At 58.2% G+C, this 57,671-nt stretch carries 53 protein-coding genes (2 of these 53 running past the window's edge); 26 read left to right on the top strand and 27 right to left on the bottom strand.

Annotation, left to right across the window (positions count from 1 at the left end; translation table 11 throughout):
• Positions 1-1,058: the 3' portion of a hydroxylamine reductase gene (hcp, locus tag KHQ23_RS19530; RefSeq protein ID WP_032421663.1), read on the top strand. 595 nt of this gene lie to the left of the window's left edge; 1,058 of the gene's 1,653 nt are visible here — the last part of the coding sequence; the start codon falls outside the window, past its left edge; the stop codon is at positions 1,056-1,058.
• A 10-nt stretch (positions 1,059-1,068) separates the two neighbouring features.
• A complete protein-coding gene (gene hcr / locus KHQ23_RS19525) occupies positions 1,069-2,037 on the top strand; it encodes an NADH oxidoreductase (RefSeq protein ID WP_032421152.1) in 969 nt (322 codons plus the stop codon).
• A 211-nt stretch (positions 2,038-2,248) separates the two neighbouring features.
• Here the strand turns inward: hcr and KHQ23_RS19520 are convergent, their stop codons facing one another.
• Positions 2,249-2,683, bottom strand: a complete 435-nt coding sequence (locus KHQ23_RS19520) for a DoxX family protein (protein WP_002896408.1) — start codon at positions 2,681-2,683, stop codon at positions 2,249-2,251.
• A gap of 151 nt (positions 2,684-2,834) precedes the next feature.
• Between KHQ23_RS19520 and poxB the strand changes: the two genes are divergently transcribed.
• The 4 genes from poxB (at position 2,835) to KHQ23_RS19500 (ending at position 8,147) form a co-directional block, all read left to right on the top strand.
• The gene (poxB, locus tag KHQ23_RS19515; RefSeq protein ID WP_004176700.1) at positions 2,835-4,553 is read left to right on the top strand and encodes a ubiquinone-dependent pyruvate dehydrogenase; all 1,719 of its coding nucleotides are present in this window, start codon (positions 2,835-2,837) and stop codon (positions 4,551-4,553) included.
• A gap of 38 nt (positions 4,554-4,591) precedes the next feature.
• Positions 4,592-5,593, top strand: coding sequence for a low-specificity L-threonine aldolase (gene ltaE, locus KHQ23_RS19510; RefSeq protein WP_004209683.1), 1,002 nt, complete (start codon positions 4,592-4,594; stop codon positions 5,591-5,593).
• Positions 5,594-5,603: 10 nt separating this feature from the next.
• On the top strand, positions 5,604-7,046 hold the full coding sequence (locus tag KHQ23_RS19505; protein ID WP_032421150.1) for an SDR family oxidoreductase: 1,443 nt from the start codon (positions 5,604-5,606) through the stop codon (positions 7,044-7,046).
• 87 nt (positions 7,047-7,133) lie between these two features.
• Complete coding sequence (locus tag KHQ23_RS19500) at positions 7,134-8,147, top strand: NAD(P)-dependent oxidoreductase (RefSeq protein ID WP_002896399.1); 1,014 nt, start codon at positions 7,134-7,136, stop codon at positions 8,145-8,147.
• Here KHQ23_RS19500 and KHQ23_RS19495 read toward each other — a convergent pair.
• Together KHQ23_RS19495 and KHQ23_RS19490 are read right to left on the bottom strand one after the other, a co-directional pair.
• Entirely contained in the window at positions 8,144-8,974 is an 831-nt protein-coding gene (locus KHQ23_RS19495) for an N-acetylmuramoyl-L-alanine amidase (RefSeq protein WP_004209681.1), read from the bottom strand. The two genes, KHQ23_RS19500 and KHQ23_RS19495, sit on opposite strands and share 4 nt — an antisense overlap.
• 31 nt (positions 8,975-9,005) lie before the next feature.
• Positions 9,006-10,145 (bottom strand): GGDEF domain-containing protein, encoded by a 1,140-nt coding sequence (locus KHQ23_RS19490; RefSeq protein ID WP_032421149.1) that lies wholly within the window; start codon positions 10,143-10,145, stop codon positions 9,006-9,008.
• Positions 10,146-11,022: 877 nt separating this feature from the next.
• On the opposite strand from KHQ23_RS19490, the gene KHQ23_RS19480 reads away from it, so the two are divergent.
• The 6 genes from KHQ23_RS19480 to artJ all read left to right on the top strand — a co-directional run bounded on the left by KHQ23_RS19480 (position 11,023) and on the right by artJ (position 15,551).
• Positions 11,023-11,538, top strand: a complete 516-nt coding sequence (locus KHQ23_RS19480) for a lipoprotein (protein ID WP_002896394.1) — start codon at positions 11,023-11,025, stop codon at positions 11,536-11,538.
• Positions 11,539-11,764: 226 nt separating this feature from the next.
• Positions 11,765-12,493 (top strand): arginine ABC transporter ATP-binding protein ArtP, encoded by a 729-nt coding sequence (artP, locus tag KHQ23_RS19475; RefSeq protein ID WP_002896392.1) that lies wholly within the window; start codon positions 11,765-11,767, stop codon positions 12,491-12,493.
• Between the two features lie 20 nt (positions 12,494-12,513).
• On the top strand, positions 12,514-13,245 hold the full coding sequence (artI, locus tag KHQ23_RS19470; RefSeq protein WP_002896390.1) for an arginine ABC transporter substrate-binding protein ArtI: 732 nt from the start codon (positions 12,514-12,516) through the stop codon (positions 13,243-13,245).
• A gap of 6 nt (positions 13,246-13,251) precedes the next feature.
• Positions 13,252-13,968, top strand: a complete 717-nt coding sequence (gene artQ, locus KHQ23_RS19465; protein WP_002896386.1) for an arginine ABC transporter permease ArtQ — start codon at positions 13,252-13,254, stop codon at positions 13,966-13,968.
• Positions 13,968-14,636, top strand: a complete 669-nt coding sequence (gene artM / locus KHQ23_RS19460) for an arginine ABC transporter permease ArtM (RefSeq protein WP_020323879.1) — start codon at positions 13,968-13,970, stop codon at positions 14,634-14,636. Before artQ ends, artM begins: the two co-directional genes overlap by 1 nt.
• A 183-nt stretch (positions 14,637-14,819) precedes the next feature.
• Positions 14,820-15,551: an arginine ABC transporter substrate-binding protein ArtJ gene (gene artJ, locus KHQ23_RS19455; protein ID WP_002896384.1), complete on the top strand. Its 732-nt coding sequence runs from the start codon at positions 14,820-14,822 to the stop codon at positions 15,549-15,551.
• An 86-nt stretch (positions 15,552-15,637) separates the two neighbouring features.
• Here the strand turns inward: artJ and KHQ23_RS19450 are convergent, their stop codons facing one another.
• The 12 genes from KHQ23_RS19450 to KHQ23_RS19395 form a co-directional block, all read right to left on the bottom strand.
• Complete coding sequence (locus tag KHQ23_RS19450) at positions 15,638-17,110, bottom strand: ATP-binding protein (protein WP_211776816.1); 1,473 nt, start codon at positions 17,108-17,110, stop codon at positions 15,638-15,640.
• Positions 17,107-17,823 carry a response regulator transcription factor gene (locus KHQ23_RS19445; RefSeq protein ID WP_002896380.1) on the bottom strand — a complete coding sequence of 239 codons (717 nt, stop codon included), beginning with the start codon at positions 17,821-17,823 and terminating at the stop codon, positions 17,107-17,109. Before KHQ23_RS19445 ends, KHQ23_RS19450 begins: the two co-directional genes overlap by 4 nt.
• A 78-nt stretch (positions 17,824-17,901) precedes the next feature.
• Positions 17,902-19,029: a 23S rRNA (uracil(747)-C(5))-methyltransferase RlmC gene (rlmC, locus tag KHQ23_RS19440; protein ID WP_032421147.1), complete on the bottom strand. Its 1,128-nt coding sequence runs from the start codon at positions 19,027-19,029 to the stop codon at positions 17,902-17,904.
• A gap of 41 nt (positions 19,030-19,070) precedes the next feature.
• Positions 19,071-19,559: a YbjO family protein gene (locus tag KHQ23_RS19435; RefSeq protein WP_002896376.1), complete on the bottom strand. Its 489-nt coding sequence runs from the start codon at positions 19,557-19,559 to the stop codon at positions 19,071-19,073.
• Positions 19,560-19,616: 57 nt separating this feature from the next.
• A complete protein-coding gene (potI, locus tag KHQ23_RS19430; protein ID WP_002896372.1) occupies positions 19,617-20,462 on the bottom strand; it encodes a putrescine ABC transporter permease PotI in 846 nt (281 codons plus the stop codon).
• The gene (gene potH, locus KHQ23_RS19425) at positions 20,459-21,412 is read right to left on the bottom strand and encodes a putrescine ABC transporter permease PotH (RefSeq protein ID WP_032421146.1); all 954 of its coding nucleotides are present in this window, start codon (positions 21,410-21,412) and stop codon (positions 20,459-20,461) included. Before potH ends, potI begins: the two co-directional genes overlap by 4 nt.
• 10 nt (positions 21,413-21,422) lie before the next feature.
• Positions 21,423-22,556: a putrescine ABC transporter ATP-binding subunit PotG gene (potG, locus tag KHQ23_RS19420; protein ID WP_002896370.1), complete on the bottom strand. Its 1,134-nt coding sequence runs from the start codon at positions 22,554-22,556 to the stop codon at positions 21,423-21,425.
• A 163-nt stretch (positions 22,557-22,719) separates the two neighbouring features.
• Positions 22,720-23,832: a spermidine/putrescine ABC transporter substrate-binding protein PotF gene (gene potF / locus KHQ23_RS19415; protein ID WP_032421145.1), complete on the bottom strand. Its 1,113-nt coding sequence runs from the start codon at positions 23,830-23,832 to the stop codon at positions 22,720-22,722.
• Positions 23,833-24,180: 348 nt separating this feature from the next.
• Positions 24,181-24,660, bottom strand: coding sequence for a YbjN domain-containing protein (locus KHQ23_RS19410; protein ID WP_002896365.1), 480 nt, complete (start codon positions 24,658-24,660; stop codon positions 24,181-24,183).
• Positions 24,661-24,748: 88 nt separating this feature from the next.
• Positions 24,749-25,651: a 30S ribosomal protein S6--L-glutamate ligase gene (gene rimK, locus KHQ23_RS19405; RefSeq protein WP_002896363.1), complete on the bottom strand. Its 903-nt coding sequence runs from the start codon at positions 25,649-25,651 to the stop codon at positions 24,749-24,751.
• Positions 25,652-25,765: 114 nt separating this feature from the next.
• Positions 25,766-26,488: a nitroreductase NfsA gene (nfsA, locus tag KHQ23_RS19400; protein ID WP_032421144.1), complete on the bottom strand. Its 723-nt coding sequence runs from the start codon at positions 26,486-26,488 to the stop codon at positions 25,766-25,768.
• Positions 26,472-26,759, bottom strand: coding sequence for a YbjC family protein (locus KHQ23_RS19395; protein WP_023279664.1), 288 nt, complete (start codon positions 26,757-26,759; stop codon positions 26,472-26,474). The genes nfsA and KHQ23_RS19395 overlap by 17 nt, the downstream gene beginning before the upstream one ends.
• 202 nt (positions 26,760-26,961) lie before the next feature.
• Between KHQ23_RS19395 and KHQ23_RS19390 the strand changes: the two genes are divergently transcribed.
• Complete coding sequence (locus KHQ23_RS19390; protein ID WP_002896352.1) at positions 26,962-27,225, top strand: GrxA family glutaredoxin; 264 nt, start codon at positions 26,962-26,964, stop codon at positions 27,223-27,225.
• A gap of 6 nt (positions 27,226-27,231) precedes the next feature.
• Here the strand turns inward: KHQ23_RS19390 and ybjM are convergent, their stop codons facing one another.
• On the bottom strand, positions 27,232-27,615 hold the full coding sequence (ybjM, locus tag KHQ23_RS19385; RefSeq protein ID WP_002896351.1) for an inner membrane protein YbjM: 384 nt from the start codon (positions 27,613-27,615) through the stop codon (positions 27,232-27,234).
• Between the two features lie 266 nt (positions 27,616-27,881).
• Here ybjM and KHQ23_RS19380 point away from each other — a divergent pair, with 266 nt between their 5' ends.
• A complete protein-coding gene (locus KHQ23_RS19380) occupies positions 27,882-29,567 on the top strand; it encodes an aspartate:alanine antiporter (RefSeq protein WP_004147745.1) in 1,686 nt (561 codons plus the stop codon).
• A gap of 177 nt (positions 29,568-29,744) precedes the next feature.
• On the opposite strand, the gene KHQ23_RS19375 is transcribed toward KHQ23_RS19380, so the two are convergent.
• On the bottom strand, positions 29,745-30,308 hold the full coding sequence (locus tag KHQ23_RS19375) for a TetR/AcrR family transcriptional regulator (protein ID WP_004141969.1): 564 nt from the start codon (positions 30,306-30,308) through the stop codon (positions 29,745-29,747).
• Between the two features lie 82 nt (positions 30,309-30,390).
• Here KHQ23_RS19375 and KHQ23_RS19370 point away from each other — a divergent pair, with 82 nt between their 5' ends.
• Both KHQ23_RS19370 and KHQ23_RS19365 read left to right on the top strand, forming a co-directional pair.
• Positions 30,391-31,593 (top strand): MFS transporter, encoded by a 1,203-nt coding sequence (locus tag KHQ23_RS19370; RefSeq protein WP_004151719.1) that lies wholly within the window; start codon positions 30,391-30,393, stop codon positions 31,591-31,593.
• The gene (locus KHQ23_RS19365; RefSeq protein ID WP_004141971.1) at positions 31,593-32,405 is read left to right on the top strand and encodes a Cof-type HAD-IIB family hydrolase; all 813 of its coding nucleotides are present in this window, start codon (positions 31,593-31,595) and stop codon (positions 32,403-32,405) included. Before KHQ23_RS19370 ends, KHQ23_RS19365 begins: the two co-directional genes overlap by 1 nt.
• A 37-nt stretch (positions 32,406-32,442) precedes the next feature.
• On the opposite strand, the gene kdeA is transcribed toward KHQ23_RS19365, so the two are convergent.
• Positions 32,443-33,675 (bottom strand): multidrug efflux MFS transporter KdeA, encoded by a 1,233-nt coding sequence (gene kdeA, locus KHQ23_RS19360; RefSeq protein ID WP_004141972.1) that lies wholly within the window; start codon positions 33,673-33,675, stop codon positions 32,443-32,445.
• Between the two features lie 327 nt (positions 33,676-34,002).
• Here kdeA and ybjG point away from each other — a divergent pair, with 327 nt between their 5' ends.
• Together ybjG and deoR are read left to right on the top strand one after the other, a co-directional pair.
• Positions 34,003-34,596, top strand: a complete 594-nt coding sequence (gene ybjG, locus KHQ23_RS19355) for an undecaprenyl-diphosphate phosphatase (protein ID WP_004141974.1) — start codon at positions 34,003-34,005, stop codon at positions 34,594-34,596.
• A 101-nt stretch (positions 34,597-34,697) separates the two neighbouring features.
• Positions 34,698-35,456: a DNA-binding transcriptional repressor DeoR gene (gene deoR / locus KHQ23_RS19350; RefSeq protein WP_004151717.1), complete on the top strand. Its 759-nt coding sequence runs from the start codon at positions 34,698-34,700 to the stop codon at positions 35,454-35,456.
• A gap of 38 nt (positions 35,457-35,494) precedes the next feature.
• On the opposite strand, the gene dacC is transcribed toward deoR, so the two are convergent.
• Together dacC and KHQ23_RS19340 are read right to left on the bottom strand one after the other, a co-directional pair.
• The gene (gene dacC / locus KHQ23_RS19345) at positions 35,495-36,697 is read right to left on the bottom strand and encodes a serine-type D-Ala-D-Ala carboxypeptidase (RefSeq protein ID WP_004191175.1); all 1,203 of its coding nucleotides are present in this window, start codon (positions 36,695-36,697) and stop codon (positions 35,495-35,497) included.
• 652 nt (positions 36,698-37,349) lie between these two features.
• A complete protein-coding gene (locus KHQ23_RS19340) occupies positions 37,350-37,478 on the bottom strand; it encodes a hypothetical protein (RefSeq protein ID WP_020806119.1) in 129 nt (42 codons plus the stop codon).
• 1,532 nt (positions 37,479-39,010) lie between these two features.
• On the opposite strand from KHQ23_RS19340, the gene KHQ23_RS19335 reads away from it, so the two are divergent.
• Entirely contained in the window at positions 39,011-39,637 is a 627-nt protein-coding gene (locus KHQ23_RS19335; RefSeq protein WP_032421143.1) for a glutathione S-transferase family protein, read from the top strand.
• A gap of 2 nt (positions 39,638-39,639) precedes the next feature.
• Here the strand turns inward: KHQ23_RS19335 and KHQ23_RS19330 are convergent, their stop codons facing one another.
• On the bottom strand, positions 39,640-40,749 hold the full coding sequence (locus KHQ23_RS19330) for a PQQ-dependent sugar dehydrogenase (protein WP_004141981.1): 1,110 nt from the start codon (positions 40,747-40,749) through the stop codon (positions 39,640-39,642).
• Positions 40,750-40,864: 115 nt separating this feature from the next.
• Positions 40,865-41,248: a biofilm formation regulator BssR gene (gene bssR / locus KHQ23_RS19325; RefSeq protein ID WP_004151712.1), complete on the bottom strand. Its 384-nt coding sequence runs from the start codon at positions 41,246-41,248 to the stop codon at positions 40,865-40,867.
• A 378-nt stretch (positions 41,249-41,626) separates the two neighbouring features.
• On the opposite strand from bssR, the gene KHQ23_RS19320 reads away from it, so the two are divergent.
• Together KHQ23_RS19320 and rimO are read left to right on the top strand one after the other, a co-directional pair.
• Entirely contained in the window at positions 41,627-42,868 is a 1,242-nt protein-coding gene (locus tag KHQ23_RS19320) for an oligosaccharide MFS transporter (RefSeq protein WP_004147732.1), read from the top strand.
• 232 nt (positions 42,869-43,100) lie between these two features.
• Positions 43,101-44,426, top strand: a complete 1,326-nt coding sequence (gene rimO, locus KHQ23_RS19315) for a 30S ribosomal protein S12 methylthiotransferase RimO (protein ID WP_032421142.1) — start codon at positions 43,101-43,103, stop codon at positions 44,424-44,426.
• A 403-nt stretch (positions 44,427-44,829) separates the two neighbouring features.
• Here the strand turns inward: rimO and gsiD are convergent, their stop codons facing one another.
• From gsiD to iaaA, 5 genes are read right to left on the bottom strand one after another with little or no spacing between them, the layout of a single operon-like run.
• Positions 44,830-45,741 carry a glutathione ABC transporter permease GsiD gene (gene gsiD / locus KHQ23_RS19310; protein WP_004147729.1) on the bottom strand — a complete coding sequence of 304 codons (912 nt, stop codon included), beginning with the start codon at positions 45,739-45,741 and terminating at the stop codon, positions 44,830-44,832.
• A gap of 1 nt (position 45,742) precedes the next feature.
• On the bottom strand, positions 45,743-46,663 hold the full coding sequence (gene gsiC / locus KHQ23_RS19305; RefSeq protein ID WP_211776815.1) for a glutathione ABC transporter permease GsiC: 921 nt from the start codon (positions 46,661-46,663) through the stop codon (positions 45,743-45,745).
• A 46-nt stretch (positions 46,664-46,709) separates the two neighbouring features.
• Complete coding sequence (gene gsiB, locus KHQ23_RS19300; protein ID WP_047694521.1) at positions 46,710-48,251, bottom strand: glutathione ABC transporter substrate-binding protein GsiB; 1,542 nt, start codon at positions 48,249-48,251, stop codon at positions 46,710-46,712.
• Between the two features lie 32 nt (positions 48,252-48,283).
• A complete protein-coding gene (gsiA, locus tag KHQ23_RS19295) occupies positions 48,284-50,143 on the bottom strand; it encodes a glutathione ABC transporter ATP-binding protein GsiA (protein ID WP_032421141.1) in 1,860 nt (619 codons plus the stop codon).
• A 17-nt stretch (positions 50,144-50,160) separates the two neighbouring features.
• Positions 50,161-51,102: a beta-aspartyl-peptidase gene (gene iaaA, locus KHQ23_RS19290; RefSeq protein WP_032421140.1), complete on the bottom strand. Its 942-nt coding sequence runs from the start codon at positions 51,100-51,102 to the stop codon at positions 50,161-50,163.
• Positions 51,103-51,337: 235 nt separating this feature from the next.
• Between iaaA and moeA the strand changes: the two genes are divergently transcribed.
• From moeA to KHQ23_RS19265, 5 genes are all read left to right on the top strand, one after another.
• Positions 51,338-52,573 carry a molybdopterin molybdotransferase MoeA gene (gene moeA, locus KHQ23_RS19285; RefSeq protein ID WP_032421139.1) on the top strand — a complete coding sequence of 412 codons (1,236 nt, stop codon included), beginning with the start codon at positions 51,338-51,340 and terminating at the stop codon, positions 52,571-52,573.
• The gene (moeB, locus tag KHQ23_RS19280; RefSeq protein WP_004141998.1) at positions 52,573-53,328 is read left to right on the top strand and encodes a molybdopterin-synthase adenylyltransferase MoeB; all 756 of its coding nucleotides are present in this window, start codon (positions 52,573-52,575) and stop codon (positions 53,326-53,328) included. Before moeA ends, moeB begins: the two co-directional genes overlap by 1 nt.
• Positions 53,329-53,482: 154 nt before the next feature.
• The gene (locus KHQ23_RS19275; RefSeq protein WP_023287409.1) at positions 53,483-54,382 is read left to right on the top strand and encodes a glycyl-radical enzyme activating protein; all 900 of its coding nucleotides are present in this window, start codon (positions 53,483-53,485) and stop codon (positions 54,380-54,382) included.
• A 4-nt stretch (positions 54,383-54,386) separates the two neighbouring features.
• Positions 54,387-56,819: a formate C-acetyltransferase/glycerol dehydratase family glycyl radical enzyme gene (locus KHQ23_RS19270; RefSeq protein ID WP_029884008.1), complete on the top strand. Its 2,433-nt coding sequence runs from the start codon at positions 54,387-54,389 to the stop codon at positions 56,817-56,819.
• A 176-nt stretch (positions 56,820-56,995) separates the two neighbouring features.
• Positions 56,996-57,671: the 5' portion of a Cof-type HAD-IIB family hydrolase gene (locus tag KHQ23_RS19265; RefSeq protein ID WP_009485557.1), read on the top strand. 140 nt of this gene lie beyond the right edge of the window; the window shows 676 of its 816 coding nt (coding positions 1-676); the start codon lies at positions 56,996-56,998; the stop codon falls past the right edge of the window.

Below are 57,671 nucleotides of genomic sequence, written 5' to 3'. Positions count from 1 at the left end.
CGCTGCTCGAATGTTCGATGGAAATCGGCCAGATGAACTTCAAAGTGATGAGCATCCTCGACGCCGGTGAAACGACCAAATACGGCCATCCGACGCCGACTCAGGTCAACGTTAAAGCCACCGAAGGGAAGTGCATCCTGATCTCCGGCCACGATCTGAAGGATCTGTATAACCTGCTGGAGCAGACGGAAGGCACCGGCGTCAACGTCTATACTCATGGCGAAATGCTGCCGGCTCACGGCTATCCGGAGCTGCGTAAATTCAAACATCTGATTGGCAACTACGGCAGCGGCTGGCAAAACCAGCAGGTGGAGTTCGCCCGCTTCCCGGGCCCCATCGTGATGACCTCTAACTGCATCATCGACCCGACCGTCGGCGCCTACGACGACCGCATCTGGACTCGCAGCATCGTCGGCTGGCCGGGTGTGAACCATCTGGAAGGCGAAGACTTCTCCCCGGTCATTGCCCAGGCGCAGCAGATGGCGGGCTTCCCGTACAGCGAAATCCCGCATCTGATCACCGTCGGCTTTGGCCGTCAGACCCTGCTTGGCGCGGCGGATACGCTGATCGATCTGGTCAGTCGTGAAAAACTGCGCCATATCTTCCTCGTCGGCGGCTGCGACGGCGCCCGCGGGGAGCGTAACTACTTCACCGATTTCGCCACCAGCGTGCCGGATGACTGCCTGATCCTGACCCTGGCCTGTGGTAAATACCGCTTCAACAAACTGGACTTTGGCGATATCGAAGGGCTGCCGCGCCTGGTCGACGCCGGGCAGTGTAATGACGCTTACTCGGCGATTATTCTGGCGGTCACGCTGGCGGAGAAACTAGGCTGTGGCATCAACGATCTGCCGCTGTCGCTGGTGCTCTCCTGGTTCGAACAGAAAGCGATCGTCATCCTGCTGACGCTGCTGTCGCTGGGTGTGAAAAACATCGTCACCGGTCCGACGGCGCCTGGTTTCTTCACCCCGGATCTGCTGGCGGTCCTCAATGAGAAGTTTGGTCTGCGTTCCGTGACCACCGTGGAACAAGATATGCAGCAGCTGCTGAGCGCTTAAGGAGTCCCTGATGACTATGCCAACCTCCCAGTGCCCGTGGCGGATGCAGGTTCACCACATTCACCAGGAAACCCCGGACGTGTGGACCCTTTCGCTGCTGTGCCACGATTACTATCCGTACCGCGCTGGCCAGTACGCTCTGGTTAGCGTGCGTAACTCGGCGGAAACGCTGCGCGCCTATACCCTCTCCTCGACGCCGGGGGTCAGCGAATACATTACGCTGACCGTTCGCCGTATTGACGAGGGTACGGGTTCGCAGTGGTTGACCCGCGAGGTCAAACGCGGCGATTACTTTTGGCTGTCCGATGCGATGGGCGAGTTTACCTGCGACGATAAAGCGGAAGATAAATTCCTGCTGCTGGCCGCCGGTTGCGGCGTGACACCGATCATGGCGATGCGCCGCTGGCTGGCTAAGCATCGACCGCAGGCCGACGTACAGGTGATTTATAACGTGCGTTCGCCGGCAGATGTAATCTTTGCCGAAGAGTGGCGCAACTACCCGGTCACCCTGGTAGCGGAGCACAACGCGACGCACGGTTTTGTCGCCGGCCGTCTGACCCGGGAGCTGCTGCAGAGCGTGCCGGATTTAGCCAGCCGCACCGTGATGACCTGCGGCCCGGCGCCTTATATGGAGAAGGTCGAGCAGGATGTTGCCGCCCTGGGCGTCACCCGCTTCTTTAAGGAAAAATTCTTCACCCCGGTGGCTGAGGCCGCCACCAGCGGGCTGAAATTTACTAAACTGCAGCCGGCGCGCGAGTTTTACGCGCCGGTGGGCACCACGCTGCTCGACGCGCTGGAGAGCAATAAAGTGCCGGTGACCGTCGCCTGCCGCGCCGGCGTCTGCGGCTGCTGCAAAACCAAAGTGGTTTCCGGGAAGTACAGCGTCACCAGCACCATGACGCTGACCGACGCCGAAATCGCCGACGGCTATGTGCTGGCCTGCTCCTGTCATCCGCAGAGCGATCTGGTTCTCGCCTGAGGTCAAAATCCCCGGTGGCGCTACCGCTTACCGGGGCTACATCGCTGTGCGATTTGGTAGCCCGGAGAAGGCGCAATGCGCCGCCTCCGGGAAAATCCCTGGCGACAATAAACAAACGCTCAGGCGACATGAGATAAACGCTTTCCCGGACTGAAAAAATTGCAAATCGCCAACAGTATCGACTTTACGCCCCAGGACGAATGAGGCATTTTTACCGCCAGGCCGACTGACCGGCCAGCGAATAACGCCCCGCGCCGAGTAGCGCAATCGCCAGTGCGCCAACAAAGAAATAGACCAGATTCTCAATGGCCCACGCTCCCACCGCATCAAGCGCAAACGTCTTATCTAAGCCGACCATCAGCCACGCCACCACCATGGTGAACGCCAGCACCAACGCCGCCGGGCGGGTCAGGACGCCGAGAATTAACAAGCAGGGAGCGACCACTTCCCCCACCAGCACACCGTAGGCGATAAACCCGGGCAATCCCTGCGCCGCCAGCATCCCGCTAATGCCATCCACACCATCTATCAGCTTATGGATTCCATGGAAAAGCATTAAGCCGCCGACGGCAAGTCGTAACAAGAGTTTACCGGCGTCATCATGCGACAGCCTGCGATTTACTGTGTTTAACAATCCTTTAACCATTTGATGTGCATCCTGTTTTGCATCCTGTGTACTTCCAGAGTATGCGCAGCCGGAGAGGAATAAAACCAGCAAAAAATCAGGGGTAATCGGTTACATTGCGGTCAGTTTCATCTAAGCTTGAAGGCGTTATCAAAAAAAGGAGATGGAGATCATGAAACAGACCGTGGCGGCATACATTGCCAAAACGCTGGAACAGGCCGGCGTGAAACGTATCTGGGGCGTCACCGGAGATTCCCTCAATGGATTGAGCGATAGCCTTAACCGCATGGGCACCATCGACTGGATGCCCACCCGGCACGAAGAGGTCGCCGCTTTCGCCGCTGGCGCGGAAGCGCAGCTGACCGGCGAGCTGGCGGTCTGCGCCGGCTCCTGCGGACCGGGCAACCTGCACCTGATTAACGGTTTGTTTGACTGTCATCGCAACCATGTCCCGGTACTGGCCATCGCCGCCCACATCCCATCCAGCGAAATCGGCAGCGGCTATTTTCAGGAAACCCATCCTCAGGAGCTGTTCCGCGAGTGCAGCCATTACTGCGAACTGGTCTCCACGCCGGAGCAGATCCCGCAGGTGCTGGCAGTGGCGATGCGTAAGGCAGTGATTAACCGCGGCGTCTCGGTGGTGGTGCTACCCGGCGATGTGGCACTGAAGGCCGCCCCGGAAAGCGCCAGCAGCCACTGGTATCATGCGCCGCTGCCGACGGTCACCCCGGCGGAAGAAGAGCTGCGCAAGCTGGCGCAGCTTATTCGCTACTCCAGCAATATCGCGCTCATGTGCGGCAGCGGTTGCGCCGGCGCCCACCAGGAACTGGTGGAGTTCGCAGCCAAAATTAAAGCCCCCATCGTCCACGCCCTGCGCGGCAAAGAGCACGTGGAGTACGACAACCCGTACGATGTGGGCATGACCGGGCTGATTGGCTTCTCTTCTGGCTTCCACACCATGATGAACGCCGATACCCTGATCCTGCTGGGCACCCAGTTCCCCTATCGCGCCTTCTACCCAACCGACGCGAAAATTATCCAGATCGACATCAACCCCGGCAGCATCGGCGCACACAGTAAGGTCGACATGGCGCTGGTGGGCGATATTAAATCGACGCTGAAGGCGCTGCTGCCACTGCTGGAAGAGAAAACCGATCGCCACTTCCTCGATAAGGCGCTGGAGCACTATCGCGACGCGCGAAAAGGGCTCGACGATCTGGCTAAACCCAGCGATAAAGCCATTCACCCGCAATATCTGGCGCAGCAGATCAGTCATTTTGCCGATGAAGATGCCATTTTCACCTGCGATGTCGGCACCCCGACCGTCTGGGCGGCACGCTATCTCAAAATGAATGGTAAACGCCGCCTGCTGGGCTCGTTCAACCACGGCTCAATGGCTAACGCCATGCCGCAGGCTATCGGCGCCAAGGCCACTGCGCCGGAGCGGCAGGTAGTGGCCATGTGCGGCGACGGCGGGTTCAGCATGCTGATGGGCGATTTTCTGTCGCTGGCGCAGATGAAGCTGCCGGTGAAGATTGTCATCTTTAACAACAGCGTGCTGGGCTTCGTGGCGATGGAAATGAAGGCCGGGGGCTATCTCACCGACGGTACGGAGCTCCACGATACCAACTTCGCCCGCATCGCCGAGGCCTGCGGTATCAAAGGTATACGCGTTGAAAAAGCCTCCGAGGTGGATGAAGCGCTGCAGACCGCCTTCCGCACCGACGGTCCGGTGCTGGTCGACGTCGTCGTCGCCAAAGAGGAACTGGCGATCCCGCCGCAGATCAAGCTGGAGCAGGCCAAAGGCTTTAGCCTGTATATGCTGCGGGCGATCATCAGCGGGCGCGGCGATGAGGTCATCGAACTGGCGAAAACCAACTGGCTCAGGTAAAACAGAAGCAATACGTTGAACCAGACCAAGGAAAAGCCGTGATCGATTTACGCAGTGATACCGTTACCCGTCCCGGGCGCGCCATGCTGGAGGCCATGATGGCCGCCCCGGTCGGGGACGATGTGTATGGCGACGACCCTACCGTCAATGAACTGCAGCGCTATGCCGCCGACCTGGCCGGCAAAGAAGCGGCGCTATTTCTACCCACCGGCACCCAGGCCAACCTCGTTGGCCTGCTCAGCCATTGCCAGCGCGGCGAAGAGTATATCGTCGGCCAGGGGGCGCATAACTATCTGTACGAAGCCGGCGGCGCGGCGGTCCTCGGCAGTATTCAGCCGCAGCCGATCGACGCCGCGGCGGATGGTTCGCTGCCGCTGGATAAAGTGGTGGCGAAAATCAAACCCGACGATATCCATTTTGCCCCCACCCGCCTGCTGAGCCTGGAAAACACCCATAACGGTAAGGTGCTGCCGCGCGACTATCTGCAGGAAGCCTGGGCGTTTACCCGCCAGCGCAATCTGGCGCTGCACGTCGACGGCGCGCGCATCTTTAACGCCGTGGTGGCCTACGGCTGCGAGTTACGCGATATCGCCCAATACTGCGACTCCTTCACCATCTGCCTGTCAAAGGGGCTTGGCGCTCCGGTAGGCTCGCTGCTGCTCGGCAGCGAGGCGTACATTCGCCGCGCCGTCCGCTGGCGGAAAATGGTCGGTGGCGGGATGCGCCAGGCGGGCATCCTGGCCGCCGCCGGGCTGTACGCGCTGAAAAATAACGTGCAGCGCCTGCAGGAGGATCATGACAACGCCGCGTGGATGGCGGAGCAGCTGCGCGCTATCGGCGCCGACGTCACCCGTCACGATACCAACATGCTGTTCGTTCGCGTCGGCGAAGAGCAGGCCCCGGCGCTCGGCAAGTTTATGCAGGCGCAGGGGGTATTGATTAACGCCTCGCCTGTTGTCCGTCTGGTCACTCACCTGGATGTCAACCGTCAGCAGCTGAGCGAGGTGGTCGCCCACTGGCAGGCTTTTTTACAACGCTAAGGAGTCAGGCGTGTCGCAATCAGTTCTGGTGCTCGGCGCCAGCGGTTATATTGGCCAGCATTTGGTGCGCGCATTAAGCGCGCGGGGCTATCCGGTGCTGGCGGCGGCACGCCATATCGACCGATTGCAAAAACTCGCTTTGCCCGGCGTTACCTGCCGGTCAGTCGATCTCAATCAACCGCAGGACCTGCCTGCGCTACTCACCGGTATCGATACCCTTTATTATCTGGTCCACGGCATGGGCGAAGGCGGTGATTTTATCGCCCATGAGCGGCGGGTGGCGACGTATGTGCGCGATGCCCTGCGTCAGTCATCAGTGCGCCAGGTGATATTTCTCAGTTCGCTGCAGGCCCCGGCGCAGGAGCAGTCCGACCATCTGCGCGCTCGTCAGATTACCGGCGATCTCCTGCGTGAGTCGGGCGTGCCGGTGACCGAGCTGCGGGCCGGGATTATCGTCGGCGCCGGCTCCGCCGCCTTCGAGGTGATGCGCGACATGGTTTATAACCTGCCGGTGCTAACCCCTCCGCGCTGGGTACGTTCGCGTACTACCCCTGTCGCGCTGGAAAACCTGCTCGTTGACCTGGTTGAGCTGCTGAATCATCCTCCCGATGCGCACCGCGTCTTCGAAGCCGCCGGTCCGGAGGTGTTAAGCTATCAGCAGCAGTTCATTCGCTTTATGGCCGTCAGCGGTAAACATCGCCCGCTCATTCCCATTCCCCTGCCGACGCGCTGGATCTCGGTGTGGTTCCTCAATGTCATCACCTCGGTGCCGCCGACCATCGCCAAGGCGCTGATTCAGGGGCTGAAGCACGATCTAATCGCTGACGATCGGGCGCTGCGGGCGCTGATCCCGCAAACGCTGATCCCCTTCGATCAGGCGGTTCGCCGCACGCTGAAAGAAGAAGAGCAGTTAGTAAACTCCAGCGACTGGGGCTACGACGCTCAGGCTTTCGCCCGCTGGCGACCAGAGTACGGCTACTATCCGAAGCAGGCAGGTTGCACCGTCGCCACTCAGGCAAGCCGCCAGGCCCTGTGGCAGGTCGTTAACCAAATCGGCGGTGAAGAGGGGTATTTTTTCGGCAATCTGCTGTGGAAAACCCGCGGCGCGATGGATCTGCTGGTCGGCCACCGGCTGGCCAAAGGGCGGCCGCAGCGCGCTTATCTGCAAACCGGCGATACGGTCGACAGCTGGAAGGTAATTATCGTGGAGGAAGAAAAACAGCTCACCCTGCTATTCGGTATGAAAGCGCCCGGGCTGGGCCGATTAAGCTTTACCATTAACGATAAAGGCGATCGTCGTGAACTGGACGTGCGCGCCTGGTGGCACCCGCACGGTATGCCAGGCCTGATCTACTGGCTGCTGATGATCCCGGCGCACCTGTTTATTTTCCGCGGTATGGCGCAACGCATCGCCCGGCTGGCCGAACAAATCTCAGGCAGAGTCGAAGGATAAGCGTTATTCTTTCATGATTCTCATTGCATAGTCGGGAGAATCACGGAAAAATGCGCACGAAATTCTTTTCTGGGACAGTAGAGTGATATGAAGGTACTGGTTACCGGTGCGACCAGCGGATTAGGCCGCAACGCAGTGGAATATCTGCGCAACAAGGGCATCAGCGTGCGAGCGACCGGGCGCAACGAAGCGATGGGCAAGCTTCTGAGCAAAATGGGGGCGGAATTCATCCCGGCAGATTTAACCGAGCTGGTCTCTTCGCAGGCTAAAGTGATGCTCGCCGGTATCGATACCCTATGGCACTGCTCCAGCTTTACCTCGCCATGGGGCACTCAGCAGGCTTTCGATCTCGCTAACGTCCGCGCCACCCGTCGTCTGGGCGAATGGTCAGTGGCATGGGGAGTGCGCAATTTCGTCCATATCTCTTCGCCATCGCTCTATTTTGATTATCACCATCATCGTGATATCCAGGAAGATTTCCGTCCACACCGCTTCGCCAACGAGTTTGCCCGCAGCAAGGCGGCCAGCGAGGAGGTGATCAACCTGCTGGCGCAGGCCAACCCGCATACCCGTTTTACCATTCTGCGGCCGCAGAGCCTGTTTGGGCCACACGACAAAGTCTTTATCCCCCGGCTGGCGCAAATGATGCAGCATTATGGCAGCGTCCTGCTCCCGCGCGGCGGCAGCGCGCTGGTCGACATGACCTATTATGAAAACGCCGTACATGCGATGTGGCTGGCGAGCCAGCCGGCCTGCGATCATCTTCCCTCCGCCCGCGCGTGGAATATCAGCAACGGCGAACCGCGCACCTTGCGGAGCATCGTGCAGAAATTGATCGACGAGCTCGGCATCAAATGCCGGATCCGCTCAGTTCCCTATCCGATGCTGGATATTATCGCCCGCAGCATGGAGCGCTTTGGCGATAAAACCGCCAAAGAACCCGCGTTTACCCACTACGGCGTCTCCAAGCTTAACTTTGATTTTACGCTCGATATCACCCGCGCGCAGGACGAGCTGGGCTATCAGCCGGTGGTGACGCTTGACGACGGCATCGTGCGCACCGCCGCCTGGCTTCGCGACCACGGTAAACTACACCGCTAACCCTGGCCATATTTTTCTAACAGCGCCTCGGCTATCGCTTCGGTTTGCGCATCCGCTACCCCATCCCAGCGCTGCGGACGGAAGTGCATCTGGAAGGCGATAATCACCCGCTTCTTCTGCGCGGGGGTCATCTCCGGCGTCACCTGATAGCCATAGCGCGAGAGCAAATCCAGTACGATTTCGGGGTCCACTGGCTCGCTGGCCGGCCGCCCGTTGAGATAAAAGGCCACCCGCTGCTCGTCAGGCCAGGCGCCGATCCCCTGCTGCGCCAGCTGTTGCCAGGGGAATAACGGCCCCGGATCGTCTTTGCGCTGCGGGGCGATATCCGCATGGGCGACCACATTCTGCGGCGCGATGTGGTAGCGGGCGATGATATCGCGCGCCAGCGGGATCAGAGCCGCAATCTGTTCCGGATGAAAGGGGGTAAAACTTTTGACGCCCGCCGTCTTCTGCCAGCCGCGGTTCTCCAGCTCAATGCCAATGGAGGTATCGTTAATGCGCGTACTGCCGCGCCAGTAGCTTACCCCGGCGTGCCAGGCTAAATCCTCTTCCGGCACCAGCTGCCAGATCCGCGGTTTATGCTGATAACGCGGGGGCTGTTCAGGAATTAAATAGTGGGAGCTGACCTCTTTATCGGTCAACGTGGCCAGCGAGACATCAAAATTGTCAGCCGTATAGTGGATCACTAACACCTTTATTCGCGGATAGGCAGCCTGCGCCGGATGACGGGTGTCCAGCTGGTATCCGTCGCGATCGATAATGCCCTTTTCCCCAGCGCAGCCGGTTAGCAGCAGCGCCAGCAGCACGATCCGCATCATCCGTTTCATCCCTTCTCCCTTGCCCGGCAGCGTCTCCGGGTTAATAAGACCATTGATTACGTCCTTTATTTTTCGCCTGATACAGCGCACTGTCCGCCCGGGCGATCAGCGTCTCTATCGGGACCGTGCCATCGGAGGCGACGATCCCGATACTCACGGTGACCTCCGACGCCACCGCCGAAGCGGCGTGCGGTAGGCCTGCCTCGCGGATCTTCTGCTGAATGCGCTCGGCAATAGCGGTGGCATGCGCTAAGGACACCCCGGGCAACACGACGACAAACTCTTCGCCGCCGTAGCGAGCCACCAGATCGCTCTCCGCCCGGACCGCCATTTTAAGCACCTGCGCGACAGAAGATAAGCACTCATCACCAGCCTGATGGCCATAGCGATCGTTATAGCGCTTAAAATAATCGACATCGATCATCATCAGCGCCAGCGGCGTTTTTTGCTGCCAGATCGCCGCCAGGTAAGCATTGAGCGCCCGACGGTTAGCGGTTCCGGTTAAGGCATCCTGGTTGGCGATACTTTCCAGCCGCTGAATAAGCTGCATATTCTCCTGGTGGGTATCCCAGGCTTCGTCATACCAGCGCTGCAAAATACGTCGGCCGTACAGCAAAATCGCGGTAAAAATGGCCCAGAGGATCAAAAAGCGGATCTCGGTGTGATAGTGGAGCTGTATTCCCGCCAGCAAGGCGGTCACCCATAGCGGCAGCGTAAAAGCGGTAATGCCGGGCCAATGGTGATACAGCGCGGTGAGGCCGGTAGTCATTAATATCACCAGCAGCGGCCAGGCAAAGGGCAAGGTCCAGAAAAAAATAAAACAATAATTACTCAGGGACCAGCACAGACTGAGCGCCAGCAGCAGCCCGGTGATGATATTCAACGTATATCGTCCCTGCGCCAGTCGCGGCGTGAGGGCAATAATCACTAAAATGGCCGAAATGATAATAACCGCAATCAACGCCGCTTCGATATAAGGAATAACCGCCCGGTGCGTCAGTAGCCTCTTATCAAAATAGGTAAAGATAAAATTGCGGAAGAAAATCATTAACGCAAAAGCGATATTGACAAAGGCCAGCCAGGGCATACTCATGGACAGCGCATGGCGCTGGACATTATCTCTGGTGGCCCACAACGCGGCTCGCTGCTGCCGAGCGCGCTCTCGCTTATTTGTTAACATCTTATCTCCCTGGTGACCTGCATGACCATGGGCGCAGCCCCTGCTTTTCTATATGATAAACCATGTTACCGGGAATGTCTGTCAGCGCCCTATTCCCTCAGCTCCGGCCTCTCAGGGTGATTTTCAGCTAACGACCGAAGAAAATAGCTGGTCCGCTCCCGATGGGTAACCGGCTCAAAAAACAAGCATCAGCACTGCGAAATACGTCATCTTTTCGCTAAAAAGCGTTAACTAACCGTCATTAAATTGCAGCATTTTGCTTTCAAAAAGCAGTGTGAGTTCAATCTGAAATCATTCATTGGTGAATGCAAACAAGAGCATGATGATAGCGAGATAAACAATAGGGGCTAAGAATATTAAATATGCAGCTTTAGTGGCAGGTACAGCATTGTTTTAAGCGGCCAATGCCGTCTCCGCAGAGATTTTAACAAAACAGCTTTTGATAAAGTCCATACGCAATATACCAAAATCGGCGCCATTTCCTCTACTGGTCAAACCGCATCCAACGATGCCCGTGAAGAGCTGATTAAAAAAGCAAATGAAAAAGGGGGGCGTCATTGTCCCCTCCCCCGGTAATACGGATAAAAAAATGAACGTCGCCACTCGCATCTATAAGAAGAAATAATTACCCTTATCTTTCAAGAGATATTTCCCTATTTTACGGGGTAATATTTCTTGTTCACGGGAAAATTAAGTTTATTTTTATACTGCCCTGCCTTTTAGCGCCTGACGGAATTCTGTCATCCCCGTGCCGATTTCCCGCCCTAAGGCTGTAGCCACATCAAGGTCTTAGCTCTTTGCGTCAAGTACAATCCGCACGCTATACGCTATGCTTTAACGGAAACTGAAAACGTAGTTCGCTTATAAGGAAATCATCATGCGCTACAAACTTTTTGCTGTACTTCTCCCTTGCGCGCTGGCGCTCAGCGCCTGTACGACCGTCACCCCGGCCTATAAAGATAATGGCACCCGCAGCGGCCCCTGCGTCGAAGGCGGCCCTGACGACGTAGCGCAAAAATTCTACGACACCCAGATCCAGAATCGTACTCAGGATCCGGCGGCGCTGCGCCCCTATCTGAGCGACGGCCTGGCGCAGTTACTCAATGACGCCCGCCAGGATCCCGCCAACAGCAAATTACTGCAGGCTAATCCGTTCTCCAGCAGCAGCACCCCGGCAGACAGCGCCGTGGTCGCCAGCGCCTCCACCATCCCGAACCGCGATGCGCGCAATATTCCGCTGCGCGTCGATCTGAAACAGGGCACTCAGAGCTGGAAAGATGAAGTGCTGATGATCCAGGAAGGCCAGTGCTGGGCCGTCGATGACGTTCGCTATCTCGGCAACAACAGCCATGCGCCAGCCGGGACGCTGCGACAGAGTCTGGAGAAACGCTGATTCCGGAGTTGAAGCGACGCCGCTGAAACGATAACCCCGGTAAAATGTCGGTATTCGCCCCAGGAATGCCGACATTTGCGCCCCCCTCACCCACCAGGCCATATTTTGTGCTAACTTTAAAGCTAAACGTGGTTTAGATTTAACTTTTAACGCATAAATATTGCATAACTATTCTGCCAAAGGTAGTATTTGCGGCCTCAATAGCTATTCGTATCAGACTGCCCAGATGAGTATTAAACTAAACGGCATTAATTGCTTCTACGGCGCACACCAGGCGCTGTTCGACATCACGCTGGATTGCCCGCAGGGGGAAACGCTGGTGCTGCTCGGCCCCAGCGGTGCCGGGAAGAGCTCGCTGCTGCGCGTACTCAACCTGCTGGAGATGCCGCGGTCCGGTTCGTTATCCATCGCCGGTAACCAATTCGACTTCACCAGAGCGCCGTCCGATAAAGCAATTCGCGAACTGCGTCAGAACGTCGGCATGGTCTTCCAGCAATACAACCTGTGGCCGCACCTGACGGTACAGCAGAACCTGATCGAGGCCCCCTGTCGCGTACTGGGGTTAAGCAAGGATCAGGCGCTGGCTCGCGCAGAGAAGCTGCTGGAGCGCCTGCGTCTGAAGCCGTACAGCGATCGTTACCCGCTGCATTTATCCGGCGGCCAACAACAGCGGGTGGCCATCGCCCGCGCGCTGATGATGGAGCCGCAGGTTCTGCTGTTCGATGAGCCTACCGCGGCGCTCGACCCGGAAATCACTGCCCAGATCGTCAGCATCATCCGCGAGCTGGCTGAAACCGGCATTACCCAGGTTATCGTCACCCACGAAGTTGAAGTGGCGCGCAAGACGGCCAGCCGGGTGGTGTATATGGAAAATGGCCATATCGTCGAGCAAGGGGATGCCTCCTGCTTCACGCATCCGCAAACTGACGCGTTTAAAAACTATCTTTCACATTGATGTTTTTCGGGGAAATGACGATGAAAAAAGTACTGATTGCCGCCCTGCTCGCAGGCATGAGCCTCTCCGCTTCCGCCGCGCAGACCATTCGTTTCGCCACCGAGGCCTCTTATCCTCCGTTTGAGCTGGTGGACGCCAACAACCAGATCGTCGGTTTCGATGTCGATCTGGCGAACGCGTTGTGTAAAGAGATCGACGCCACCTGTACCTTCACCAATCAGGCCTTTGACAGCCTGATCCCGGGACTGAAATTCCGCCGTTTCGACGCGGTCATGGCCGGGATGGACATCACGCCGGAGCGTGAAAAGCAGGTGCTGTTCTCTACCCCGTATTATGACAACTCGGCGCTGTTCGTCGGCCAGCAGGGTAAGTTCACCAGCATTGACCAGCTGAAGGGCAAAAAAGTGGGCGTGCAGAACGGCACCACCCACCAGAAATTCATCACCGATAAACATCCGGAAATCACTACCGTGCCTTACGACAGCTACCAGAATGCGAAGCTGGACCTGCAGAACGGTCGTATCGACGCGGTCTTTGGCGACACCGCCGTGGTGACCGAATGGCTGAAGAGCAATCCGAAGCTGGCGGCCGTGGGCGATAAAGTGACCGACAAAGCCTATTTCGGCACCGGGCTGGGCATTGCCGTACGTCAGGGCAACACCGACCTGCAGCAGAAATTTAACGCTGCGCTGGAAAAAGTGAAGAAAGACGGCACTTACCAGACCATCTATAACAAATGGTTCCAGAAGTAAGACTGAATGAACGAAATTTTTCCATTAGCAAGCGCCGCCGGGATGACCGTCGGCCTTGCCGTTTGCGCGCTCGTCATCGGCCTGGTCCTGGCGATGCTCTTTGCGGTACTGGAGTCAGTGAAATGGCGCCCGGTAGCCTGGCTTGCAACCGGCATAGTGACCATCCTGCGCGGGCTACCGGAAATTCTGGTGGTGCTGTTTATCTATTTCGGCTCTTCCCAGCTGCTGCTGACGCTCTCTGACGGTTTCACCATCCCGCTCGGGTTCACGCAGATCCCGGTGCAGATGCAGATTGAGAACTTTGACGTCAGCCCGTTCCTCTGCGGGGCGATCGCCCTGTCGCTGCTGTATGCCGCTTACGCCTCGCAAACGCTGCGCGGCGCGCTGAAAGCGGTTCCGCAGGGCCAGTGGGAGTCCGGCCAGGCGCTGGGGCTGTCGAAAGCGGCCATATTCTTCCGTCTGGTGATGCCGCAGATGTGGCGCCATGCCCTGCCCGGCCTCGGTAACCAGTGGCTGGTGCTGCTGAAGGACACCGCGCTGGTGAGCCTGATCAGCGTCAACGATCTGATGCTGCAGACCAAAAGCATCGCCACCCGCACTCAGGAACCCTTTAACTGGTATATCATTGCGGCGGCAATCTATCTCGTCATCACCCTGTTGAGTCAATACATCCTTAAGCGGATTGACCAGCGTGCGACGCGCTTCGAACGGAGACCAGGCTGATGCTCGACTATTTACCCGAACTGCTGAAAGGACTGCATACCAGCCTGACGCTGACCGTGGCGTCGATTATCGTGGCGCTGATCCTGTCGCTGATCTTCACCATTATCCTGACCCTGAAGACGCCGGGGCTGGTATGGATAGTGCGCGGCTATATCACCTTGTTTACCGGTACGCCGCTGCTGGTGCAGATCTTCCTGATCTACTACGGCCCGGGACAGTTTCCTTCGCTGCAGGATTATCCGTGGCTGTGGCATCTTATCTCCGAGCCGTGGCTGTGCGCCCTGATCGCTCTGTCGCTCAACAGCGCCGCCTACACCACTCAGCTATTTTATGGCGCCATCCGGGCGATCCCCGACGGGCAATGGCAGTCCTGCAGCGCGCTGGGGATGAGTAAAAAGGATACTCTGGCGATCCTGCTGCCGTACGCCTTTAAGCGTGCGCTATCGTCCTATTCCAACGAAGTGGTGCTGGTTTTCAAGAGTACCTCTCTGGCCTACACTATCACGCTGATGGAAGTGATGGGCCACGGCCAGCTGCTGTATGGACGCACCTACGACGTGATGGTGTTCGGCGCCGCCGGGATTATCTATCTCATCGTTAATGGTCTGCTGACGCTGCTGATGCGCCTGGTGGAACGCAAAGCGCTGGCCTTCGAGCGACGTAGCTAGCACCTGAGTATATTGCATAAAAAGCAAACAGCAAGGCGGACAAGTCTAACACCTGTCCGTCTTTTTTTATGACGATAGAAATACTTAATCATTTTTATTGCATATAAATTCATTTAATGGCATTGTCACTCTATGCCGCAGACACGGTGAATAATCATAAGATAGACAGACGGGAGTTCCACGATGAAAAAGTTAGTTCTGGCTGCACTGCTCACCTCTTTCGCGTTCGGCGCTGCTGCCGCGGAAAAAATCAGCTTTGGCGTCTCCGCAACCTATCCGCCGTTTGAATCGATGGACGCTAATAACCAGATTGTCGGCTTTGATATCGATCTGGCCCACGCGCTGTGCAAACAAATGCAGGCAGAATGTACCTTTACCAACCACGCGTTTGACAGCCTGATCCCGGCGCTGAAGTTCAAGAAATATGATGCGGTGATTTCCGGAATGGATATTACGCCGGAGCGGAGCAAGCAGGTGGCCTTCACCGACCCGTACTACGCCAACTCGGCGCTGGTGATCGCCAAAAAAGATGCGTTCCATTCTTTCGATGACCTGAAAGGCAAACGGATCGGCATGGAAAACGGCACCACCCACCAGAAATATCTGCAGGATAAGCATCCTGAGGTGAAGACCGTCGCCTATGACAGCTACCAGAATGCGATTATCGATTTGAAAAATGGCCGTATCGACGGCGTGTTCGGCGACACCGCGGTGGTCAACGAATGGCTGAAAACTAACCCGCAGCTGGGGGCAGCCACGCCGAAAGTGACCGACCCGCAATACTTCGGCACCGGACTCGGCATTGCCGTGCGCCCGGATAACAAGGCGCTGCTGGAGAAACTGAACGCCGCGCTGAAAGCGATTAAGGCCGACGGTACCTACCAGAAAATTAGCAATCAGTGGTTCCCGGAGTAACTTTTTTCGCCGGGTGGCGCTGCGCTTACCCGGCCACCGCTCTTCCACGATGGCCGGGTAAGGCGTAGCCGCCACCCGGCGATTTCTCAAAGTGGCACGAAGAACCTGAACCGCGCCCCGCTTACCGACTCCACCAGTCTGATATCGCCCCCGTGCAGCTCCAGCATTCGTTTCACAATCAGCAACCCTAACCCACCGCGATCCTCCCGCGATGCCTGGGTAGACAACGCCGACGGCCGCTGGAACAGATCGTCACGCAGCGCGGCATCGACGCCCGCTCCGTTGTCTGCCACTTCGACCTGAAGCTGTTGATTCTCCTGCCAGACCGCCAGACGGATCTCCCCGCCGACGGGAGTATGCCGCATCGCGTTATCAAGCAGGTTGGTCACCACCCTCTCAATCATCGACACATCGGCGTTAATCAGCGGCAGCGGTCCCGGTACATCAATATGCAGGTTCACCTCGCGCGTGCGGGCAGTTAATTCAAACTTCTGCGCCACGTCGGAAATCAGCTCCCCCATCGCGAAACGCTCGCGCTGCGGCTTAATGCCGCCATGCTCCAGTCGCGCCAACTCAAACAGCTGCTGCGAGAGATGGCGCACTTTGTTCCCCTGGCGCAGGGCGATGGTGAGATACTGCCTGCGCTCCTCGGCGGTCAGCCATTCATCCTTCAGGGTCAGCGTTTCCAGATACCCCAGCAGCGAAGTCAGCGGCGTGCGCAAATCGTGAGAGATATTGGCCACAAATTCACGGCGCTGGCGATCGCTGTCGGCCAGCCGATCCCACTGATCGGCAATCTGCCGGGCAAGGTCAATAAAGCGGTTCTCGAGCACCGCCACCTCGTTACCAGGCCGGGGCTCCGGCCTGCGGGCCGCCAGGGTTTTGATGGCGCTGATGCTGTCCTGGCCGCTCGCCGCCACCTGGGCGGTGAGCAGGCGGACCGGCCGGGTGACCCAGAACCATGCCAGCCCCCCTGCCAGCAGGCCAAACAGGGCCACCAGCAGCAGCGTCCACAGAACAATGCTCCACAGCGTTTTTTGCCAGGCGTCGGCCGCCAGCTGATTAAACGTCTCCCCCTGCAAAATGATATACAGGTAGCCGCGCAGTTGGCCGTCGACGCGCAGCGGGGCGGCGCTGAAGACTTTTCGTCCGTCGGGACTGCGCGGATCGTCGCCATACACCGGCGACGCACTGTCGGTGAGAAAAGCCTGCACCGGCGCCATGTCGATACGCTGGCGCTGGATATGGCCCGGCGGCGCCGCATCGGCCAGCAGATCGCCATCCGGCGACAGCAGATAGAGCTCCACGCTGGGATTAAAGGTCATCAGTCGGTCAAACAGCGACTTCAGGGTTTGCCGGTTGACCTCGCCGTGGGCGTCCAGCAACGGCTCGCGGGCGACAATCTGTTGAGCCAGCCCGGACGACAGACGCTGCACCATGGCGTTGCCATACTGCGCGCTGCTGTGTAACTGGACGGCGCATACCGCCACCGCGCATAGCATCAGCAGGGAAACCACCACCAGCGCCAGCCGCTGGCTGAGGCTCAGGCGGCGGATCACGGGGCGGCCTCTTGCGTCACCGGGGCGAACTTATAGCCTTTTCCCCAGACGGTAAGAATGATGTCCGGCTCGGCCGGGTCACGTTCGATTTTACTGCGCAGGCGGTTGATATGGGTATTGACGGTATGCTCATAGCCCTCGTGCTGATATCCCCAGACCTGCTCCAGCAGCGCCAGGCGGGAAAACACTTCCCCTGGGTGGCGGGCGAAGTAATACAGCAGGTCGAATTCACGCGGCGTGAGGTCCACCGTCTCGCCGCGCAGCTTCACTTCGCGCGACAGCGGGTCGATGCTCAGGCCATGGCAGGACAGGCGCCCGGCGTCCATCAGCAGATTCTGCCCCATCGCCTCCTGGCGACGAAACAGCGCTTTGACGCGGGCGATAAGCTCCAGCAGTGAAAAGGGCTTCGCCAGATAGTCGTCGGCGCCCATCTCCAGGCCCAGCACGCGGTGCATTTCACTGGTGCGAGCGCTGATGATAATCACCGGCAGGTAGCGGGTCATCTGGCGGATACGCCGGCAGATCTCCAGACCATCGACGCCGGGCAGCATCAAATCGAGGATCACCGCATCCCAGACCTGCGTCTCCAGCCGGGCGAGGGCCTGGCCGCCGTCGGCTTCATGGACGATCTGATAGCCCTCATCCTGAAGATTGAGCCGCAGCAGCGTGGCTATATCCTCGTCATCTTCCACCAGCAGAATGGTTTTGGCCATTAGATTCCCCCCACCAATAACAAAACATGCTGCATCAAGCTTACCCGATTTCAGCGGCGCAAAGCCTTCACATTTTGTTTAAACTTCGCGGACCAGCAGGGTCAGCACTTCGTAGTGGGCAGTGTGGGGGAACATATCAAACAGCTGGACCCGCTCAACGCGATAGCCGCTAAGACGAGCAATATCGGTCGCCATGGTGCGGGCGTTACAGCTGGAATAGATAATATAGGGCGGCGCCATGCGGCTTAAATAGTCGCATAGTTCAGCGCCAATACCGCGGCGCGGCGGGTTAACCAGCACCAGCTGCGGGGCATCCGCTTCGTGAGTGGCGAACTGCGTCGAGTCCAGCGCCTGAAAATGCAGATTGCTGAGTCCCAGCTGCGCGGCTGACTGTCTGGCGCAGGCGATGGCTTCCGGGGCGATCTCGATACCGGTCAGGCGCATCGTCGGCGTCGCGCAATGCAGGCCAAATCCCCCAACGCCGCAAAACAGATCCCACATATGCTGGACCGGCAGCGCGCGCACCCAGTCGCGGGCCGTGGCGTACAGCCGGCTGGCTACCGCCGGATTGGTCTGAAAGAAGCTTTGCGGGCGGATCCACAGCGGCACCCCATTAAAGATCTCCCCCAGCGCCTGCTGTTCGGTGAAGAAGATCTCCTGCTCGCCTTCCATGATTGCCATATGCACCGGCTGGATATTCGCCGTAATCACGCTGAGCTGCGGCAGCTGTGCCTGTAGCCACGGCAGCGCGGCGCGCAGCTGAGCCACCTTGGCCTCTGAGCGCAGCACGAAGCGCAGCATCATCTCCCCCTGCTGGCTGGCGGTCAGCAGCAGGTATTTCAGCTCCCCGCGTTTGCGCGCGACGTTGTAAGGTGTTAACCCGGCGCGGGCGATAAAGGGCTTCAGGGTAGCAAAAACCGGGGCAAACTCGGCGGGATAGAGCGGGCAGTCGGTGAGGTCCACCGGAGTGCCATCGCGGTGCAGCATCCCCAGCAGCGGACGCTCAACGCTGCCGCTGACCACCATTTTAGCCTTGTTACGGAAAGCCGCCTCCGGCCCGCTGACCGGCTCGCCCCAGGCTGCGACCGGGATCGCCGCCAGCAGCGTGCGCAGATCGGCCATTTTATCGGCGAGCTGTTGCGGGACCGGCCGCTCCAGCCATTGACAGGAGCGGCAACGGCCGGCGTCGTAGAGTGCGCAATGCATAATTGACCTTCAAAAATCCAGGGGCGGGGATTGTATCACCGTTATTGCAGGCGGAAAAAGCGACGGCAGTTCGCCGGCACGAACAGCAGCGTCAGAACCAGCAGATCCGGCAGTTTTTGCATCACCAGCGAGTGGAAAATCTCTCGTTTTGATTCCCCGGGAATGCTGAACAGCTCCGGATACCCGTAGCCCAGCGACGCCGCCCACAGGTAGCCGGCAGCGATAATCTGCGTCAGCAGATAGATCCAGCGCGCCCAGTTGCGCCCTTTCACCAGCGAGAAGGCGCACCAGATCTCGATAAACACCAGCGCCAGGCTGCCGAGGAAGACCAGCGTCAGGTTCCAGGTCTGAACGCTGCGGTGTATGAATTCGTTCAGCCCCTGCAGGCCCAACAGATTAAGGATCATCAGCAGATCCAGGCCACGAATCAAAATAATAGCAAAGGCCGCCACCTGCACCAGCGCAGGGACGTTAAGGCGGGCATGCGATGAGCGAGTTTTCGTAAACAATCCCAACGTAATGTCTTCCATGAAAACGGCGCCACAGGGTGGCGCCGACCGGAGGCTGCTGTACCGATTTTAGGTGGTTCAGCCTTGTCTTGCACGCTGGATATCGCGCACTCGCTGCTTTTCTGCGCGGGCCATCAAATACCAGGCGATAAAACCAACAATACCGACCACGCCGAGGATGAGCGTCGCCAGGGCGTTGATCTCCGGGTTGACCCCCATGCGCACGCTGGAGAAGACCAGCATCGGCAAGGTCGTGGCCCCGGGACCGGAGACAAAGCTGGCGATCACCAGGTCATCCAGCGACAGCGTGAAGGCCAGCAGCCAGCCGGAGATCACCGCCGGCATAATCATCGGCAGCGTGATGACGAAGAAGACCTTCAGCGGCGCGGCGCCAAGATCCATCGCCGCCTCTTCAATGGAGTGGTCCAGCTCGCGCAGGCGCGAGGAGATCACCACCGCCACGTAGGCGGTACAGAAGGTGACATGCGCCAGCCAGATGGTCAACATGCCGCGGTCCGACGGCCAGCCGATGGCATGTCCCAGCGCCACGAACAGCAGCAGCAGCGAGAGACCGGTGATCACGTCCGGCATGACCAGCGGCGCGGTGATCATAAACGCGAAGCCGTTGGAGCCGCGAAAACGCCCAAAGCGCACCATCACCACCGCGGCGATGGTACCGAGGATCGCCGCCGCCGTCGCCGCGCAGGCGGCGATGGTCAGGCTCAATCCTACCGCGCTCATCATCGCATCATCGTGGAACAGTTCGCTATACCAGCGCGTCGACCATCCGGCCCAGACCGTTACCAGCTTCGAGCTGTTGAACGAGTAGATCACCAGCATCAGCATCGGGGCGTAGAGGAAGGTGAACCCGAGCACGAGGATCAGAATGCGCCACGGCGAGCGTACTACCGGCAAGTCGTTCATCCCTGCTCTCCCATCTGCTTTTGCTGGTGCTTGTGGAACCACATGATCGGCACGATCAGCAACAGCAGCATGACAATCGCCACCGCCGAGGCGACCGGCCAGTCGCGGTTGTTAAAGAACTCCTGCCACAGCACGCGGCCAATCATGATGCTGTCCGGCCCGCCCAGCAGTTCCGGGATCACGAACTCGCCGACCGCCGGGATAAACACCAGCATGGAGCCAGCGATAATGCCGCCTTTGGTGAGCGGGACGATCACCTGGAAGAAGGTCTTCAGCGGCCGGGCGCCGAGATCCAGCGAGGCCTCCACCAGCGAATAGTCGATGCGGGTCAGCGCGGTGTAGATAGGCAGCACCATAAACGGCAGATAGGCATACACGATACCGATGTACACCGCCAGGTTGGTGTGCAGGATCTCCAGCGGCTGATCGATAACCCCTAACCACAGCAGGAAGTTATTCAACACCCCGTTGCTCTTCAGCAGCCCCATCCAGGCATAGACGCGGATCAAAAACGAGGTCCACGACGGGAGGATCACCAACAGCAGCAGAATATTACGCGTCGACGGCTTGCTGTGCGCCACCGCCCAGGCCAGCGGATAGCCCAGCAGCAGGCAGCAGATCGTCGAGATACCCGCCACCTGCAGCGACTGGAGATAAGCTTCAAAATAGAGCGGATCGTCAGTCAACTGCAGGAAGTTGGCAAAGTTAAGCGTCAGCGTCAGCTGGCCGTCCGCCCACTCCATCAGCTCGGTGTAGGGAGGGATCGCCCGCGCCATCTCGGCAAGACTTATCTTGAACACGATCAGGAACGGTAGCATAAACAACAGGATCAGCCACAGATAGGGCAGCGCAATCACCAGCTTGCGGCCATGCGCCATCTGCAGGCGCGCCGCCCACAGCCCGAAGCCGCCCGGTTTTTTCGCCCCTGACGGGGATTCAACGGTATTCATCGCCCTCTCCTCACACCGTCAGCACAACGCAGCTGTCAGCATCCCAGCATAAACGCACCTCATCGCCCCAGGTGGGCGTCCCTTTCCGATGGCGGTGTTCATTCTGCAGCTGGGCGCTGATCATCTGCCCGCTTTGCAGGCGCACATGATAGATAGAGAGATCCCCCAGATAGGCGATATGAATCACCTCGCCGACGGCAAAATTGTAGCCGTCCGCCGGCGGTTCATCGCACAGCATGATCTTCTCTGGACGCAGCGCCACCCAGACCGGCACGTTGTCCACCACCGAGGCGTCGGGGTCGACCTTCAGCGGATGCATCAGTCCCGGCGAGCTTAGCACCAGACCGTCTTCCAGACGCTCCTTCACCAGCCCTTCAAAGACGTTCACCGAGCCGATAAACTCGGCGCTGTAGCGGGTGGTCGGGTGCTCGTAAATCTCTTCCGGTTCGCCAATCTGCACAAACTTGCCGCGATTCATGATGGCGATACGGCCCGCCATGGTCATCGCCTCTTCCTGATCGTGGGTCACCATCACGCAGGTCACGCCAACGCGCTCAAGAATATCCACCACCTCGAGCTGCATGCGATCGCGCAGCTTTTTATCCAGCGCCCCCATCGGTTCATCAAGCAGCAGCAGCTTGGGCCGTTTCGCCAGGCTGCGCGCCAACGCGACGCGCTGCCGCTGGCCGCCTGAGAGTTGGTGCGGCTTACGTTTGGCAAACTCCTGCATATGTACCAGGGCCAGCATCTCCTGCACCCGGGCGGTGATTTCCGCCTTAGGCAGGCGGTCCTGCTTCAGGCCGAAGGCAATATTCTGCTCAACGGTCATATGGGGAAACAGGGCATAGGACTGGAACATCATATTAATAGGCCGCTGATAGGGCGGCACGCGCGCCAGATCCACGCCGTCGAGCATAATCTGCCCGGCGGTCGGTTGTTCAAAGCCCGCCAGCATGCGTAGCAGCGTCGATTTCCCGCAGCCTGACGCGCCCAGCAGAGCAAAAATTTCGCCTTTGTAGATAGTGAGACTGACGTCGTCGACCGCATGCTGGCCATCAAACGACTTGGTTAAGTTACGGATTTCCAGTAGCGGGGTCAGCGCTTTGGGGGCTTTCGCCTGTGGGCGGGGCATTACGTCGTTCAATCGGGTGCTCTCCGGCAAAAAAACGATCACCATATGGTCCGGTGCCATACTTCGTGCTTAACAGTGCATTTGCACCATCCTGGTGCTTCTGCTCGCCGGGCGCGCTGCTATTTCCCGGCGAGTACAGATCTGATTTGGCCCGTGTTCGACGGGCCATCAGGAATTATTTGCCGCTCTTCACTTTGGTCCACGCGCGGGTGCGCACGCGGTCAATCTTCGGATCCTGCACCTTCAGCGTGAACAGTTTGGCGAACACATCCGCTGGCGGATAAATCGCCGGGTTGTTACGGATAGTCTCGCTGACCAGCGGCGTGGAAGCCTTGTTGCCGTTGGCGTAGAACACCTGGTCGCTGATTTTGGCGATGACGTCCGGACGCATCAGATAGTTAAGGAACTGATAGGCTTCATCTTTATTCTTCGCGTCGGCCGGCATGGCAAAGACGTCAAAGAACGCCAGCGCGCCTTCCTTCGGAATAAAGTAGGAGACATTGACGCCGTTCTTCGCCTCTTTCGCGCGGTTGGCCGCCTGCCAGACGTCCCCTGCCCAGCCGATCGCCACGCAGATGTCGCCATTGGCAAGGTCGTTAATATATTGCGAAGAGTGGAAGTAGCGAATGTTCGGCCGCAGCTTCAGCAGCAGATCGGTCGCCGGGCCGGTGTAATCATCCGCTTTGCTGCTGTTCGGATCTTTGCCGAGGTAGTTCAGCACGGTGGCGAAAATCTCTTCCGGCGCGTCGAGGAAGGAGACGCCGCAGCTTTTCAGTTTTTCGAGGTTCTCCGGCTTCAGCACCAGATCCCAGCTGTCCTCCGGCGCATCTTTGCCGAGAACGGCTTTCACCTTATCCACGTTGTAGCCAATGCCCGTCGTCGCCCACAGGTAAGGCATGGCGTATTTATTCTCCGGGTCATGCTTGGCGACCAGCTTCAGCACTTCGGGGTCAAGGTTCTTCCAGTTGGGCAGCTTACTTTTATCCAGCGGCTGGAACACGCCCGCCGCCAGCTGGCGTTCGAGGAAGCTTGCCGACGGCACCACCAGGTCGAAACCGGTGCTACCCGCCATTAATTTGCCTTCCAGCACTTCGTTGGAATCAAAAACGTCATACACCACTTTAATCCCGGTCTCTTTTTCGAAATTCGCTACCGTGTCCGGCGCGATATAATCAGACCAGTTATAAACATGCAGGGTTTTTTGTTCGGCGGCGAGCGAACCGGCAGAGACGGCCATCAGCGCACCCGTAACCAGACCTGTTAACCATTTTTTACCAAAGGCGGTCATATCTCTTTTCCTTCTCAACGCCCGTTAACTTACGGGCTCAAATATACGCATTTCTACGCATGCAAAAATCATGCATATTTTTTCATTGCCTGAGAAAAGGAGAGCGGATCTCTCCCGGAGTGGTTGCTCGCAACTGGAAGCATCGCCAGAATAACTGTAGCCAGAATAAGAGGCTATAGCCCAGGTAAAAAAACGCCTTTTATCAAATTTTTATGCAATAACGGTCTACGTGATAAGCCAAAACGGCCTGAATGGCGGTGAATAATGCTTTAAAGAAAGGTTAAATGCAGAATAAAAGCGGGTAATACGCAGCCGCTGCGGTAGTGGCTGCGCTAATTTTAGGCAGGTTTAGTGAAGAAAATGGTATTGCACGTTTTCCGCCGCAGGCTCTTCTTCTTCGCCTTTGTACAGCAGCTGATTTGCGCCGGCTTCGAGGATTACCATCGAGATCTGCTCTTCGCTTTGGCGGAAGAACCAGGCGAACTGCTCCATGGTCACCCCTGGGCCGATAGACAGCGACTGGCAAACCACCAGCTTGGGCAAATTATCGTCCTGAATGTCGATAAACGCCTTCACGGTTAACGAGCTGGCGTTGATGGCCGAGAGATCCGCCGACAGCGCCAGCAGGGCAGACGGCTTCACCTCCGCCAGGGCGGAAAAGAGCACCACGTTGTCCACCAGGTCAATTTTGGCATCAAAAATACCGTCGAAATTCTGCATATGCGGCAGGTGCAATGCCTGACAGGAATCGCACTCAAAAAAGCTGATGCCGATTTCGTCCAGCCAGCGACGTAGCGTATCCAGACCTGGAACGACCAGTGAATCCATAGTGCCTGTGACCTCTTACAGTGGAAAAACGACGCCATAGCTTACGCAAAAAAAGCGCCGCATACCATGGCCGTCTTGCATCCGACGGTTAGCCGCCTATTTTCAAACAGAATTCCGGCGTCGCCTGGCGCTCGATCCAGGCGATCATCTTGCCGGCGACATCCACGCCGGTGGTGGTTTCCACCCCTTCCAGCCCCGGCGAGGCATTCACCTCCATCACCAGCGGCCCGCGGGCGGCGCGTAAAATATCGACACCGGCGGCGTCCAGCCCGAGAGTTTGCGTTGCCTTGATGGCAATGGCCCGCTCCTCGTCGCTAATCTGCGCCACCGTGGCCATGCCGCCGCGGTGCAGGTTAGAGCGGAAATCCCCCTCTTTCGCCCGCCGCTCGATCGCCGCCACCACCTCATTGCCGACCACCAGGCAGCGGATATCGCACCCTTTCGCTTCGGCAATGTATTCCTGCACCAGAATATGAGCGTTCAGTCCGCGAAAGGCGTCGATCACGCTCTCCGCCGCCTGGCGGGTCTCCGCCAGCACCACGCCGATCCCCTGGGTGCCTTCCACCAGCTTCACCACCAGCGGCGCGCCGCCCACCATGGCGATCAGATCGCTGGTGTCATCCGGGGAGTGAGCGATGCCGGTCAATGGCAGATCGATGCCCTGGCGCGCCAGCAGCTGCAGCGAGCGCAGCTTATCGCGAGCGCGGGTAATAGCGACCGATTCGTTCAGCGGATAGCTTCCCAGGAGCTCAAACTGGCGCAGGGCCGCGGTGCCATAGTAGGTGATCGCCGAGCCAATGCGCGGGATCACCGCATCAAAGTGCGGCAGCTGACGCCCTTTGTAGTGGATCGACGAGGCCACCGGGCTGACGTTCATATAACAGGAAAGCGGATCGAGGATCTCGATCTGATGACCGCGCTGTTGCGCTGCTTCGCGCAGGCGCCGACATGAATAAAGCGTTCCATCCCGGGATAATATGGCAATTTTCATCCTGCACCTCTGCGAAAAGACCCGCTCTGGCGGGCCTCAGCTATCGAACACACTTTCACCTTTCCTGCGGCCGGCGGCGGATATCACCTGGCCGGAGCAGCAGTGTACACGTAATCAGCGCGTTGCCCACCCCTGCTTATGCAGATAGTCAAGAATAAACGGACGACTCTCTCTCACGATAGTGCGCCGGATATGGTCGCTCCAGGTATCGCGGCGGGCGTTGCTGCCGCGCGACAGATAATAGTGCGCCAGCTGTTCGTCATACTCCGCCAGCAGCGCGTTATCCAGCGGCTGATAGCGGTTTTCATGCACCAGCATGGCCGCCGGCATCCGCGGCTTGATGTCCGGGTTATCCGCCGGCCAGCCAAGGCAAAGACCGAACAGCGGCAGGACGTGCTGCGGCAGCTCCAGCAGCTCTGTGACGGCCTCAATGCTGTTGCGCAACCCGCCGATATAGACGCCCCCTAGTCCGAGGGACTCGGCGGCGGTCAGCGCGTTTTGCGCCAGCAGCGCCGTATCGACAACGCCGATCAGCAGCTGTTCCGCCAGCCCCAGCTGCGCCTGTGGGCAGATCTGCAGGTGGCGATTAAAGTCGGCGCAGAAGACCCAAAACTCCGCCGCCTGGGCGACGTGCTGCTGGCCGCCGGTCAGCGGGACCAGACGTTCACGCAGCGCCGGGTCAGTAATACGGATGATAGAGGTGCACTGTAAAAAACTCGAGGTAGATGCCGCTTGCGCGCTGGCGATAATCTCTGCGCGCTGTTCGTCGCTCACGGGGGCATCGGTGAAGTGGCGGATGGAACGGTGGCTGCGCAGCAGCTCAATGGTCGGCGTCATTACGTTTTTCTCTGTCAGACAAGGATTCAGGCTTTGGAGAGTGCGTTAACTGCGGGGCCACGATCTGCGCCATCCGCCACATCACGACGATGGCGGCGGGGATCATCAGCACGATCCCGGCAAAGAGCATCACCAGCGCCGCGGTCGGGCTGGCAATGGGCGCAGGCAGCTGGACATACTGGTTAAGGGAGAGCCAGGCGAGGGTTAACAGCCCCATCCCGAGGATCTCAACCAGCATAATGCTTTTCGGCAATGGGGCAAATTTTCGCATCACGCCTCTCCGGTTGATAAACGCGGCGCGCCAGCCAATTCCACCGCGCCGTCGGGCCAGTATACGGGTTTTGACAGTCCGACATTTATCAAACATAGCCGTAAACCATCGAAGTAAAAGGCAGAACCTTCTTTCCCTCCCCGCCCGTTGCAGGCATCATAAGCGCCATTCGCCATCCGGCTGAGGTTTAAGGAGAGAAGCAATGTTTACCGTTATTTTTGGTCGTCCAGGCTGCCCTTACTGCGTTCGCGCTAAAGAACTGGCAGAAAAACTGACCAACGAGCGTGATGATTTCAACTACCGCTACGTGGATATTCATGCCGAAGGCATCAGCAAAGCTGACCTGGAAAAAACCGTTGGCAAACCGGTTGAAACCGTGCCGCAGATTTTCGTCGACCAGAAACACATCGGCGGCTGCACCGATTTTGAAGCCTGGGCAAAAGAGAATCTCGGCCTGTTTGCCTGAGTCAATTTATTTGCTCGATGAATGACTGCGCCAGGTATCAAGCCAGGCGCAGATAAACAAAAAGCACAATGCCCCAAGCGCGCACCAGAACACGGCGCTCAACACCCACGCCATCTCCTGCCAGAACGTCCGGTGGGTCACGAAGAACAGCCGCATCGTCACCATGCAGACCGGCGCCGCCAGTATCGCGCCGAGCAAAGGACGCAGCACCCGCCGTCCGGGAGAGAGACAGCTCGCCGCCGCCCCTGGCAGCAAAAAGAAGAGCAGGCCCAGCTCCGGGTTGCCGCTGGCGCGAAATGCCCCTTTCATATGTAACAACAACGATAAGCACACCACAATGAACAGAACGAAGCCACAGATAATGCCGGCCCAACTACGCTCAGATTTCACCGTATCCTCCTGATGTTGCCTCTAACTCACGTCCACGTCGCCCAGTCAGATAAAGCATTTCGGCAATCCATGCCAATAACTCCCCTACCAGCCTAAAAACGATTGTCACTAGCCGCCGCATCCAGGAAGGATTAAACTAGCGGTATATTTTTGCTGGTTATAACAGGGTGCCAGAATAGGTTCGCGACAACGCGAACGCCTGAGCAACCTTAGACCAAATAACCATTTCCTTCAACAACTTACTAGTAAATGAGAAGTTGGCTTTCGTGAATATAAACGTCGCAGATTTGTTAAACGGGAATTACATCCTGTTATTATTCGTTGTACTTGCATTAGGACTATGCCTGGGAAAACTGCGTCTCGGCTCAGTACAACTTGGTAATTCCATTGGCGTTTTAGTCGTTTCTCTATTATTAGGCCAGCAGCATTTCGCGATTAACACCGATGCCCTTAATCTCGGCTTTATGCTGTTTATTTTTTGCGTTGGCGTAGAAGCCGGGCCCAACTTTTTTTCTATTTTTTTCCGCGACGGGAAAAACTACCTGATGCTGGCGCTGGTGATGGTCGGCAGCGCGATGCTGATCGCCATGATGCTGGGTAAAGTGTTCGGCTGGGATATCGGGCTCACCGCCGGTATGCTGGCAGGCGCCATGACCTCCACCCCGGTGCTGGTGGGCGCGGGCGACACCCTGCGCCATTTCGGCCTGCCCAGCGATCAGCTGGCGCAGTCGCTTGACCATCTGAGCCTCGGCTATGCCCTGACCTATCTGGTTGGTCTGGTGAGCCTGATCGTCGGCGCCCGCTATATGCCCAAGCTGCAGCATCAGGATCTGCAGACCAGCGCCCAGCAAATCGCCCGCGAGCGCGGCCTCGATACCGATTCCAAACGTAAAGTCTACCTGCCGGTGATCCGCGCCTACCGCGTCGGCCCGGAGCTGGTGGCCTGGGCGGATGGCAAAAATCTGCGCGAACTGGGTATTTACCGCCAGACCGGCTGCTATATTGAACGCATTCGTCGCAACGGTATTCTGGCCAACCCGGACGGCGACGCGGTGCTGCAGATGGGTGACGATATTGCGCTGGTGGGCTATCCGGACGCCCACGCCCGCCTCGACCCGAGCTTCCGCAACGGTAAAGAGGTGTTCGACCGCGATCTGCTCGACATGCGCATCGTCACTGAAGAGATTGTGGTCAAAAACCACAACGCCGTCGGCCGCCGCCTGGCGCAGCTCAAGCTTACCGACCACGGCTGCTTCTTAAACCGGGTTATTCGCAGCCAGATCGAGATGCCTATCGACGATAACGTCGTACTGAACAAAGGCGACGTGCTGCAGGTCAGCGGCGACGCCCGCCGCGTAAAAACCGTGGCCGACCGCATCGGCTTTATCTCCATTCACAGCCAGGTGACCGATCTGCTGGCCTTCTGCGCCTTCTTTATCGTTGGCCTGATGATCGGCATGATCACCTTCCAGTTCAGCTCCTTCAGCTTCGGCATCGGCAACGCCGCCGGCCTGCTGTTCGCCGGCATCATGCTTGGCTTCCTGCGCGCCAACCACCCAACCTTCGGCTATATCCCGCAGGGGGCGCTGAACATGGTGAAAGAGTTTGGTCTGATGGTGTTTATGGCCGGGGTCGGTCTCAGCGCCGGGGCCGGGATCAATAACGGGCTGGGCGCCGTCGGCGGCCAGATGCTGGCGGCAGGGCTTATCGTCAGCCTGGTGCCGGTGGTGATCTGCTTCCTGTTCGGCGCCTACGTGCTGCGCATGAACCGGGCGATGCTGTTCGGCGCCATGATGGGAGCCCGCACCTGCGCCCCGGCGATGGAGATCATCAGCGATACCGCGCGCAGCAATATTCCAGCGCTCGGCTACGCAGGGACCTACGCCATCGCCAACGTGCTGCTTACCCTTGCCGGGACGCTCATCGTGATCATCTGGCCAGGGCTACAATAATTTTTTGAGAAAAAAGCCGTCACAGGCAGAACTTTTTCTCAGGGCATCAGTCATAAGTAATGCCACTGCTTTTCTTTGATGTCCCCATTTTGTGGAGCCCATCAACCCCGCCACTTCGGTTCAAGGTTGATGGGTTTTTTGTTGCCTGCGTTTAGCCATTCCGGGTGAAACGCCGCTTCAGCGCCCCTCTTCCTGCGCCCTCTCCCCCGCCAGCTGCCCGACCATCATGCGGATTGCCGCCTTCGACAGCGGCGCGCGGTCGGTGACAAAGTGCAAGGTCATCCCTTCAATAAAGGCGTCGAGACCGCGGGCGGTATCGGGGGCGAACCACTGCTCCAGCGTCTGCTGGCTGCGCCGCATCCAGTTCTGCATCACCGCCTTCAGCGCCGGCTGACTGCTGCAGAACGCGTACAGCTGGTACATCAGCTCCATATTGCGCGCCGTGGTCACCTGGGCGCTGAAGATCAGATCCGCGATGGCATCGCAGGCTTGTTCCCGGTTCGTTACCCCGACGAAGCCTTGCTGATACTGCGCCGACATCTCGGCGGTAAACAGGCTGAACGCCTCCTCAATTAACGCCTCAATGCCGCTGAAATAGTAGGTCAGCGATCCCAGCGGCACATTCGCGCAGGTGGCGATTTTACGGTGCGTCACCGCATGGATGCCGTGCGCCGCGATGGTATCCAGCGTCGCCTGCAGGATGCGCTCGCGGCGCTGCGGATCGTTTGGTCTACGGGCCATGATTTTCCTCTTCCGGTTTATGTACAAATGTACACTTACTTGCTACTGTTGTCTTCACTCTTCTCCTTTAAGGCGTTTACGGATGACGACGCAATCCTCGCGCAGAGCGCTGCAGCTTCGGCTATGGGCGCTGTTTATGTTCTTTTTCATCCCCGGCTTGTTAATGGCCTCCTGGGCCACCCGCACGCCGGCGATCCGCGATCTGTTGGCGCTATCCACCGCAGAGATGGGCGTGGTGCTGTTTGGTCTGTCGGTGGGGTCGATGAGCGGTATTCTCTGCTCGGCGTGGCTGGTGAAGCGCTTTGGTACCCGCAAGGTCATCCGCACCACCATGTCCTTCGCCGTGCTTGGCATGCTGGTGCTCAGCCTGGCGCTGTGGGTCACTTCCGCCCCGCTGTTCGCCTTCGGTCTGGCTATCTTCGGCGCCAGCTTCGGCTCCGCAGAGGTCGCTATTAACGTCGAAGGCGCGGCCATCGAGCGGGAGATGAATAAAACGGTGCTGCCGATGATGCATGGCTTCTACAGCTTTGGCACCCTGTTCGGCGCCGGGGTGGGCATGGCAGTGACCGGATTCGGTCTGCCGGCCGCCCCGCACATCCTGGCGGCTGCGCTGGTGGCTATCCTGCCCATCGCCATTGCTATCCGCGCCATTCCCGACGGCACCGGTAAAAATGCCGCCGAAGTCGCCCACGGTGAGGCGAAAGGTCTGCCGGTGTGGCGCGACGCGCAGCTGCTGCTGATCGGCGTCATTGTCCTGGCGATGGCCTTTGCCGAAGGCTCCGCCAACGACTGGCTGCCGCTGCTGATGGTGGATGGCCACGGCTTTAGCCCCACCTCCGGCTCCCTGATTTATGCCGGTTTCACCCTCGGCATGACGCTGGGCCGCTTTACCGGCGGCTGGTTTATCGATCGCTACAGCCGGGTGGCGGTGGTCCGCGGCAGCGCAGTGATGGGCGCCCTCGGCATAGGCCTGATCATCTTCGTCGATAACCCCTGGGTGGCGGGCATCTCGGTGCTGCTGTGGGGCATTGGCGCCTCGCTCGGCTTCCCGCTGACCATCTCCGCCGCCAGCGATACCGGGCCGGACGCGCCCAAGCGCGTCAGCGTGGTGGCGATCACCGGCTATCTCGCTTTCCTCGTCGGGCCGCCACTGCTGGGTTTCCTCGGCGAACACTTCGGCCTGCGCAGCGCCATGATGGTGGTGCTGGGTCTGGTGATGGTGGCGGCGCTGGTCGCCCGCGCGGTGGCTAAGCCACAATCTGAACCCGTTATGGAGAACAGCTAATGAGCATCAAACTGATTGCGGTGGATATGGACGGCACCTTTTTAAGCGATGCCAAAACTTACAACCGGCCGCGCTTCCTCGCCCAGTACCAGCGAATGCGCGAACAGAATATTCGCTTCGTGGTCGCCAGCGGCAACCAATATTATCAGCTGATCTCCTTTTTCCCGGAGATCGCCCATCAGATCGCCTTCGTGGCGGAAAACGGCGGCTGGGTGGTGAGCGGCAATGAAGACGTCTTCAACTGCCAACTGCCGGTTCACCACTTCAACGCCGTGGTCGACCATCTGCAGACGTTGCCGAATATCGAAATCATCGCCTGCGGGAAGCGCAGCGCCTACACCCTCAATCGCTACAACGACGCGCTGAAGACGGTGGCGGCGAAGTATTATCACCGCCTGGAACTGGTGGATGATTTTAACCATCTCGATGACACCATCCTCAAATTTGGTCTCAACGTGCCAGACAGCCTGATCCCGGAAATTCAGCCGAAGCTGCATGCGGCGCTGGGGGACATGGTCACCGCGGTGGCCACCGGCTACGGCAGCATCGACTTAATTATCCCGGGTGTGCACAAAGCCAACGGGCTGCGCATTTTGCAGCAGCGCTGGGGCATTGAGGATCACGAGGTGGTGGCGTTCGGCGACAGCGGCAACGATATCGAAATGCTGCAGCACGCCGGGTTTGGCTTTGCCATGGCAAACGCCCGGGAAGACGTCAAAGCCGTCGCCCGCTATCAGGCGCCGCATAACAACGAAGAAGGTGTCCTGCAGATTATTGATAAGGTGTTGGATCGCGAAGCGCCGTTCGCCTGATAAGACCCGGATGCGAGCGCATCCGGGTTGAAAACAACTACCCCTGCTGCGAATTGCCCACGCTTTTATCTTTCAGAAAGTAAATCATCAGCCCCAGCCATAGTACCCCACCCAGCAGGTTAAACAGGCTGAACAGCCCGTTGCCGCCCAGCTCGTAAGCATGTTTGCTGAGCTCGATGCCGACGGTGAAGATCAGCATCTGCAGCATTCCCATCGCCGCCGAGACCGTGCCTTTACTCATCTCGCTGGCGAACAGGGTTAAACGCACCAGGCCGGCGTTCGCGAGGCCAATCCCGAAGGCGTAGAAGCTCAGACCGGCCGTCATCCACAGATAAGCGTGGGAAGAGACCACGGTCGCCGCCGCAGAGAGGATCAGGCCAAACATGATCGGCCAACCGCCCATGATAATCAGCGAGCGCACGGTCCGGCGCGCAGTCAGGCGCGCCAGCACCAGGTTGCCGGCAATCAGCGCCCCGAAAATCGGCACCTGCAGCATGCCGTACTCATAGCTGGTGGCCTGTTCGCCGCTGATAATAATCACCGGCGACTGGGCAATCCACGCCAGCAGCGGCAGGCTGACAAAGCCGGTGGCCAGCGCGCCGGCGACGAAGCGCAGGTTCTTCAGCACCAGCCGATAGTCGCGGCCCAGCTCTTTCACCGACAGCTTTTCGCCCAGCCGCGTCGCGGTCTCCGGCATCGCCCGCTGCAGGCCGAAGAACGAGATGGCCGCCAGCACGGCGAACAGGACAAACATCATCTCCCACGGCAGGATATGCACCCAGGCGGCGCCCACCAGCGGCCCCAGCAGCGGGGCTATCAGCGCCACGTTAGCCATCAGGGCGGTGATTTTGATACACACCGCCTCCTCAAAGGACTCCTGTATCGCCGCATAGCCCACCGCGCCGATAAAGCACAGGCTGATCCCCTGCAGGAAGCGCAGCAGGGTAAACTGCTCAATGGTCTGCGCCAGCAGCGTCGCCAGGCAGGTGACGATGAACCATACTACGCCGGTCAACATCACCGGACGGCGGCCAATACGATCCGACAGCGGCCCCAGCAGCCACTGTAAAAACATGCCGCCTGCCAGATAGGCAGTCATTGAGGTAGGTACCCATTCGTTGCCCACCTGAAATTCCTGCACCACGGCTAACATGCCCGGCTGAATCATATCGTTGCCGATATAAGTGGAAAACTCGTACAGCACCAGACATAACGGGAACAACAGCGCCTGCCTTCCGAGGCGGCGGCCTGAAAGCGAATAATTTTGCATGAAATCTCTTATCTATCAAAAATCGCGCAAAGTGTAATGAAACTCCCGGCGCGGAGATAGTGAATTGTGGGTGACACCGCACAATATTACGAGCCGTGCGCCATCGTCCTGCCTCTCCCCTGTTATTCAGCCTGTGTATATATTCCGTTTATGTTTCAGCAATGTGACAAACGATATACTGACGTTTTTCAGGCTGTTAGCCGTAGACTTTATGGTAGTGGATTTCATAACAACCTGATCTTTAAGACAATGCCGCCTTTAACTCCGCACCGCTTTTATTTAGGGTAGGCGGCTTAATTGCTATCGGACCAACGAGCCTGGAAGTCTATGCTGGAAAATATTAACTATGCGCTGTTCGCCCTGCTCAACGCGACGCCTGCCTCGCCGCAGTGGGCCATTGAGATGGCGATCTTCATCGCTAAAGATCTGATTCTGATCGTACCTCTGCTGGTGGTGACATTGTGGCTGTGGGGGCCTGCCCAGCGGCAGATGGTGTTTAAGCTGATGCTGGCGCTGACGATCAGCCTGACCGTGTCGTGGGCGATCGGCCATCTTTATCCGCACGATCGGCCGTTTGTCGCCGGCGTAGGCTATAACTTCCTGCACCACGCGGCGGACGACTCCTTCCCCAGCGACCATGGCACCGTCAGCTTTACCTTTGCCCTGGCCTTCCTGTTCTGGCATCGCCTGTGGTCCGGCGCCCTGCTGATGGCCATTGCCGCCGCCATCGCCTGGTCCCGTGTCTATCTCGGCGTGCACTGGCCGCTGGATATGGTCGGCGGGCTGCTGGCCGGGATGTGCGGCTGCCTTGGCGCGGCGCTGATCTGGCACACGTTCGGCCCGGCGCTATACCATCAGCTGCAGCGGCTGTATCGTCTCTGCTTCTCCTTGCCAATCCGCAAAGGTTGGGTGCGCGGCTAAACGCCGCCGTCGCTGCGGCCACCGCGTGACTAACCCGCAAGCGACAGGTAAAATCCCGCTAACGCCCTGCCCCCGCAGGGCGATTTTAGCGCAGAGGGAATATGGAAACTCGCCGTGACGAACGTATCAGTCAGCTCATTCAGGCACTTAAACGCAGCGATAAGCTGCATCTGAAAGAAGCCGCTTCCCTGCTTGGGGTGTCGGAAATGACCATTCGTCGCGACCTCAATGGCCACAGCGGCCCGGTTGTGCTGCTCGGCGGATACATTGTGCTGGAGCCGCGCAGCGCCACCCATTACCTGCTCAGCGATCAAAAAACCCGGCTGGTCGAGGAAAAACGCCGTGCCGCTCGCCATGCGGCCGCGCTGCTGGAGGCCCATCAGATGGCCTTCTTCGACTGCGGGACCACCACGCCGTGGATTATTGACGCCATTGACGATGCCCTGCCCTTCACCGGCGTCTGCTACTCCCTGAACACCTTTCTGGCCCTGCAGGAAAAACCCCAGTGCCGCGCGGTCCTGTGCGGTGGGGAGTTTCATGCCAGCAACGCGATTTTTATGCCGCTGAGCCTTGAGGATACCCTCAGCCATCTGAGCCCTGATATCGCCTTTTACTCGGCGGCGGGGATCGACTGCGAGCAGGGGGCGACCTGCTATAACCTGGAAGAGCTGCCGGTTAAGCACTGGGCGATGCGTCACGCGCGCTATCACGTGCTGGTGGTCGACCACAGCAAGTTTGGCAAAGTGCGTCCGGCGCGCATGGGGGCGTTAGCGAAATTTGACGTGATCGCCAGCGATATCTGCCCGGATGATGAGCTGGTCGCGCTGGCGAAGGCGCAGCAGATTTCCCTACTGTATTGAAGCGTCGCTGCCCGCGCCCCGCAGGGCGCGGGCAGGCATCAGGAGAACCAGCTGCCAAACCAGCCGTGCAGTTTCATCAGCACGAAGTCGATCATCCGGCTGAAGAAGCCGCCCTCTTTTACCGACTCCATGACAATCAGCGGACGCTGTTCAATGGTTTTATCATTTAGCTTAAAGTCGATAGTCCCGACCACCTGCCCCTTCTCCAGCGGCGCGGTAAGCTGCGGCTGATTTAAGGTATAGCTGGCTTTCAGGTTTTTCAGCTGGCCCTTCGGCAAAGTGATTGAGCCCGCCTCGCCAGCCCCCAGTTTCGCTTCATTGCTATCGCCAAACCACACGCGCTGGGTAACGAAGGTGGCATCTGGTTTAATCGGCGTCACGGTTTCAAAGAAGCGGAAGCCCCAGGTCAGTAGTTTTTCTGACTCGTTAAAGCGAATGCGGTCGGTTTTGGTCCCCAGCACCACGGCGATCAAACGCATATCACCCTGAGTGGCCGAGGAGACGAGGTTATAGCCGGCCCCGGCGGTGGTCCCGGTTTTCACGCCATCGGCGTTGAGGTTGCTGCTCCACAGCAGGCGGTTGCGGTTCGGCTGGCGAATTTTATTGAAAGTGAACTCTTTCTCTTTATGTACCGCATACTCTTCCGGTACGTCGTGGATCATCGCTTTTGTCAGCAGCGCCATATCGCGGGCGGTGCTGAACTGCCCCGGCGCGTCAAGGCCGTGGACGGTCATAAAGGTGGTGTTGGTCAGCCCCATTTTTTTGGCGTAGCCGTTCATCAGGCTAACGAAAGCGTCCTGGCTGCCCGCTACGTAGTCAGCAATCGCAATGCTGGCGTCGTTACCGGACTGAATGATGACCCCTTTGTTCAGATCTTCTACGGAAACCTGCATGCCAGGCTTGAGGAACATCACCGATGAGCCGCGCAGCGCCGGGTTGCCGGTCGCCCAGGCATCGCGCCCAACGGTCACCATATCGGTCAGTTTGATTTTTCCCGCTTTTATTGCCTGCCCTACCACGTAGCTGGTCATGATCTTCGTCAGACTGGCCGGGTCGAGTTTTTCATCGGCATTGCCTTCGCTGAGCACCTTCCCGCTGGCATAGTCCATCAGGATCCAGGCGCGAGCGTCAATTGAAGGGGCGTCGGGGAGTTGTTCCGCAGCCTGCACCGCAGGTGCGACAAGAAATAACAGCGCGCAACCTGCCGCGAGGCCGCGAAGGGAAAAAGCGTCATGCATCATAAGAGCCACCCAAGTATCCTTTCCAAACAAAATATGCCGCGCCACTCTGACCGCGCCGCAGCAACCGGTGAGTAAAGCGTACAAATGACCTTAAAGAAACAGCGAGTTGGTAAAGTTTTTAAAGTTTACGCAATAACATGCCGCTGTGCTTTAATCAGAACAATTTTTTTGATCGTAATCGCCTTAATGTTAACTTTATTATGGCAAGAAAAAAATCGCCTTTCAAAACCAATTAGTCACCGAAATTTCAATGACATAGCTCACTTCTCTTCGGGGAAAATGCTACTAAAGAGACGTCGCAAGCGTGTCTTTCATTGTGGTTTGCCTGGTCATAGATTCACATTATGGCGGGGCCGTGTGGGGTAAGCGAAAGCCTGGCCAGTGATATCCAGTCGCGTCGCCCCTACCCCCTTCACCTGAGAACCGGGGATGGTTGTTACTGCTGATACCCTTCACAAAACTCAAAATGTCGGCCCGGTTGCATTCCATGAGGCCCAGTTCAACTTCCGAACTCACAATAACCACATCTGGCTTGCTGCTGTAGAAGTCTCAGACGCTTAAATATAAACCTGAAGGTTCTGTAGGCCGTATTTACGCCTGAAATGCAGTTGAGAACTCCCGGGCTATGCTTGAGACGGTCATTACGCCCGTCTCAGGAAATTAGCAACAACGCCCGCACTTTTCTCTCCATCGGGCCTGCCTGATCGCCATGTTCAGCAGGGCTTCGATTGCCATAGCATTCCGCCGATGGAGGCGCAATCTCCTTGATAAAGGATATCAATCAGCTATCCCCTCTATACGCCACCATCAGGAATTGAGGTCAGGAAGGGAGAGCCTCCCGCTAATGATATGAATTATTCGCCCACTGGATAAGCAGGCAGACGGCTTTCCTGTTTTAGTCGGCATATCGGTAAAAGATAGTTTATCGGGCTATTTTCCCTTTCCGTATTACACAAGTAAGAAAAATAGCACATCGATAAGGATGGATTCCTGGTCATTAAATACAGTATAGTTTCCCCTGCAATCTTTATGGAAGCGGGTAGCTCACCCGCAGTTATTCCATAAATTAAGATTCGCATATTGTGTTGAAAATGGCATATCCCTTTATGCGTGTAATTACACCCCAGCCTGTCGCTGGGCTTTTTTTTTCAAGGCGACTCTGGATGGTGATAAATTTTACAAATACATTCATAACAGCGCATCCACAGCCGTGGCCTTTACAGAAGTATTGCTCTCAAAACCCCGGGCCGCTCTGATTCTGTTGCCCGTTATTAATCACGCCGGTTTGATGAAAAGGTTAACATCTCTTCCCGGGTAATCTCCTACCCTTCTCGTCCGATGCCATATCGAGCTCTACGACTCGCTCTTCCAGACTGCAGTACGCCAGTGCTTCTTTTATCCCTATTTCGTTTTGCAGGGATGTTTTGATAGCACCGCGATAGTATGCTGGCCATCCTTATCAGTCATTCATTTTAACCGCCTTTTTCAAATCCTTCCGGGGAAAGTAAAGTCCTCTACCAGGCTCTGCTCGTTTAACGCTATAGATTCAAATACTGATTATTGCATTATATACCACTTACCCCCGCCGTGATTACCCAGGTAAGATAAATAGCACAAAAGTAAGGGTGGATTCCTGGTTATTTAATACAGTATATTTCCCATGTAGTCTGTATGGAAGTTGATGGTTACCTTTGGTTAACCCATACTTCGAGACTCGAATATTATCTTGAGAACAGCATGCAACCCTGAGTAAATTTACTCCCCAGTGCCAGTCACTGGGTTTTTTTTGCTATTTTTCAGAATATCTTCCAGCCAGTCGGCGCCTCTCATGGTCTATTTTTTCTGGGTGAGATGAAAAAGATGTATATCCGATCGATAAAAACAACAGTTCATCCCTGTAAAAATATAATTCTTTCACTGACTTTCTATTTATTAATATTAACCTGTGTTCCTCAGATGATTGCGATGCAATAATCAGCATCAAATTATACCCTCAGGCGACATTGAGATTTTAACCGAGACGGAGAGGGAGCGTTTTTATAGATGCATGCATGATTTAAAGCTTTAATTATCAATAAGATACACCATATTCACGCCCTTTCCTTCGTAGCGTAACACCCTATAGATATTACTCCTGTAAAATAGTAAAAACACTTTCCGGGCCCTGTAACCCAGGAGTGCCCCTGGCTGAAGGGAGTAAGCATAAAAACCTTTAATAACAGCCAAATAAAAAAGCTTGCCGGATTTTTAACTTTATCCCAACATGATCGCCGATCGCGCTGCAACGGCAGTGAAACAAACTCAGGAGCGAAAATGATTACACTGTGGGGACGTAATAACTCGACCAACGTAAAGAAAGTACGCTGGGTGCTGGAGGAGCTGGAGCTGCCTTATCAGCAGATCCTCGCCGGGCTGGAGTTTGGTCTCAATCATGACCCGGAATATCTGGCGATGAACCCGAACGGGCTGGTGCCGTTGTTAAAGGACGATGCCACCGGGGTGGTATTGTGGGAATCAAATACGATTATTCGCTACCTGGCGGCCCAGTATGGCGTTGACCGTCTGTGGCTGGCCGCGCCGGCGCAGCGCGCGCAAGGGGAAAAGTGGATGGATTGGTCCAACGGCACCCTCTCACCCGCCCATCGCCCGGTATTAATGGGCCTGGTGAGAACGCCGCCGGAGCAGCGCGACCCGGCGGCCATCGCCGCGGGGATCAGCGCCTGCGAAGCGCTGTTCGCCATGCTGGATGACGAACTGGCCAAAATGCCGTGGCTCTCCGGCGAGCAGTTCGGCCTTGGCGATATTGCCGTCGCTCCCTTCGTCTACAATCTGTTGTCGATCCTCGACAGCTGGCAACCGCGGCCCCATCTGCAGCGCTGGTATCAGCAGATTAGCCAACGTCCTGCCTGGCGCGAAGTAGTGCAGATCCCGGTGACCTGAGGCTAAGCCTCGGGACTCAACCGCAATAGCTCGCCGTTAGACTCGTCGGTTAAAACGTACAGATAGCCGTCGGGTCCCACGCGAACATCGCGGATGCGTTTTCCGCGCGCCTCCAGTAATCTCCCCTCCTCGCGGACCTGATTACCGTCCACCGCCAGGACAATCAGCGATGTCTCCTTCAGCGCGCCGATAAACAGCTTATGCTGCCACTGGGGAAAGGTCGGCGCCGAATAAAAGGCCATCCCGCTCACCCCGGGAGAGACCGGCCAGACATACAGGGGAGGTTCGGTCCCCGGAACCGTTTTGCCTTTTGCTTCCGGAATGGGCAGGCCGCTGTAGTTAATACCGTGCGTCGCCAGCGGCCAGCCGTAATTTTTCCCCGCCTGCGGAATATTAATTTCATCTCCGCCGCGCGGGCCATGCTCGTTCAGCCACAGCGCCTCGCTCCAGGGATTCATCGCCATGCCCTGCGGATTACGGATGCCGTAAGCCCAGATCTCCGGCCTGGCGTCAGCCCGGCCGACAAAAGGGTTATCCGGCGGTACACCTCCGGTCTCCGTCAGGCGGACCACTTTCCCCTGCAGCTTGCTGAGATCCTGGGCGGTGGCGCGCTGATTATTTTCGCCCAGCCCGATAAACAAATATCCTTTGCCGTCGAACACCAGCCTGCCGCCAAAATGATTGCCGACGGAGAGCTTCGGCTGCTGGCGAAAGACCACGGTAAAGTTCGTCAGCTGCGTGGCATCCTCGCTCAACCGCCCATAGCCCACCGCGGTGCCCGCCTTACCGCTGGCGTCGCTTTCCGCATAGCTCAGCCACACCCGCCGCGACTGGGCGAAATCCGGGGCCAGCGCCACGTCCAGTAGGCCACCCTGGCCGTTGGCCCATACCTGCGGCACGCCGGCTATCGGCGCCGACAGACCTTTACCCGGCTGCCAGCGCTTGAGCTCGCCGCCGCGCAGGGTGATCAGTATGCCCTGATCGTCAGGCAGAAAGGCCATGCCCCACGGCTGGGCCAGCCGGTTTTGCAATACCTCCACCCGCACCGCGGCCTGGCTCAGGGCTGGTAGCGCTAAGGCGCTCAATATCAACAGCAGTGGGATCGGACGCATGGCATTCTCCTTTCGTCAGCTCTGGGCTAAAGGGTAGCCAGCGGGGAAATTTGCGCGGGGATTTTTACATAACCTTTAACAGGGGAAGCGTTCACTTCCCCTGGGTTTCAGCCGATCAGGCATGAGTGATTGGCGCCAATTTATTCAATTTATGAATATTTGAGGTCAATCCTGTCAGACAGCGTTCTAGCTTCTCTACGTTAACAGCGATGTATAGCGGACAATCATGATGCCCGCTCATCAGGCATAGTGCAGCGGCGGCGACCGATTCGCCGGCCAGGCGAAGGACATCCCTCTCCTCCGGTGAAATGGCATTCTGCAGGCGCGGCGCCTGCGCACGCATTTCACGGCAAAGCTCAAACAAGTTATCACGCAGATGGTCATTTTCGCTGACTGACATGTAGCCTTTGGCCTTTCGCAGTTGCAGATAGGCGTCAATATCGATATTGGCGTTAATAAGCTTCTGCAGAAGGTGGCGGTATAGTCTGTCAACGGTCATCACGGTTCCTCCTCTGTCGTCCTTTACCCTTTCCATAATACGGTTATTTTTTGTGCAAAATGATGCGCCAGGTCAATAATCCCCAGTTCTTTAACATCATTTACAATGTGGCAACTTTAACGCATTGTAGGGTGTATAACAAAAATAATGTTATACGATCACAATTAATTTCAGTCTGAAATTAATAAACAGAAAATGGCAATAAGAGACAAAATTAGTGCAGCAATGATCACAATACCTCATATGATCTGTTGCAGCATCGTCAATTAGGATGTCATAACAAATAATTAATGTAATACGTATAACATGCCAAAAAAACAGCGAACGCGGCCCGCGGATCGCTGACATTCTCTCTGCCCATTTGCAAGGAACTGAAACATGACGTCCGGTAAAAGAAACTACCTTCTGTTGAGTCTTTTCGATTTCCTCTACCTGTTCGCCTGGTCGTCGACCATGGCTTTCTTCGTTATCTGGACCACCCAGCATCTTGGCATCAGCGCCACGAAGACCGGGCTGCTTTACTCGGTCAACGCCTTTATCGCCCTGCTGATGCAGCCTTTCTTCGGCTTTATCTCTGACAAGTTCGGCCTGAAAAAACGGCTTATCTGGCTGCTGGTCGCCCTGCTCCTGCCGGTGGGCCCCTTCTTTATCTACGTTTACGCGCCGCTGCTGGTGCACAACTTTTGGTTTGGCGCCTTGCTGGGAGGGATCTATCTGGGGATCATCTTTAACTCCGGCTGCGGAGTAATCGACTCTTATATCGATAAGATTTCCCGGCGCTATCAGTTCGAATATGGTCGTGTGCGGATGTGGGGCTCGTTAGGCTGGGCAGCGGCGGCCTGGATTGTGGGTAAATATATCGACAGCAATCCTAATCTGGCCTTCTGGCTCGCCAGCCTCGCCATTGTCATCGCCGCCATCTGCTTTATGCTAACCAAAATTGAATTAACCGACGCCGATGTGGCGCGAAGCGAATCGCTGAAGGTCTCTCATGCCCTTGAGCTGGCGAAGAATGGTCAGTTCTGGATGCTGCTGCTCTTTACCCTGTTCGTCACGCAGATTTACGACACCTACGATCAGCAGTTTGCCCAGTACTTCTCGCTACAGTTCCCGACGCCGGAGGAAGGCAACCGCTGGTACGGGATCCTCGCGTCTATTCAGGTCTGCGGTGAAACCCTGTTCCTCTGCCTGATGCCATGGTTTGTTAACCGGACCGGCGCCAAATGGGCGCTGATCATCGCCGGGCTGATCATGTCGGTACGTATTGTCGGCTCAGCCGTGCCCCTCGGCCCGGTGTGGATTGGTGCGGTGAAAATGATGCATGCTCTGGAGAAGCCGTTGATTCTGGTATCGGTCTTTAAATTCATCGCCGCCAACTTCGACCACAAGCTCTCTTCGACGGTCTATTTGCTGGTGCTGTTCGTCGCCTCGATCGCCACCGCCATTTACTCTCCGCTGGCAGGCTATCTGTACGATACCATTGGCTTCGCCAACACCTATCTGATTCTCGGCAGCGTCGCCGGGCTCTTTACCCTGATCTCTATTTTCACGCTGCAGGATAAGCGCGAGCCGAAAAAAACCGGCGCCACCCCCTCCGCAGCCATTAACCCGGCGCAATAAGTCTCTGCCCGGCAGCCACGCCGGGCTTGAGCCGCCTGCGCGCGCGGCTTGTCAGAAGCGTGTCCCACCCCTCTGCTCCGGGGCGTGTGGGATCCGCTCTGGCGGTGGGGGGCGTAAAAGACAGGTCGGGGGCGCTTTTTCACCATTAACCGCGACGGAGCTATACTCTTTTTCGCAAAGATCTGTAGAATTCCTGCCCTGACCATTCCAATAATTGAACACTTTTTAAGCTATGAGCAATGTCACGCATCAGCCGAAAATCGGCTTCGTCTCCCTGGGCTGCCCGAAAAACCTCGTGGACTCAGAGCGTATCCTGACCGAACTGCGCACCGAAGGTTATGACGTCGTACCGACCTACGACAACGCCGATATGGTGATCGTTAACACCTGCGGCTTTATTGATAGCGCTGTGCAGGAATCGCTGGAAGCGATCGGCGAAGCGTTGAAAGAGAACGGCAAGGTAATCGTCACCGGCTGTCTCGGCGCGAAAGAGGATCAGATCCGCGAAGTGCATCCGAAGGTGCTGGAGATCACCGGTCCGCACAGCTATGAGCAGGTGCTGGAGCATGTCCATCATTATACGCCGAAGCCGAAGCACAACCCGTTCCTGAGCCTGGTGCCGGAACAGGGGGTTAAGCTGACGCCGCGCCACTACGCCTACTTAAAAATTTCTGAAGGCTGCAACCATCGCTGCACCTTCTGCATCATCCCGTCCATGCGTGGCGATCTGGTGAGCCGTCCGATTGGCGAAGTGCTGGCCGAAGCCAAACGCCTCGCTGACGCCGGCGTGAAAGAGCTGCTGGTGATTTCGCAGGACACCTCCGCCTACGGCGTCGACATCAAGCACCGCACCGGCTTCCACAACGGTATGCCGGTGAAGACCAGCATGGTCAGTCTGTGCGAAGAGCTGGCGAAGCTCGGCATCTGGGTGCGCCTGCACTATGTCTACCCGTACCCGCACGTTGACGATGTGATCCCGCTGATGGCGGAAGGCAAGATTCTGCCGTACCTCGATATTCCGCTGCAGCACGCCAGCCCGCGTATTCTGAAGCTGATGAAGCGTCCAGGTTCTGCGGACCGTCAGCTGGCGCGCATTAAGCAGTGGCGTGAAATTTGCCCGGATCTGACCCTGCGCTCCACTTTTATTGTGGGCTTCCCGGGCGAAACGGAAGAAGATTTCCAGATGCTGCTCGACTTCCTGAAAGAGGCGCGTCTCGACCGCGTCGGCTGCTTTAAGTACAGCCCGGTTGAAGGCGCTACCGCCAACGAGCTGGCGGACCAGGTGCCGGAAGAGGTGAAAGAAGAGCGCTGGAACCGCTTTATGCAGCTGCAGCAGCAGATCTCTGCCGAGCGTCTGCAGGAGAAAGTGGGGCGCGAAATCCTGGTGCTGGTAGATGAAGTTGATGAAGAAGGCGCTATCGGACGCAGCATGGCCGACGCTCCGGAAATCGACGGCGCGGTGTACCTGAACGGCGAAACCCGCGTTAAGCCGGGCGACGTGGTGCGGGTGAAAGTCGAGCACGCCGACGAATACGACCTGTGGGGTACCCGGGTCTAGTCCAGCTTCCCGGATAGCGGCTTAGCGCATTCCCCAGCCTACGGGGTCCTCCCGTAGGCTCCCCCCCCAGGTCCGCGCAAGCGCAGCGCCACGGGCAAGCATTGATTACCTTCCAGGCAGCCCTGTTGCGCCGTTATTTTGCTGCGCCATAAGAGACATAACGCAGACGATTAACCGGGAGCGCAAACTACGCTGAAGCCACAGATAACATAAAGGACTTTCCAGCGATGCTTCGCCTCACCCTGGCCCTCTCCCGGGAGGAGAGGGAACCGTCCGGCGGTCGTTTCCGCCTCACACCGCTCCCTGCGCCATGAGAGACCTAACGCAGAAAATTAACCGGAAGCGCAATGTGCGCTGAAGCCGCAGATAACATAAAGGACTCCCGGCGGAGCTTTCCCTCACCCTACCCCTTTAACTTCGGATCCAGCGCATCGCGCAGGCCATCTCCCAGCAGATTAAACGCCAGTACGGTCACGAAAATCGCCACCGCCGGAAAGAGCGCCACGTGCGGAGACATCACCATATCCGCCCGCGCTTCGTTGAGCATCGCGCCCCACTCCGGGGTGGGCGGCTGCGCGCCGAGGCCGAGAAACGACAGACTGGCCGCCGAAATAATCGATACCCCAATGCGCATGGTGAAATAAACCACGATCGATGACACCGTCCCCGGCAGAATATGGTTGAACAGAATGGTGGCGTCGCTGGCGCCGATGCTGCGCGCCGATTCAATAAAGGTCTGCTGCTTCAGAACCAGCGTATTGCCGCGCACCAGACGAGCAAACGCCGGGATCGAGAAGATCGCCACGGCGATGATCACGTTGGCCATCCCGCTGCCCATGACGGCGACCACCGCGATCGCCAGCAGGATCCCCGGAAAGGCGAACAACACGTCGCAAAGTCGCATAATGAGCCGGTCCCACCAGCCCTCATAGTAGCCAGCCAGCAGCCCAAGCACCGTGCCGATGGCCGCGCCAATCAGCACCGCCAGTACCCCGGCGGCCAGCGAGATCTGCGCCCCGACCAGCACCCGGCTGAAAATATCCCGTCCCAGGGAGTCGACTCCGAACCAGTGCACCAGCGAAGGCCCCTCGTTCAGACGGTCGTAGTCGAAATAATTTTCCGCATCATACGGCGCTATCCATGGGGCAACGATGGCTACCGCAATCAGCAACAGCACGAAAATACCAGCGCCCATCGCCACCGGCTGGCGACGAAAGCGCCGCCAGAACTCATGCCAGGGGGTATGGATCTCGCCGGGTCTGATGCCCGGCATGGCGTTCAGCGCCGCCTGCCTTCTCCAGTTAAGCAATCGCACCTTACTTATACCTGATAGCCGGGTTTATGGCCGCGTACAGCACATCCACCACTAAATTGATAAGAATAAACTCCAGCGAAAAGAGCAGCACTTCCGCCTGAATCACCGGGTAATCGCGCATCTCCACCGAATCGACCAGCAAGCGCCCAAGCCCCGGCCAGTTAAACACCTTCTCCACAACGATCGACCCGCCGAGCAGAAAGCCGAACTGCAGCCCCATCATGGTCACCACCGGGATCATCGCATTGCGCAGACCATGCTTGAGCACCACCCGCGTTTCGCTCACCCCCTTCGCCCGGGCGGTGCGCATATAGTCTTCATGCAGCACATCGACGAATGACGCGCGGGTAAAGCGCGCCATGACCGCCGCCACCGCCGCGCCAAGGGTCAACGACGGCAAAATATAGTGCCGCCAGCTGTCGGCCCCCACCGTCGGCAGCCAGCCCAGCTCAACCGAAAACACCTGCATCAGCAGCATACCAAGGGCAAAAGCCGGAAACGAAATACCGCTCACCGCCAGCGCCATTCCCAGACGGTCGGGCCAGCGATTGCGCCACACCGCGGCCGCAATCCCCGCCGCCATCACGAACAGTACCGCCCAGCTCATGCTGGCCAGCGTCAGCCACAGCGTGGGCATAAAGCGACTGGCTATCTCACTGGCAACGGGACGCCGCGAGGCCATGGAAATGCCAAAATCGCCGCGCAGCACGTTGGTGATGTAGTGCCAGAACTGGACATGCAGCGGCTGGTCAAGCCCCAGCTGCTGGCGCACCATCGCCACCACCTGGGCATCGGCCTCAGGTCCGGCAATCAGCCGCGCCGGGTCACCGGGCAGCATATGGACGAACAGAAACACCAGCACCGCGACGATAAGCAGAGTAGGGATCAGGCCCAGCAGGCGCTTAATCACATAATTCAGCATCGCTCCCTCCCATTCCGGGAGAGAGGACGCATGAAGATGAACATGATCACGGCGTCAGGTCCGCCTGTTCGAAGCTAAAGCCGGTATCCGGCTGGATATAGAAACCGGTGAGGTTCTTGCTGTGGGCGGAGACCAGTTTCTCGACCACCAGCGGCACCCACGGCGACTCTTTCCAGATAATATCCTGCGCCTCTTTATAGAGTTTGGTTTTCTGTTGCGGATCGGTGGTTTTCAGCGCCTCGCTCAGCGCGTTATCCACCTGCGGGTTGCTGTAAAACGCGGTATTAAACAGCGTCGGCGGCCAGTTTTGCGAGGCGAACAGCGGCGACAGCGCCCAGTCGGCTTCACCGGTGGAGGCGGACCAGCCGGTATAGAACATCCGTACCCCGCTCTCTTTCTGCCCTTTACCTTCCACTTCCGCCGCCCGCTGACCAGCGTCCATCGCCGTCACCTGCGCCTTAATCCCCACCTGCGCCAGCTGCTGCTGGGTGAACTGCAGTACTTTCTGAGCGGTGCTGTGATTATGTGATGACCACAGCGTGGTGCTGAAACCGTTAGGGTAGCCCGCCTCTTTCAGCAGCTGGCGCGCTTTCGCCGGATCGTATGGCCAGGCGGTGTAGGTCTGGGCATAGGCGATCGACGGCGGCACCACTCCGGTCGCCGGGGTGGCGTAGCCGGCGAACGCTACCTTCACCAGCGCCTGAGGGTTAATCGCATAGTTGATGGCTTCCCGTACCTTCGGATTATCGAACGGCTTCTGCGTCACGTTCATGCTGATGTAGCGCTGCATGATCGACGGGCTGGCCACCAGCTCCAGTTTGCTGTTTTTCGCCAGCAGCGGCGCCTGTTCGTAAGGGATCGGGAAGGCGAACTGCGCCTCGCCGGTCTGCAGCATCGCCGCCCGGGTATTGTTATCCACCACCGGACGCCAGGTGATAGAATCCAGCTTTGGCAGCCCCGGCTGCCAGTACCCATCGAACTTGCTGACCTTCACAAAATCCGTCTGGTTCCAGGTGTCGAGCTTATACGGCCCGGTGCCCACCGGGTGGAAGCCGATATCCTTACCATATTTTTTCAGCGCCGCCGGCGAAATCATCGCTGTCGCCGGATGGGCGAGAATGTTAATAAACGCCGAGAAGGGCTGCTTCAGGGTAATTTTGACCGTAGTCGGATCGACCGCCTCGGTACTGGCAATATTTTTATACAGGTTATAGCGCTTGAGATGGTTATCCGGGTTACTCGCGCGATCGAGGTTAGCCTTTACCGCCTCAGCGTTAAAGTCAGTGCCATCCTGGAATTTCACCCCGCTGTGCAGCTTAATGGTGTACACCAGGCCGTCCGGTGACACGGTATAGCTCTCAGCAAGAACGTTTTGCAGCTTCATCTCTTTATCAAGGCCGAACAGGCCTTGATAAAAGGACTTCGCCACCGCCTGCGACAGGGTATCGTTGGCATCATAGGGGTCGAGGGTCGTGAAGTTAGACCCGACCGCCACCACCACATCTTTGGCGGCAAAGGCGGGAGCGCTCGCCAGGGCTGCCGCGATACTCAGCGCCAGCCACCATTTGCGTGAAACAGGTTGTGTCATCGTGTTCTCCTGAAAAGATGCGTTATGTGTTGTTATGTTCTGCCCAGCACATCGGCGGATTCGCGGGCGACGAAGTGGCCCGGCCCGACCTGCTGCAACGGCACGCTGGCGATCTCCTCGCCCCGCTTATAAATATTGCCCGGGACGTCATCAGACAGCAGGACCCGCTGCGGATGACGGTGGCCCGGGTCGGCCACCGGTACGGCGGCCATGAGCTTACGGGTATAGGGGTGCTGCGGGTTTTCAAACACCGCGCGGCGCGGGCCTATTTCGACAATGCGACCGCGATACATCACCGCCACGCGGTGGCTGATGCGCTCCACCACCGCCATATCATGGGAAATAAACAGAAACGCGATGCCCATCTCGCGCTGCAGGTCGAGCATCAGATTGATAATCTGCGCCCGAATGGAGACATCCAGGGCCGACACCGACTCGTCGGCTATCACCACCTTCGGATTCAGCGCCAGCGCGCGGGCAATGCAGATCCGCTGCCGCTGGCCGCCGGAAAAGGCATGGGGATAGCGCCAGGCATGCTCCGGCTGCAACCCCACGCGCTTCAGCAGCCAGGCGACCCGCTCACGCGCTGCTTCCCCACGCAGCAGGCCATGCACCCGCAGCGGCTCCATAATCGAATCGCCGACCGTCTGACGCGGATCAAGCGAGGCGTAAGGATCCTGAAAAATAAACTGAATATTGCGCCGCAGAGCCTGCAGCTTGCCGCCGGCGAGGGTATCGATCCGCTGACCGTCGAAGGTAATGGTGCCTCCCTGGGTCTCTACCAGCCTCAGCAGCGCCCGGCCGGTGGTCGACTTGCCGCAGCCGGACTCGCCCACCAGCGACAGGGTCTCTCCCGGCCAGAGATCAAAACTGACCTTCTCCACCGCATGTACTTCGCGCGTCACGCGATTGAGCAGCCCGCCGCGCACCGGAAAACGGGCCACCAGGTCACGCACCTGCAGGATCGGCTCGCCGGCGACTACCGTATCGGGCGTTTCGCTCTCCGCCAGCGACTGGCCCGGCAGCGGAAAACGGCGCGGCAGATCCTGGCCACGCATCTCCCCCAGCCGCGGGACCGCCGCCAGCAGCGACTGCGTATACGGGTGCTGCGGCGAACGAAAGATCTCCTCAACGCTGCCGGTCTCTACCGCCTCACCGCGATACATCACCAGCACCCGATCGGCGATATCGGCCACGACGCCCATATCGTGGGTGATAAAGATCACCCCCATCGCCATCTCCTTTTGCAGGACGGCAATGAGTTGCAGAATTTGCGCCTGGATGGTGACATCCAGCGCCGTGGTTGGCTCATCGGCTATCAACACCGCCGGCCGACAGGAGAGCGCCATGGCGATCATCACCCTCTGGCGCATGCCGCCGGAGAGCTGGTGCGGATAGCGCGAGAGCATCTCTTCCGCCTGGGGAATACGCACCTGATCGAGCATCTTTTTCGCCGCGCGCAGCGCCTCTTCGCGCCCCAACCCCTGGTGCAGGCGCAGGGATTCGGCAATCTGCTCGCCGATGGTAAAAACCGGATTCAGCGAGGTCATCGGCTCCTGAAAAATCATGGCCAGATCCGCGCCGCGCACCCGGCGCATCTCAGCGTCCGTTTGCTCATTGAGCGCGATCACCTGCCGGTTACGCCGCCGCAACCACAGCCCCTCGCTGTTCACCTCGCTGCTGGCCGCGTCTAGCAGACGCATCAGCGCCAGCGCGGTCACCGATTTTCCCGAACCGGACTCACCCACTATCGCCAGCGTCTCGCCGCGGCGCAGGCTGAAGGAAAGCTGACGCACGGCCTGCACCTCCGGCGCATCCTGCTGGCGGAACGCCACGTTCAGGTTGCGCACCACCAGCACTTCGCAGGTATCGGTTTCGTGAGTTTGCGACACTCGCCCTCTCCCTTGTTCTATTCGCGATAAATGCCAATGGTCGGCGTATCGCCGGCATAGCACCAGGCGCGGTACATGCCTTCACTGTTAAACGGTAAAACGACGTTGCCTTCGCGATCGACGGCTATCAGCCCGCCGTTGCCGCCGAGAGCCGGCAGTTTCTCCATCACCACCCGCTCGCAGGCGGAATAGAGACTGAGCTGCCCATACTCCATCAGGGCGGCGATATCGTAGGCCGCCAGGGTGCGCATAAAGACTTCGCCGGTGCCGGTACAGGAGACCGCCACGCTGGCATTATTGGCATAACACCCCGCGCCCGGCAGCGGGCTGTCGCCGACGCGTCCGGGCAGTTTGTTGGTCATGCCGCCGGTGGAGGTCGCCGCCGCCAGATTGCCGGCCAGATCGAGCGCCACCGCGCCGACGGTGCCCATTTTCTGGCGTTCGTCAAGGGGAGCGGCGTGGTGGTCGAGGATAATCTCCCCGCCCGCTTTCGCCTCCTGCAGCTGCAGCAGCCTTTCAGGAGTGGAAAAGAGATCGTTATCCACGCGCGCCATCCCGTGGGAGATGGCAAAATTTTCCGCCCCCTCGCCGATCAGTAATACGTGCGGACTCTTCTCCAGCACCAGACGCGCCGCCAGCACCGGATTACGCAAATGTTTGACCCCGGCTACCGCGCCCGCCTGCAGGCTGTAGCCGTCCATTACGCAGGCGTCCAGCTCGTGGGTTTGATCGCGGGTAAATACCGCGCCCATTCCGGCGTTGAACAACGGACACTCCTCCAGCAGCCGAACGGCCTCGGTCACGGCATCCAGCGCGCTGGCGCCCGCGGCCAACATTTTCTGCCCGCTTTCGACGATAGTCGACAGCGCCGCCACATACTCTCGCTCCCGCTCCGGCGTCATTTGCGCGCGAGAAATCGCCCCTGCGCCGCCGTGAATTGCTATAACCGCCTTGCCCATTTCGCCAGTCCTTAACGATGAAGTGGATCGCCCCTGCCCTGTCGTACCGCGGCGCGGCGCCGGTCACGTCATGAATAAGGGTATTGATATCATTATATTGCTGAATGTCTTATACAATTTTTGAATATAGAAAGAGCGGCGGGCGATGTAAAGCCTCGTACCCAGGTGGCATACAGCCCGCGCCGCTTTTCTGCCATAATAGGCGTTTTCGCTGTTTTGCCCGCAGGAGTGACCCATGGATTTTACCGCCGGACTGATGCCGCTCGACACAGCCCTCGCCCAGATGCTCGATCGTATTACGCCGCTGAACGCGACGGAAACTGTACCGCTGTTGCAGGCCTTCTCGCGTGTGACCGCCCATGACATCGTCTCCCCGCTGGATGTGCCCGGCTTTGATAACGCGGCGATGGATGGCTATGCCGTCCGGCTGAACGACCTTCGCGACGGCGCGGCGCTGCCGGTCGCCGGTAAGGCCTTCGCCGGCCAGCCGTTCAACGACGCCTGGCCGTCGGGCACCTGTATCCGCATCATGACCGGCGCGCCGGTGCCGGAAGGCTGCGATGCGGTGGTGATGCAGGAAGAGACTGAACAGACCGAGGCCGGCGTGCGCTTTATCGCGCCGGTAAAAGCCGGGCAGCATATTCGCCGCCGCGGAGAAGATATTGCCCACGGCGCGGTGGTCTTCCCGGCGGGGACACCCCTGACGGTGGCCGAGCTGCCGGTGCTGGCCTCGCTGGGCATTGCCGAGGTCGAGGTGGTGCGCAAGGTACGCGTCGCGGTCTTCTCAACCGGCGATGAGCTGCAGCAGCCGGGTCAACCGCTCGGCGACGGCCAGATTTACGATACCAACCGCCTGGCAGTGCACCTGATGCTGCAGCAGTTGGGCTACGAGGTCATTAACCTCGGCATTATTCCTGACGACCCGGCGAAGCTGCGCGACGCCTTTATCGCCGCCGACCAGCAGGCCGATGTGGTCATTAGCTCAGGCGGCGTCTCGGTGGGTGAAGCCGATTACACCAAAACTATCCTCGAAGAGCTGGGGGAGATCGGCTTCTGGAAGCTGGCGATTAAGCCGGGGAAACCCTTCGCCTTCGGCAAGCTCAGCAGCAGCTGGTTCTGCGGCCTGCCGGGTAACCCGGTGTCTGCCACCGTCACCTTCTGTCAGCTGGTGCAACCCCTGCTGGCGAAACTCTCGGGCAAGCACGGCCCGCTTCAGGCGCCCCGCCTGCGGGTCCGCGCCGCCACGCGCCTGAAAAAGTCGCCTGGCCGCCTCGATTTTCAGCGCGGTATTCTGCAGCGCAACCCGGACGGCGAACTGGTGGTGAACACCACCGGCCATCAGGGCTCGCACATTTTCAGCTCCTTCAGCCTCGGCAACTGCTTTATCGTGCTGGAGCGTGAGCGCGGCCATGTTGAAGCAGGCGAATGGGTCGAGGTCGAACCCTTCAGTCACCTGTTTGGGGGGCTGTAATGACCGTTGAGCTGAGCGATGAAGAGATGCTGCGCTATAACCGGCAGATCGTCTTGCGCGGTTTTGATTTTGACGGCCAGGAGCGGTTAAAAGCCGCTCGCGTGCTGGTGGTCGGCCTCGGCGGGCTCGGCTGCGCCGCCGCGCAGTATCTGGCCGCCGCCGGGGTCGGGCAGCTCACCCTGCTCGATTTCGACACTGTCTCGCTCTCCAACCTGCAGCGCCAGACGCTGCACAGCGACGCCACCCTCGGCCAGCCGAAGGTGGATTCCGCCCGCGAGGCGCTGGCGCGCATTAACCCGCACGTCCGTCTGGTCCCGCTCAATGCCTTGCTGGATGAGACCGCGCTGGCGGCGCAGATTGCCGATCACGATCTGGTGCTCGACTGCACCGACAACGTCGCCATTCGCAACCAGCTTAACGTCGGCTGCTTTCAGCACAAAACCCCGCTGGTCTCCGGAGCGGCGATCCGTATGGAGGGGCAAATCAGCGTCTTTACCTATCAGGATGGCGAACCCTGCTACCGCTGCCTGAGCCGTCTGTTCGGCGAAAATGCCCTCACCTGCGTCGAAGCCGGGGTAATGGCCCCGCTGGTGGGCACCATTGGTTCGCTGCAGGCGATGGAGGCGATTAAGCTGCTGAGCGGCTACGGCACCCCTGCCAGCGGAAAAATCGTCATCTACGATGCCATGACCTGCCAGTTTCGCGAAATGAGGCTGATGCGTCACCCGCAGTGCGAGGTATGCGGCTCGCACTGACCCTCACACCGGCGACGAGAGTCGCCGGTGTTTTTGTGACCGCTCTCGTTATTTTCTCCTCTCTGACTTATCCCCATCCCGCTTGTTGATTTGCGTCAACATAACTTTCATTCGAAAGTGTTTTTATATTCATACGCAAACAAGAGGATAAGCCATGATCTTCAACATCCAGCGCTATTCCACCCATGACGGCCCAGGGATCCGCACCGTCGTCTTCCTGAAAGGCTGCTCGCTGGGCTGCCGCTGGTGCCAGAACCCGGAGAGCCGCGCCCGTAGCGAAGATCTGCTGTATGACTCGCGGCTGTGCCTGGCCGGCTGCGAGCTGTGCCAGCAGGCGGCGCCGGCGGTTATCACCCGCACCCTCGATGGCCTGATCATTCACCGGCAAAACGTTAACGACAGCCATATCGCCGCGCTGCGCGACTGCTGCCCCACCACCGCGCTCACGGTGTGCGGCGAGGAGAAGAGCGTCGAGGAGATCATGGCGACGGTGCTGCGTGATAAACCATTCTACGATCGCAGCGGCGGCGGCATCACTCTTTCCGGCGGCGAACCCTTTATGAACCCAACGCTGGCGCAAGCGCTGTTCGAAGCCAGTCATCAGGCAGGCATTCACTCCGCCGTGGAAACCTGCCTGCACGTGCCGTGGAAATACATTGAACCGTCTTTACCCTTTGTCGACCTGTTTCTCGCCGATCTGAAGCACGTTGACGAGGCCGTTTTTCAGCAGTGGACCGACGGCAGCGCCCGCCGGGTGCTGGATAACCTGCAGCGTCTGGCGCAGGCGGGGAAAAAAATGATAATTCGCGTGCCGTTGATCCAGGGATTCAACGCCAGCGAAGCCGACATTGCCGCGATCACCGATTTTGCCGCCGATCGCCTGCAGGTCAGCGAGATCCATTACCTGCCGTACCACACGCTGGGAATGAACAAATACCAGTTACTCAGTCAGCCCTACACCGCACCGGACAAACCGCTGGACGCTCCTGAGCTGCTCGCCTTCGCGCAGGATTATGCGCAAAGCAAGGGGCTAACGGCGATATTACGAGGATAACCCTATGACTACCCTGAAGCTCAACACCCTCAGCGCCCGTATCCAGGCCCATAAAATGGCGCTGGTGCATATCGTCAAGCCGCCGGTCTGTACCGAGCGCGCCCGCCACTATACGGAGATGTATCAGCGGCATCTCGATAAACCGATCCCGGTGCGCCGCGCGCTGGCGCTGGCTCACCACCTGGCGGAGCGCACCATCTGGATCAAGCACGATGAGCTGATCGTCGGTAACCAGGCCAGCGAAGTGCGCGCCGCGCCTATTTTCCCGGAATACACCGTCAGCTGGATTGAGAAAGAGATCGACGATCTCGCCGACCGCCCCGGCGCCGGCTTCTCGGTCAGCGAGGAGAATAAACGCGTATTGCATGAAGTGTGCCCATGGTGGCGCGGCCAGACCGTACAAGACCGCTGCTACGGTATGTTCACCGATGAGCAAAAGGCGCTGCTCGCCACCGGCATTATTAAGGCGGAAGGCAATATGACCTCCGGGGATGCTCACCTCGCGGTCAACTACCCCTTGCTGCTGGAGAAAGGGCTCGACGGAATGCGTGCGAAAGTCGCCGAACGCCGCTCGCGTATCAATTTGACGGTACTGGAAGACCTGCACGGCGAGCAGTTCCTGAAAGCGATTGATATCGTGCTGGAAGCGGTCAGCGATCACAGCAAACGCTTCGCCGCGCTGGCGCGCGAGATGGCGACAGCAGAATCCCGCGAAACACGCCGCCACGAACTGCTGACGATTGCCGAAAACTGCGACGTCATCGCCCATGAGCCGCCGAAAACCTTCTGGCAGGCGCTGCAGCTGTGCTACTTCATTCAACTTATCCTGCAGATTGAATCCAATGGCCATTCGGTATCCTTTGGCCGTATGGACCAGTACCTCTACCCGTACTACCGCCGCGACGTTGAGTTGCAACAGTCGCTGGATCGCGAACAGGCCATTGAGCTGCTGCACAGCTGCTGGCTGAAGCTGCTGGAGGTCAATAAGATCCGTTCCGGCTCGCACTCCAAAGCCTCTGCCGGCAGCCCGCTATACCAGAACGTCACCATCGGCGGCCAGAATCTGGTGGATGGTAAGCCGCAGGACGCGGTCAACCCGCTGTCGTATGCGATCCTGGAATCCTGCGGTCGCCTGCGTTCTACCCAGCCGAACCTCAGCGTGCGCTACCACGCCGGGATGAGCAACGACTTCCTCGACGCCTGCGTCCAGGTGATCCGCTGCGGTTTCGGCATGCCGGCGTTTAACAACGATGAAATCGTCATCCCGGAATTCATTAAGCTGGGCATTGAGCCGCAGGACGCCTACGATTACGCGGCTATCGGCTGTATCGAAACCGCGGTCGGCGGTAAGTGGGGCTACCGCTGTACCGGCATGAGCTTTATTAACTTCGCGCGGGTGATGCTGGCGACGCTGGAAGGCGGCCGCGATGCCACCAGCGGTCAGGTGTTCCTGCCGCAGGAGCACGCCCTGTCGAAAGGCAACTTCGCTAACTTCGATCAGGTGCTGGCCGACTGGGACCGCCAGATTCGTTACTACACCCGTAAATCCATCGAGATTGAGTACGTGGTCGATACCATGCTGGAAGAGAACGTCCACGATATTCTCTGCTCGGCGCTGGTCGATGACTGCATCGAACGGGCGAAAAGCATTAAGCAAGGCGGCGCGAAGTATGACTGGGTTTCCGGCCTGCAGGTGGGTATCGCCAACCTCGGCAACAGCCTCGCGGCGGTGAAAAAACTGGTCTTCGATCAGGGCGCCATCGGCCAGCAGGAGCTGGCGAAGGCGCTGGCGGAAGATTTCGACGGTCTGACCCACGAGCAGCTGCGCCAGCGGTTGATCAACGGCGCGCCGAAGTATGGTAACGATGATGACAGCGTCGACGAGTTGCTGGCGCGGGCCTACCAGACCTATATCGACGAGCTGAAGCAGTATCACAACCCGCGCTATGGCCGCGGCCCGATTGGCGGCAATTATTACGCTGGCACCTCCTCTATTTCCGCTAACGTCCCGTTCGGCGCGCAGACCATGGCGACGCCGGATGGCCGTAAAGCGCATACCCCGCTGGCGGAAGGGGCCAGCCCGGCCTCCGGTACCGATCATCTGGGGCCGACGGCGGTTATCAGTTCGGTGGGCAAGCTGCCGACCGGGGCGATCCTCGGCGGCGTGCTGCTTAATCAGAAGCTGAATCCGTCAACGCTGGAGAACGAGTCCGATAAGCAGAAGCTGATGGTGCTGCTGCGCACTTTCTTCGAGGTGCACAAAGGCTGGCATATCCAGTACAACATCGTGTCGCGCGACACGCTGCTGGAAGCCAAGAAACATCCTGACCAGTACCGCGATTTAGTGGTCCGCGTCGCTGGATACTCGGCGTTCTTCACCGCCCTGTCGCCGGATACCCAGGACGATATTATCGCCCGTACCGAACATACGCTGTAATCCTTCGTGCCCGCTGGCGCTATGCTTAGCGGGCCAACCCTGTTCTGCAGGCCGGAAAAGACATGCCCTTCCGGCATTTTCTGAATGCCTGAACTTTCATTCGAAATAAATTTGTGCTCCTCATCACATTGTAATTAGAATGTTACTGGTCGAAGTTAAGCCAGGAGCACTCTCTTATGACCGTTAAAGTTATCGTCACCGATATGGACGGAACTTTTCTCAATGACGCCAAAACCTACGATCGCTCACGGTTTCTGGCGCAATTCGCCCAGTTGCAGCAGCGCGGCATTGAATTTGTTGTCGCCAGCGGCAACCAGTACTATCAGTTGATCTCCTTCTTCCCGGAGATCCGCGAGCAGATTTCGTTCGTCGCAGAAAACGGCGCTCTGGTTTATGAACATGGCAAGCAGCTGTTCCACGGCGAACTGACCCGCCACGAATCACAAGTGGTGATTGGCGAATTGCTCAAAGATCCGCAGCTCAACTTTGTCGCCTGCGGCCTGCAGAGCGCCTACGTCAGCGATAAAGCTCCGGACGCCTTTGTTGAGCTGATGTCGAAGCACTACCATCGCCTACAGCGGGTGAGCGACTATCACGCCATCGACGATACGCTGTTTAAATTCTCTCTCAACCTGCCGGACAGCGAGATCCCACAGCTGATTGATAAACTGCACGTGTCGCTCGACGGCATCATGAAGCCGGTCACCAGCGGCTTTGGCTTTGTCGATTTGATTATCCCTGGCCTGCATAAAGCCAACGGCATCAGCCGTTTGCTCAAGCGCTGGGATCTTTCGCCGCAGCAATGCGTCGCCATCGGCGACAGCGGCAATGACGCCGAAATGCTGAAGCTGG

The organism is Klebsiella sp. 64 (genome assembly GCF_018223915.1).
Lineage (GTDB): Bacteria > Pseudomonadota > Gammaproteobacteria > Enterobacterales > Enterobacteriaceae > Klebsiella > Klebsiella pneumoniae.
Note: the sequence above shows the minus strand (reverse complement) of the source record. Positions and strands in the feature narration are given on the sequence as shown.

Coding starts and splice junctions, on each gene's coding strand:
- potI (WP_002896372.1), bottom strand. CDS start 20,462: ATGAACGACTTGCCGGTAGTACGCTCGCCGTGGCGCATTCTGATCCTC.
- iaaA (WP_032421140.1), bottom strand. CDS start 51,102: ATGGGCAAGGCGGTTATAGCAATTCACGGCGGCGCAGGGGCGATTTCT.
- KHQ23_RS19410 (WP_002896365.1), bottom strand. CDS start 24,660: ATGGATTCACTGGTCGTTCCAGGTCTGGATACGCTACGTCGCTGGCTG.
- moeA (WP_032421139.1), top strand. CDS start 51,338: ATGGATTTTACCGCCGGACTGATGCCGCTCGACACAGCCCTCGCCCAG.
- kdeA (WP_004141972.1), bottom strand. CDS start 33,675: ATGCAAAATTATTCGCTTTCAGGCCGCCGCCTCGGAAGGCAGGCGCTG.
- KHQ23_RS19370 (WP_004151719.1), top strand. CDS start 30,391: ATGACGACGCAATCCTCGCGCAGAGCGCTGCAGCTTCGGCTATGGGCG.
- KHQ23_RS19500 (WP_002896399.1), top strand. CDS start 7,134: ATGAAGGTACTGGTTACCGGTGCGACCAGCGGATTAGGCCGCAACGCA.
- KHQ23_RS19330 (WP_004141981.1), bottom strand. CDS start 40,749: ATGCGTCCGATCCCACTGCTGTTGATATTGAGCGCCTTAGCGCTACCA.
- KHQ23_RS19270 (WP_029884008.1), top strand. CDS start 54,387: ATGACTACCCTGAAGCTCAACACCCTCAGCGCCCGTATCCAGGCCCAT.
- KHQ23_RS19495 (WP_004209681.1), bottom strand. CDS start 8,974: ATGAAACGGATGATGCGGATCGTGCTGCTGGCGCTGCTGCTAACCGGC.
- rimO (WP_032421142.1), top strand. CDS start 43,101: ATGAGCAATGTCACGCATCAGCCGAAAATCGGCTTCGTCTCCCTGGGC.
- KHQ23_RS19390 (WP_002896352.1), top strand. CDS start 26,962: ATGTTTACCGTTATTTTTGGTCGTCCAGGCTGCCCTTACTGCGTTCGC.
- hcr (WP_032421152.1), top strand. CDS start 1,069: ATGACTATGCCAACCTCCCAGTGCCCGTGGCGGATGCAGGTTCACCAC.
- artM (WP_020323879.1), top strand. CDS start 13,968: ATGCTCGACTATTTACCCGAACTGCTGAAAGGACTGCATACCAGCCTG.
- gsiC (WP_211776815.1), bottom strand. CDS start 46,663: ATGCTGAATTATGTGATTAAGCGCCTGCTGGGCCTGATCCCTACTCTG.
- artJ (WP_002896384.1), top strand. CDS start 14,820: ATGAAAAAGTTAGTTCTGGCTGCACTGCTCACCTCTTTCGCGTTCGGC.
- dacC (WP_004191175.1), bottom strand. CDS start 36,697: ATGATGCATGACGCTTTTTCCCTTCGCGGCCTCGCGGCAGGTTGCGCG.
- KHQ23_RS19490 (WP_032421149.1), bottom strand. CDS start 10,145: ATGTTAACAAATAAGCGAGAGCGCGCTCGGCAGCAGCGAGCCGCGTTG.
- KHQ23_RS19365 (WP_004141971.1), top strand. CDS start 31,593: ATGAGCATCAAACTGATTGCGGTGGATATGGACGGCACCTTTTTAAGC.
- potF (WP_032421145.1), bottom strand. CDS start 23,832: ATGACCGCCTTTGGTAAAAAATGGTTAACAGGTCTGGTTACGGGTGCG.
- deoR (WP_004151717.1), top strand. CDS start 34,698: ATGGAAACTCGCCGTGACGAACGTATCAGTCAGCTCATTCAGGCACTT.
- KHQ23_RS19435 (WP_002896376.1), bottom strand. CDS start 19,559: ATGGAAGACATTACGTTGGGATTGTTTACGAAAACTCGCTCATCGCAT.
- nfsA (WP_032421144.1), bottom strand. CDS start 26,488: ATGACGCCGACCATTGAGCTGCTGCGCAGCCACCGTTCCATCCGCCAC.
- KHQ23_RS19335 (WP_032421143.1), top strand. CDS start 39,011: ATGATTACACTGTGGGGACGTAATAACTCGACCAACGTAAAGAAAGTA.
- KHQ23_RS19375 (WP_004141969.1), bottom strand. CDS start 30,308: ATGGCCCGTAGACCAAACGATCCGCAGCGCCGCGAGCGCATCCTGCAG.
- poxB (WP_004176700.1), top strand. CDS start 2,835: ATGAAACAGACCGTGGCGGCATACATTGCCAAAACGCTGGAACAGGCC.
- rlmC (WP_032421147.1), bottom strand. CDS start 19,029: ATGCATTGCGCACTCTACGACGCCGGCCGTTGCCGCTCCTGTCAATGG.
- rimK (WP_002896363.1), bottom strand. CDS start 25,651: ATGAAAATTGCCATATTATCCCGGGATGGAACGCTTTATTCATGTCGG.
- moeB (WP_004141998.1), top strand. CDS start 52,573: ATGACCGTTGAGCTGAGCGATGAAGAGATGCTGCGCTATAACCGGCAG.
- artP (WP_002896392.1), top strand. CDS start 11,765: ATGAGTATTAAACTAAACGGCATTAATTGCTTCTACGGCGCACACCAG.
- KHQ23_RS19480 (WP_002896394.1), top strand. CDS start 11,023: ATGCGCTACAAACTTTTTGCTGTACTTCTCCCTTGCGCGCTGGCGCTC.
- ybjG (WP_004141974.1), top strand. CDS start 34,003: ATGCTGGAAAATATTAACTATGCGCTGTTCGCCCTGCTCAACGCGACG.
- gsiB (WP_047694521.1), bottom strand. CDS start 48,251: ATGACACAACCTGTTTCACGCAAATGGTGGCTGGCGCTGAGTATCGCG.
- KHQ23_RS19275 (WP_023287409.1), top strand. CDS start 53,483: ATGATCTTCAACATCCAGCGCTATTCCACCCATGACGGCCCAGGGATC.
- bssR (WP_004151712.1), bottom strand. CDS start 41,248: ATGACCGTTGACAGACTATACCGCCACCTTCTGCAGAAGCTTATTAAC.
- KHQ23_RS19445 (WP_002896380.1), bottom strand. CDS start 17,823: ATGGCCAAAACCATTCTGCTGGTGGAAGATGACGAGGATATAGCCACG.
- artQ (WP_002896386.1), top strand. CDS start 13,252: ATGAACGAAATTTTTCCATTAGCAAGCGCCGCCGGGATGACCGTCGGC.
- KHQ23_RS19395 (WP_023279664.1), bottom strand. CDS start 26,759: ATGCGAAAATTTGCCCCATTGCCGAAAAGCATTATGCTGGTTGAGATC.
- potH (WP_032421146.1), bottom strand. CDS start 21,412: ATGAATACCGTTGAATCCCCGTCAGGGGCGAAAAAACCGGGCGGCTTC.
- KHQ23_RS19320 (WP_004147732.1), top strand. CDS start 41,627: ATGACGTCCGGTAAAAGAAACTACCTTCTGTTGAGTCTTTTCGATTTC.
- artI (WP_002896390.1), top strand. CDS start 12,514: ATGAAAAAAGTACTGATTGCCGCCCTGCTCGCAGGCATGAGCCTCTCC.
- KHQ23_RS19520 (WP_002896408.1), bottom strand. CDS start 2,683: ATGGTTAAAGGATTGTTAAACACAGTAAATCGCAGGCTGTCGCATGAT.